We start from the raw sequence: 55,643 nt of genomic DNA, 5'->3' as shown, positions 1-55,643 counted from the left end.
AAGGCGGACCATGCGACGTACGGGGGCCGTGGCGGCGGGGATCGCCGGCGGGATGCTGCTGCTCAGCGGCTGTGGCGCCGCCGACCTGCCGCTCGCGGGGGTACGGGCCGCGCCGGACGGGACGCCGTACGCGGTGTTCCGTCCGTGCGGTGACGACGGCTACCAGGGCCCGGACCTGGACGGGCGGGCCCGGGGCGCCGGGAAGGGCCCGGTGACCACCGGGTGGGACGTACGGAAGGACGGCCTGCGCGGCGACGCCGACTTCCCCCTGTTCGACCCGCCCGCCGCCTGGCACGCCCGCCACCGGGGCGCCCGGCACCTCCTGCCCCGGCACCGCTACGTCCTCAGGTTCGGGCACTACGCCGGCGGCGACTCCTACAACGGGGTCGTGGAGTTCACCGGCGAGCAGATCGGCCGGCTGAAGCCCGGCCAGGTCTGGGCGGACGACCGGGCGATGAGCCTCGCCGCGTTCGAACGGCTCGCCGCCGACTCGTGCTGAGCGGCGGCCACCGGGCGGCTGGGAGACGATGAAGGGGGCCGGCCCCCAGCCGGCCGGCCACCCACCGAGGGAGCGGGATCATGCGCGAGTTCCTGGTCGAGATCACCACCTCGGTGCCCGACGGCACCCCCGAGGAAGAGGTCGCGCGGCGCCGGGCCGCCGAGGCCGTCCGGGCCCGGGAACTGGCGGCCACCGGGCATCTGCTGCGGCTGTGGCGGCCGGTCGGGGAACCGCGCAGCATCGGCGTCTGGCGGGCCGACGACGAGGCGCAGCTGCACGAGCGGGTCCTCGGTACGCTGCCGCTGCGCCCGTGGATGCAGCTCACCGTCACTCCGCTGGAGTCCCATCCGAACGACCCCGGCCGCGGCTGACGGCCGGTGACCTGGAGCCCCCATGACGACACCGCAGGACCTCTTCCTCGTCAGCCTGGACGTACCGGGCGCGCACCCCGTCGAGCAGGGCGATCTGTCGCTGGCGCTCGCCGGTGCGGAGCTGATCGACCTGCTCGGCGCCCGCGCGCTCACCCTGGACGGCGAGCGCATCGTGCCCGGGCCGGTGCTGACCACGGGTGACCGGCTGCTGGACGAGGCCGGGGCGAAGCTCGTCCGCGAGGAGCCGTACGAGACGGTCGAGGACTGGCTGTGGCGGCGCGGCGAGGGGCTGGCCGTGGCCTACCGGGACGTCCTGGAGGCCGACGGGCAGCTCACCGGGAAGCGCCGGCACTGGTGGCCGGGGCGGGGCGGCACCGAGACCCCGGCCGACACCGCCGCGCGGCGGCACGCGACCGACCGCTGGGACTCCCACGACCCGGTGCTGACCGGCCTCGCGGGCACGCTGGGCATCGAACCGGACCGGGCGGCCTCCTCCGGACTCGACGACGAGTCGGTGGTCACCGTCCTGGCGGCGGTCGGCGACGCGGTCACCGAGCTGGAGGCGGTGCGCGAGCGGCGCCGCATCGAGAACATCGCCTTCGACAACATCTGGCGGGCGCCCTGAGCGGCGCGGGACCGGCCGGCCGGCGTCACAGGATCAGCTGGCCGATGCCCAGCAGGTTGCCCTCGCTGTCCCGGAACCACGCGCCCCGCTCCGCCCGCGCGCCCTTGCTCGGGTAGTTGCCCTCGATCTCCGCGATGCCGTCCCGGGTGCGCAGGCCGGGCACGTCGACCTCCTGGAACTCGACGCCCCGGCGGCGCAGCTCGGTGACGACCGCCTCGATGTCCTCCACCTCGAAGGCCATCTGGGTGAAGGTGCCGGGCGAGGCCCCCGTCGAGCGGAACACGACGAAGTCCGCGCCCGCGCAGCGGTACAGCAGCCCGCCGGGCCGTTCGTCCACCGGGTACAGGCCGAGCTTCTCGGCGTAGAAGCGGCGGGCCCGGTCCAGGTCCCGGGCCGGCAGCCGGGTGGCGACGCGGGCCCGGGACAGCACGTCCTGGTCGTCTGAGGTCATGCCTCCACTGTGGCCTACTCGGCGGGCTCCACGCCCGCGCGGAGGAGGCCGTACGTGTACGCGTCCTCCAGGGCCTGCCAGGAGGCGGCGATCACGTTCTCGGCCACGCCGACCGTGGCCCACTCGCCGGAGCCGTCCGAGGTGGAGATCAGCACGCGGGTGGTGGACTGGGTGCCGTGCTTGCCCTCCAGGATGCGGACCTTGTAGTCGACCAGGTCCAGCTTGGCGAGCTGCGGATAGATCTTCTCCAGGGCCACGCGCAGGGCGCGGTCCAGGGCGTTGACGGGGCCGTTGCCCTCGGCGGTGGCGACGATCCGCTCGCTCTTGGCCCACAGCTTGACCGTGGCCTCGTTGGCGTGGGTGCCATCGGGCCGGTCCTCGACGATGGCCCGCCAGGACTCGACGTCGAAGTACTTCAGCGGCCTGCCCTCGGCCTCGGCGCGCAGCAGCAGCTCGAACGAGGCGTCCGCCGCCTCGTAGGTGTAGCCCTTGAGCTCGCGCTCCTTCACCCGCTCGACCACCCGGCCGACCAGCTCCCGGTCGCCGCTCAGGTCGATGCCCAGCTCCTTGCCCTTCAGCTCGACCGAGGCGCGGCCGGCCATGTCGGAGACGAGCATGCGCATGGTGTTGCCGACCAGCTCGGGGTCGATGTGCTGGTACAGGTCGGGGTCGACCTTGATGGCGGAGGCGTGCAGACCGGCCTTGTGCGCGAAGGCGGAGACACCGACGTAGGGCTGGTGGGTCGACGGCGTCAGGTTGACGACCTCGGCGATGGCGTGGGAGATGCGGGTCATCTCGCGCAGCCGGCCCTCGGGCAGCACCTTCTTGCCGTACTTCAGTTCCAGGGCGGCGACCACCGGGAACAGGTTGGCGTTGCCGACGCGTTCGCCGTAGCCGTTGGCCGTGCACTGCACGTGGGTGGCGCCCGCGTCGACGGCGGCCAGGGTGTTGGCGACCGCGCAGCCGGTGTCGTCCTGGGCGTGGATGCCGAGCCGGGCGCCGGTGTCGGCGAGGACGGTGGAGACGACCGCGTGCACCTGGGCGGGGAGCATGCCGCCGTTGGTGTCGCAGAGGATGACGACGTCGGCGCCGGCTTCCGAGGCGGTGCGGACGACCGCCTTGGCGTACTCCGGGTCGGCGCGGTAGCCGTCGAAGAAGTGCTCGCAGTCCACGAAGACGCGGCGGCCCTGCTCGCGCAGGTACGACACGGTGTCGCGGACCATCTCCAGGTTCTCGTCCAGGGTGGTGCGCAGCGCCAGCTCCACGTGCCGGTCGTGCGCCTTGGCGACCAGGGTGATCACCGGGGCGCCGGAGCTGAGCAGTGCGTTGACCTGAGGGTCCTCGGCGGCCGTGCTGCCGGCGCGGCGGGTGGCGCCGAAGGCGACCAGCTGGGCGTGGCGGAAGTCGATCTCCGCCTGCGCGCGGGCGAAGAACTCCGTGTCGCGGGGGTTCGCGCCGGGCCAGCCACCCTCGATGAAGCCCACGCCGAACTCGTCCAGGTGCCGGGCGATGGCGAGCTTGTCCGCGACGGTGAGGTTGATCCCCTCGCGCTGCGCGCCGTCGCGCAGCGTGGTGTCGAAGACGTGGAACGAGTCGTCGAGCTCGCTGTTTGCCGTCTCGGTCATGTCTCAAGGCTCCTGTGGGAAATCTTCGGTCTTTACCGGAATGACCGGCTCCACCGTTCCTCCATGCTCCCTCGCGCTCCGCCTCCGGCTGAGGGTGGGCCGGAAAACGAAAAAACCCCTCGCGGGTGCGAGAGGTCTGCGCGCGGGTCGAGGACGACGGTGGCCACCCGCACCTGGTCGTGAGGTGGTCACTGCGGACCGGCGCGCCTGCTGCCGATAATCATGGCGAACGAGAGCACGGGGGCAGTCTGGCACAGCTCCGCCCCCGGCTCACCGACCGTCTCAGGATGCGGTCGTCACGCTGGACTCCGCGCGAGCCGCCACCCGGGCGAGGTCCAGGTCCTTGGTCTCGCGCATGGTGACGTACACCACGAGGGAGACGGCGGCGCAGCCGGCCACGTACCAGTAGAAGCCGGACTCGATGCCGCCCTTCTTGAACCACAGGGCGACGTACTCGGCGGTGCCGCCGAAGAGGGCGTTGGCGATGGCGTACGGCAGGGCGACGCCGAGCGCGCGGACGCCGGTCGGGAACAGCTCGGCCTTCACACAGGCGTTGATGGAGGTGTAGCCGGTGACCACGACCAGCGCGAGCAGGGCGAGGCCGAGGGCGGGCCAGTAGCCGTCCGCGTGCTTGAGCAGCGTCATGATCGGAACCGTCAGGAAGGTGGAGCCGACGGCGAACGTGATCAGCAGCGGGCGGCGGCCGATGCGGTCGGACAGGGCGCCCGCGAGCGGCTGGAGGCACGCGAAGACGATCAGCGCGGTGAACGAGACGAGCGTGGCGGTCTCCTTGGACAGCCCCGCCGAGTTGGACAGGTACTTGGTCAGGTAGGTGGTGTACGTGTAGTACGCCACCGTGCCGCCCATGGTGAGGGCGACCACCAGGAACGCCTCCCGCCGGTGCCGCCACAGCGCCCGCAGGGTGCCGCGCTCCTCGGTGTGCGAGGCGTCCTCCTCGTACACCTCCGTCTCCAGCATGGTGCGGCGCAGGTAGAAGACGACGGCCGCGCCGAGCGCGCCGACGACGAACGGGATGCGCCAGCCGTAGCTGTGCAGGGCGTCGTCGGACAGGGTGCGCTGGAGGACGATCTGGAGGCCGAGGCCGACGATCTGGCCGGCGGTCATGGACACGTACTGGAAGCTGGACGCGAAGCCGCGCCGCCCCGGGTCCGAGGCCTCGGTCAGATAGGTGGCGCTGGCCGCGTACTCGCCGCCCACCGACAGGCCCTGGAGCAGGCGGGCGACGAGCAGCACGAGGGCTCCGCCGTAGCCGGCGACCCCGTAGGTGGGGGCGACGGCGATGAGGACCGCCGAGGCCGACATGAGCGTGACGGTCAGGGTCAGCGCCGCCTTGCGGCCCTTGCGGTCACCGACCCTGCCCAGCAGCCAGCCGCCGACGGGGCGCATGAAGAAGCCGACGGCGAAGATGCCGGCGGTGTTCATCAGCTGGGCGGTGGGGTTGCCGCTGGGGAAGAAGGCACCGGCGAAGTACGTGGCGAAGCTCGCGTACACGAACCAGTCGAACCACTCGACCATGTTGCCCGCCGAGCCGACCCAGATCCTCTTCCAGTGTTGTCGTCCCATGGGCCGTTACCTGCCCGCCCGCGGAGGAAAGGATTCCGATGCGCCGCCGGACGTGCGCCCCTAGGAGGTCGCGGCGAGCCCGTCCTCGATGAACTCCCGGACGTGCGCGAGGACCTGGCCCCTGTCCGTGCCCCGCAGCCCGATCGCCACGTGAATGGAGAACCCGTCCAGCAGCGCGCGCAGCCTCGTCGCGAAGCGGTCCGCGTCCACCGGGCGGAACTCCCCCCGTGAGACCCCTTCGGCGATCAGCGCGACCAGGTCGCGGTGCCACGCGCCCTCGATCGCCGCCTGGCGGGCCCGCGCGTCCTCGTCGGCGTTCTGCGAGCGGTTCCAGACCTCCAGCCACAGGGTCCAGTGCGGATCGCGGTGCCCGTCGGGGACGTACAGGTCGACGTACCCCGACAGCCGCTCCCGGGCGCTCCCGGGCCGGGCCAGCAGCCGCCCCCGTTCCGCGCCAAGCCGGCCCTCGCTCCACTCCAGCGTCTGGAGCAGCAGCTCGTCCTTGGAGCGGAAGTAGTACAGCAGGTGGCCGCTGCTCATGCCGACCTCGCGGCCCAGCGCCGCCATGGTGAGCTTCTCCAGACCGCGCTCGGCGATCATGTTCATGGCGGCGGCGAGGACCTCCTCGCGCGGCGGCGCATTCCTGCGCGCCCGGCCCGCCCCGGTCATCTGCCGCTCCCGTGTGTGTCAGACCCTCGGCTGCTGTTGCGTGATGCAGTGGATACCGCCCCCGCCCGCGAAGATCGTACGCGCGTCCACCAGCGTCACCGTCCGCTCCGGGAACAGGCGCCGGAAGATCCCGGCGGCGATCTCGTCGCGCGGGTCGTCGAAGCCGCACAGCACCACGCCGCCGTTGCAGAGGTAGTGGTTGATGTAGGAGTAGTCGGCCCAGTGCCCGTCGGCCTCCAGGGCGGTGGGCGCGGGCACCTCCACGACCTCCAGACGGCGGCCCCGGGCGTCGGTCGCCGCCCTCAGCCGGCCGATGACCTCCTGGGTGACCTCGTGGTCGGGGTGGGCCGGGTCCGGCTGGTGGTGGGCGACCACGACGCCCGGCCGGGCGAACGCGGCGACGATGTCGACATGGCCGAGGGTGCCGAAGCCGTGGGGAGGGTAGTCGCCGGTCAGGCCGCGCGGCAGCCATATCGCCTTGCTGGTGCCGAGGTGGGCGTGGATCTCCGCCTCGACCTCCGCCCTGGTCCAGTGCGGGTTGCGCTCGGGGCCGAGCTGCACGGTCTCGGTGAGCAGCACGGTGCCCTCGCCGTCGACGTGGATCGCGCCGCCCTCGTTGACCAGCTTCGAGGCGTACGCCGTGGCGCCCGCGAGGCCGGAGACGTACGCGCCGATCCTGGAGTCGTGCTCCCAGCGGGCCCATTCCTGGGCGCCCCAGCCGTTGAAGGTCCAGTCCACGGCGGCCAGCCGGCCCCGGCCGTCGGTGAGGAAGGTGGGGCCGATGTCCCGCATCCAGGCGTCGTCCAGCTCGCGCTCGACCGTGTCGACGCCGGGGCCGAGCAGCGCCCGGGCCTCCTGCGACTGGCCGGGGCCGCACACCACGGTCACCGGTTCGAAGCGGCGGACGGCGCGGGCCACGGACGCCCAGGCGGTCCGGGCGGCGGCCAGGCCGTCCGGGTCGTCGAAGGTGGGGTTGGGGCTCGGCCAGGCCATCCAGGTGCGCTCGTGGGGGGCCCACTCGGCGGGCATGCGGAAGCCGTCGGCGGCGGGGGTGCTCATGGCACGGGTCCTTAGAGGAAGTAGAGGCGGTTGAGGGAGACGGAGTCGGCCGGCTCCGAGCGGATCGGGTCGCCGTCGAGGGTGACCAGTCCGGTGCGCCGGTCGACGTCCACCGTTCCCGTACGGGAGTTCAGCCGCAGGTCGGCGGGTCCGATGCCCCGGGTGCCGTGCACGGCGACCCTTCTGCGCCGGGTCGGCATCCGGTCGTTGCCCTGGTCGGCGGCGGCGCGGGCGACGAACGCCACGGAGAGGTCGGCGGCCGTGGCGCCGTACGCGCCGAACTGCGGTCCCAGGACGAGGGGTTCGCAGGTGTCGGTGGCCGCGTTGGGGTCGCCGACCACGCCGTACGCCGGGAAGCCGGCCTTGAGGACGAGCTGCGGTTTGGCCCCGAAGTACTCCGGGCGCCAGAGCACGATGTCGGCGAGCTTGCCCACCTCGATCGAGCCGACCTCGTGCGACAGCCCGTGCGCGATGGCCGGGTTGATGGTCAGCTTCGCCATGTAGCGCAGGACGCGCGCGTTGTCGTCGCCCTCGCCGTCGCCGGCCTCCCCGTCATGGGGAAGCAGGGGTCCCAGCTCGGCCTTCATCTTGCCGGCCATGGCGAAGGTGCGGCGGACCGTCTCACCGGCGCGGCCCATGCCCTGGGCGTCGGAGGAGGTGATGCCGATCGCGCCCAGGTCGTGCAGCACGTCCTCGGCGCCCATGGTGCCGGCGCGGATCCGGTCACGGGCCATGGCCGCGTCACCGGGCAGGTCGGGCTTCAGGTCGTGGACGGAGACGATCATGCCGTAGTGCTCGGCGACCGCGTCCCGGCCGAAGGGCAGGGTGGGGTTGGTGGAGGAGCCGATGACGTTCGGGACGCCGGCCATCTTCAGCACGTTGGGCACGTGTCCGCCGCCGCAGCCCTCGATGTGGAAGGCGTGGATCGTGCGGCCCTGAAGCACCCGCAGGGTGTCCTCGACCGACAGGCACTCGTTCAGCCCGTCGCTGTGCAGCGCGACTTGGACGTCGTGCTCCTCGGCGACCCGGAGCGCGGTGTCCAGCGCGCGGGTGTGGGCGCCCATGTCCTCGTGCACCTTGAAGCCGGACGCGCCGCCCTCGGCCAGGGCCTCCACGAGCGGCGCGGCGTGGGAGGACGAACCCCGGCCCAGGAAGCCGATGTTGACCGGCCAGGCGTCGAAGGCGTTGAAGGCGTGCCGCAGCGCCCAGGGCGAGTTGACGCCGACACCCCACACCGGGCCGAACTCCTGCCCGATGATCGTGGTGACGCCGGAGGCGAGGGACGCCTCCATGATGCGCGGCGACAGCAGGTGCACATGGGTGTCGACGGCCCCGGCGGTGGCGATCAGCCCCTCGCCGGAGACGATCGAGGTACCGGTGCCGACGACGACGTCCACACCGTCCAGGGTGTCCGGGTTGCCGGCCCGCCCGATGGCGCACACGCGGCCCTCGCGGATGCCGATGGACACCTTCCTGATCCCCTGCACCGCGTCGATCACGACGACGTTGCTGATCACGACGTCACAGGTGTCCCGGACGGCGGCGGCCTTCAGGTGCAGCCCGTCGCGGGCGGTCTTGCCGAAGCCCGCCAGGAACTCGTCGCCGTACTTCTGCGAGTCGGACTCGACGCGGACGGTGAGCCCGGAGTCGCCGAGGCGGATGCGGTCGCCGGCGCGGGGGCCGTGGGTGGCGGCGTAGGCGTGCGGGTCGATGTGGACCGACCGGCTCACCTCGCGTCCCTTCGAGCGGCTCATCGCTCCTCGCCTCCTTCGGCTGCGGCTCCCAGGTATCCGCAGGCGGCGGCCCTGCGGAGGGCTTCCTCCTGCGCGCCCGGCGCGTCCAGCGGCCCGTCGACCAGTCCGGCGAAGCCGATCGCGACGCGCTCGCCGCCGATGGGGACGAGCCCGACCTCCTCGCTCTCGCCCGGCCCGAAGCGGACCGAGGAGCCGGCGGGCACGGCGAGCCGCATGCCGTAGGCCCGCTCGCGGTCGAAGTCGAGGCGCGGATTGGCCTCGAAGAAGTGGAAGTGGGAGGTGACGGAGACCGGCACGCTCGCGGTGTTGGTGACGCGCAGCCGGACGACGGGCCCGGGGTCGGCGTGCTCCGGGCCGGGGATCAGGGCGCCCGGGGCGTCCGCGCCCAGGCCTCCGGCGGCTTCGCGGGGGGACCCCCAGCCGATGGGGTCGGAGACGACCGCGAGCCGGGAGCCGTCGTCGAAGACGGCCTCGACCATCACCTCGGCGACGACGTCGGCGACGCCGGGCAGGACGTCGTCCGGGCTGAGCACCGACCGGGCCGCCTCGACGGCCTCCGCGAGCCGCTTGCCGTCGCGGGCGGCCTCGCAGACGGTGTCCGCGATCAGCGCGGTGGCCTCGGGCACGTTCAGCCTGAGACCGCGCGCCCGGCGGGCCCGGGCCAGCTCGGCGGCCCCGAAGAGCAGCAGCCGGTCACGTTCCGTGGGGGTCAGTCTCACGACCCGGCACCTCCTTGGCTTCCCTGATTTGAGCATCACTCTAAACAGGGAAGCCGCGAAAGAGAAGCATTGTCGTGATGGTCGATGCTGTGCTTTGAGCAACGCTCTAATTCGGATGTGCGACAGGGCGGCCAACGAGAAGCGCCCCGGAGGGGTGCGGGGACCACGGGACCAGCCGAACTGGACCCGCGGACGCCCGGCACCCCTCCGGGGCGCTTCCGGCCGCGCTCTTAACCGACCCGGTGCATCCAGCCGTGTTTGTCCTCGGTCAGGCCCCGCTGGATGCCGAGCAGAGCCTCGCGCAGACGCCCGGTGACCGGCCCGGGGGTCCCGTCGCCGTGGGACCACTGATCGGTCCTGGTCTTGACGTGGCCGATCGGCGTGACGACGGCCGCGGTACCGCAGGCGAACACCTCGGTCAGCGCGCCGGACGCGGCGTCCTCGCGCCACTGCTGGAGGGTGATCACGCCTTCCTCGGCGGTGTAGCCGAGGTCACGGGCGACCTGGAGGAGGGAGTCACGGGTGATGCCCTCCAGGATGGAGCCGGTGAGCGACGGGGTGACGATCCGGTCGCCGTAGACGAACGCCACGTTCATGCTGCCGCTCTCCTCGACCTTGGTGCGGGTGACCGCGTCGAGGTACACGACCTGGTCGCAGCCGTGCGCGGCGGCCTCGGCCTGCGGCAGCAGGGACGCGGCGTAGTTGCCGCCGGTCTTGGCGTCGCCGGTACCGCCCGGCACGGCGCGGACGTGGTCCTCGGAGACCCAGATGGTGACCGGCTTCACGCCGCCGGCGAAGTACGCGCCGGACGGGGAGGCGATCAGCATGAACAGGTACTCGTTCGCCGGGTGCACGCCGAGCGCGGCCTCCGTGGCGAACATGAACGGCCGCAGGTACAGGGAGGCCTCGCCGCCGTGCGGCGGGACCCAGTCGGCGTCCTGGGTGAGCAGGGCGTCCAGCGCGGCGATGAACAGCTCCTCGGGCAGCTCGGCCATGGCCATGCGGCGGGCGGAGTTGCGGAAGCGGCGGGCGTTGGCCTCGGGACGGAACAGCGCGACCGAGCCGTCGGGCTGGCGGTAGGCCTTCAGGCCCTCGAAGATCTCCTGGCCGTAGTGCAGGACGTGCGTGGACGGGTCCAGGGAGATCGGCCCGTACGGAACGAGCTGTCCGTCGTGCCAGCCACGGCCCTCGGTCCACTTGATCGTCACCATGTGGTCGGTGAAGTGGCGGCCGAACCCCGGGTTGGCCAGGATCGCCTCGCGTTCCGCGGCGGCGAGCGGGCTGGCGGAGGGCTTGAGCTCGATCGTGGGCGTCGTCATGAGTGATTGTCCTTCACCGGTTGTAGTGACGGGCCGCGCTCACCCCTGTGCTCCCGGTCGCCGGTGACAGGACGTCCGGGCAATCCCTCATACCGCGGCTCCGCGTTCGATTATCGCGCGGACGGCGGTACGGGACGGAATCGGGGTGAAGCGGTCCAAGGGTTGATGGTGGCACCCGGCGAGGCACAGGAAAAGCCGCCGGGTGCGGTTGCGACCCGGCGGCTCGGTGTAGCGCGGCGGGTCAGCCGGCTACGCGTACGGCGAGGGCGTCGCCGATCCCGGAGGTGCTCCGGGCGGGCTGCCCGGCACGCTCGGTGAGGTCGGCGGCGACCGCCGCGTCGATCCGGTCGGCCTCGGTGTCGTAGCCGAGGTGGCGCAGCAGGAGCGCGACGGACAGGACGGTGGCGGTGGGGTCGGCCTTGCCCTGGCCGGCGATGTCCGGGGCCGAGCCGTGGACCGGCTCGAACATGGACGGGAACTCACGGGTGGGGTTGATGTTCCCGGAGGCGGCCACGCCGATGCCGCCGGAGACGGCCGCGGCGAGGTCGGTGATGATGTCGCCGAAGAGGTTGTCGGTGACGATGACGTCGAACCGGCCGGGGTCGGTGACCAGGTAGATGGTCGCGGCGTCGACGTGGATGTAGTCCGTGGTGACCTCGGGGTACTCCTCGGCCACCTTGTTGAAGACGTTCGTCCACAGGTGCCCGGCGAAGGTCAGCACGTTGTTCTTGTGGACCAGCGTGAGCTTCTTGCGCGGGCGGGCCTGGGCGCGCGCGAAGGCGTCGCGGACGACGCGCTCGACACCGTAGGCCGTGTTGACGGACACCTCGGTGGCGACCTCGTGCGCGGTGCCCTTGCGGATGGTGCCGCCGTTGCCGGTGTACGGGCCCTCGGTGCCCTCGCGGACGACGACGAAGTCGATCTCCGGCTGGCCGGCGAGCGGGGTGGCGACACCCGGGAGCAGCTTCGACGGACGCAGGTTGACGTGGTGGTCGAAGGCGAACCGGAGCTTGAGCAGGAAGCCGCGCTCCAGCACGCCGGACGGCACCGACGGGTCGCCGATGGCGCCCAGCAGGATGGCGTCGTGCTGCTTGAGGGAGGCGAGGTCGGCGTCGGTGAGGGTCTCACCGGTGGCGTGGTAGCGCTTGGCGCCGAAGTCGTACTCCCTGGTCTCCAGCTTCACATCCTGCGGCAGGACGGCGGAGAGGACCTTCAGACCCTCGGCCACGACCTCCTGGCCGATGCCGTCACCGGGGATCACTGCGAGATTGATGCTGCGAGACATGCGGGCACCCTACTCCTCGTCCCAGGTGATGACACGTGGTGTCCGTCATGCGGACACCGGGCGCTCCCGGCCGGTGGTCCGGCTCAGTGGCCGGTCTCGCCGCCGTTGTCCCGGCGGTCCAGGGCGCGCTGGAGGGCGGCGGCGGCGTTCTTGCGGTCGGACTCGCTCGTGCGGGACACGTGGCGGACGCGGCGGCGGACGGTCGTCTCGGCCATGGCGATCGACTCCTTCGGCATTCGTGGAGCACGGCAAGGAAGGGGGTGACGAGACGCCGGAAGGGGCGGGGAGCACCGGCCGCAGGGGTTGCCTGCACGGGGCCCGGCTCACGACCGCCATTCGCTGGATGGAGCGAGACGTTCGGCTCCTACAAAACTAAGGGAGTGACCCGTGTCTGTCTGCACAATTACTCGGACTTCCTACTATCTGAGACGGCGCACCGGGCCACACCGCTCCGAGCTGGGGTTTCGTCCGTCACAGGACGTCCCCGTCCCGCCAGTCGAAGACGAGTTCCCCGTCCGGGTCGAGCGTGCCGCGCACGTACACGCCGCCTTCCTCGTCGTGCAGCCGGACGATCCCGTCCGGCGAGAGGGCGTGCACCCGCCCGGCCCAGCGCTGCCAGCCCCGGGCGGCGTACAGCGGGGCTCCCTCGTCGCTCGCCGCGAGCGCGCCGAGGTCGTAGGCCCGGTCGACCACGCGCTCCAGCCCGGCCATCACCCGCCCGCCGAGCCCGGTGCGCCGCACGTCGGCCCGCACGGCGACGGCCTCCACGTACCCCGCGCGCAGCCAGCGCCCCCGGTGCCGCACCCGCCGCATCACGACGGCCCCGTGAGCGGCGAGCCCGGCCCCGTCCCGGACGAGCGCGTGCAGCCCGCCCAGCCCGTGCTCCCAGTCGGCGTCGGAGAAGTCCCCGTCGAAGGCGGCGTCCAGCAGGGCGCGGACCTCGCGGAGTCCGGGCGCGTCCAGGTCGGCGGTGTGGGCGAGGCGCAGGGTCATGGCGCCAGTATCGGCGCGGGAGCCTTCCGGGGGACGGCCGGCGGACATGGGAACGGCCCGGGGAGCCCGCTCGTGTCGGGCTTCCCGGGCCGTGCTCGGGGGGCTGGTCAGCCCATGTGCGGGTAGGTGTAGTCGGTCGGCGCGACCAGGGTCTCCTTGATGGCGCGGGTCAGCGTCCAGCGCTGGAGGTTCTGCGGGGCGCCGGCCTTGTCGTTGGTGCCGGAGGCACGGCCGCCGCCGAAGGGCTGCTGGCCGACGACGGCGCCGGTCGACTTGTCGTTGATGTAGAAGTTGCCCGCGGCGAAGCGGAGCTTGTCCATCGTGTACGCCGCCGCCGCGCGGTCGTTGGCGATGACCGAGCCGGTGAGGGCGTAGTCCGACACCGACTCCATCTGGGTCAGCATCTCGTCGTACTTGTCGTCCTCATAGACGTGCACCGCGAGGATCGGGCCGAAGTACTCGGTGGTGAAGACCTCGTTCTCCGGGTCGGTGCACTCGATGACGGTCGGGCGCACGAAGTAGCCGACCGAGTCGTCGTAGCTGCCGCCCGCGACGATCGTGCAGGACGGGTCCGCCTTGGCGCGGTCGATCGCGGCCTTGTTCTTGGCGAAGGCACGCTCGTCGATCACGGCGCCGATGAAGTTCGACAGGTCGGTGACGTCACCCATGGTCAGGTAGTCGACCTCGGCCGCGAACTCCTCCTTGAAGCCCGAGTTCCAGATGGACGCCGGGATGTAGGCGCGGGAGGTCGCGCTGCACTTCTGGCCCTGGTACTCGAAGGCGCCCCGGGTGAGGGCCGTCTTCAGCACCGCGCGGTCGGCCGACGGGTGCGCGACGAGGAAGTCCTTGCCGCCGGTCTCGCCGACCAGACGCGGGTAGGAGCGGTACTTCTCGATGTTGTTGCCGACCGTCTTCCACAGGTACTGGAAGGTCTTGGTCGAGCCGGTGAAGTGGATGCCCGCGAGGTCCCGGTGCTCCAGGGCGACCTTGGAGACCTCGATGCCGTCGCCGGTGACGAGGTTGATGACGCCCTTGGGCAGGCCCGCCTCCTCCAGCAGCCGCATGAGGAGCACGGCCGCGTGGGTCTGCGTCGGGGACGGCTTCCAGACCACCACGTTGCCCATCAGGGCGGGGGCGGTGGGCAGGTTGCCGGCGATCGCCGTGAAGTTGAACGGCGTGATCGCGTAGACGAAGCCCTCCAGCGGGCGGTGGTCCAGGCGGTTCCACACGCCCGGGGAGTTCGCCGGGGGCTGCTCGGCGAGGATGTTCCGGGCGTAGTGGACGTTGAAGCGCCAGAAGTCGACCAGCTCACAGGGGGTGTCGATCTCGGCCTGCTGCGCGGTCTTGGACTGGCCCAGCATCGTCGAGGCGGCGAGGGTCTCGCGCCAGGGGCCGGCCAGCAGCTCGGCGGCGCGCAGGATGATCGCGGCGCGGTCGTCGAAGGACATCGCACGCCAGGCCGGCGCGGCGGCCAGGGCCGCGTCGATGGCGTCCCTGGCGTCCTGCTGGGTGGCGTGGCGGCCGGTGCCGATGACGGCCTTGTGGTTGTGCGGCTGCACGACCTCGAAGGGCTCGCCGCCGCCCAGCCGCTTCTCCCCGCCGATCGTCATCGGCAGCTCGATCGGGTTCTCGGCCAGCTCCTTGAGCTTGGCCTCGAGCCGGGCGCGCTCGGGCGAGCCGGGGGCGTAGCCGTGCACCGGCTCGTTGACGGGGGTGGGGACCTGGGTCACAGCGTCCATGAGATCCGTAACTCCTTGTACGTGAGCGGGTGTGCGGGCTCAGCCCTTGCTGACCATGCTGCGGAGGAAGAACCGGAGGTTGGCCGGCTTCTCCGCCAGGCGGCGCATGAAGTAGCCGTACCAGTCGGTGCCGTAGGCGGTGTAGACGCGCATGCGGTGGCCCTCGGCGGCCAGCCGCAGGTGCTCCTCGCCGCGGATGCCGTACAGCATCTGGAACTCGTACTCGTCCAGCTTGCGGCCGGCCTTGTGGGCGAGCTCCTGGGCGATGGCGATCAGCCGCGGGTCGTGGGACCCGATCATCGGGTAGCCCTCGCCCTCCATCAGCGTCCTCAGGATGCGCACGTAGGCCTTGTCGATCTCGTGCTTCTGCTGGTAGGCGACCTCGGCGGGCTCCTTGTAGGCGCCCTTGACCAGGCGGACGCGGCTGCCGCCCGCGGCGAGGCGGCGGGCGTCGGCCTCGGTGCGGAAGAGGTAGGCCTGGATGACGCAGCCGGTCTGCGGGAAGTCCTTCCGCAGTTCCTCGTGGATGGCGAACATCGAGTCGAGGGTGGTGTGGTCCTCGGCGTCGAGCGTCACGGTCGTGCCGATGGCGGCGGCGGCCTCGACGACCGGGCGGACGTTCGCGAGCGCCAGTTCGTGGCCGCCCGCCAGCGCCTGGCCGAACATGGACAGCTTGACGGACATCTCCACGCGCTCGCCCAGCCCCAGGTCCTTGAGGTGGTCGATCAGCGCCAGGTAGGCGTCCCGGGCGGCGGTGGCCTGCTCGGGGGTGGTGATGTCCTCGCCGACGACGTCCATCGTCAGCTCCAGGCCCTTGGCCGTGAGGTCCTTGATGATCGGGACGATGTCGGCCACGGTCTCGCCGGGGATGAAGCGGTCGACGACCTGCTTGGTCACCGGGGCCGCCGAGATCAGGCGTCGCATCCGGTCGCTGCGCGACGCGGCGAGAATCACGGGACCCAGCACGGGGCACCTCCACAGACAAGCACCGAATACGGCCGTCACCCGACGATTCGGGAACGGCACGGAGAATCACCGTGAAACCTATGGATCCCTCCGATCGTCGGCCATCGACAGCTGTCACGCATCCGTGCCCGGGATCTCAGACAGATGTATGAAGGTGTCCGTCACATGGGGGAGAATGCCCGGGTGGCGGCTGAATTCAAGGCGGACTACCAGGAGCTGGTGGACGAGCTCTCCGAGTTGCTGGGGGCCCCGGCGACTCTGGAGAACCGCGACTTCGAGCTGATCGCCTTCGGTGCCTACGACAGCGAGGACGAGCTGGACCCGACCGCGCTGGACCCGGTGCGCACGCGCTCGATCCTGACCCGGCGCTCCACGGCGGCGGTCCGCGCCTGGTTCGAGGGCTTCGGGATCACGCGCGCGACCGGGCCGGTCCGCATCCCGCCGAGCCCGGAGGCCGGTGTCTACCGCGGCCGGATCTGTCTGCCGGTGCGCCACCGGGGCGTCGTCCTCGGCTACGTCTGGCTGCTGGACAGCGATCCCGGACCGACCGACGCCCAGCTCGCCGCCGCCCTGCGGGTCGCGGGCCGGATCGGCGCGCTGCTCGCGGACGAGGCGGAGGCCGGGGCCGGGCTGAGCCGGGAGCTGCGGGCCGTGCTCACCGCCGAACGCGGCTGGCAGCGGGACATGGCGGTGGCGGAGCTGCGCACCGCGCTGGGGCCCCGCGCGGACGGTCCGCACACCCTGGTCTGCGTGGCGCCGTGGCCGTCGGCCGACCCGGACGACGCCCCCGCCGCCCGGACGATCCCGCACGCCACGGCGCTGTGCACACTGCCGTGGGGTGCCTCGGGGCAGAGCCTGGCGCTGCTGGTGCGCCTGCGGACCACGGAGTCCAGCGCACCGGCGCTGGCGGCGGCCGCGCGGCTGCTTAAGGAGGCCGACGGGGCCCACGGGGCGCCGGGCGGCGCGGCGCGCGGGGCGGGGGCCCGGGTGGCGGCGGCGGTCGCGGCGGGGTTCGCCGCCGGGGCCCGTGCCGCCGGGGCCACCGGCTGCGCGGCCGGGGTCGGCGAGCCCCGTACCGGCCTCACCGAGCTGGGCACCATCTGGCAGGAGGCGTCGGCCGCCGCGCGGGCCGCGCTGGCCGAGCCGCGGTTCGGTCCGGTCGCGCAGTGGGCGCGGATCGGGGCGTACCGGCTGCTGACCGCGCTGCCGCCGGAGGCCGCGTACGACCCGGTGGTCGGCCCGCTCCTCTCCCCCGCCCACCGGGAGCTGGCCCGCACGGCCGAGGTCTACCTGGACTGTGCCGGGCAGGCCGGCCGCACGGCGGCCGAGCTGGGCATCCACCGTCAGACCCTCTACTACCGCCTGTCCCGGGTGGAACAGCTCACCGGGCTGGACCTGGACGACGGGGAGGACCGGCTGCTGCTGCACATGGCGCTGAAGCGGGCGCGGCTGTGACGCCTGGCGCGGTCAGCTCCGCGCGGCCTGCCGGATCACCCGCCGCAACCCCTCGGTGAGCTGCTCGGCGGTGGTCGCCGTACCGGGGTCGAAGAGCCACTGGACCATGAGGCCGTTGAGCAGGGTCTGGTAGAGGCGCCCCTCGGTGTCGACCGTCTCCTCGTCCAGGTCGGGCTCGGGGACGCCGTTGAACAGCGGGACGAGTCCCGCGCGGCCTTCCTTCTGGGCCTCGGCCAGCAGCTTGCGCACCTCCTCCAGCCGCTCGTCCTGGAACATCAGCTCGAAGCTGAGCAGCCAGATCGCCCGTGACTCGGGCACGGTCCGGATGATCCCGGCCCACACCTCCCGGAAGCGCTCCAGCGAGCCCGGCGGCTGGGTCATCTCGCCGTCCAGGCCGGGGTCGAAGCGCTCGCCGACGCCCTCGATCAGCGAGACGTACGCCTGTACCAGCAGCGCGTCCTTGGAGCCGTAGTGGTAGCCGATGGACGCGAGGTTGGTGCCCGACTCCTTGACGATGTCGCGCGCGGTGGTGCGCAGGAAACCCTTGTCCAGCAGGCAGCGCTTGGCGCCTTCGAGCAGATCCTCACGGTGTCCCATGGGCCCACCCTATCCCGCGATCCATACAACTGTCCTAGACGAATGACTTATACAGTCGTCCTAGACAAGTGTTTAAGACGCTCGTACAGTCCTCGGCATGACGATGAACCCGACGAGCACCACCGACCCGGCCGGCGCCGGGAGCGCGCCCGCCCGCGCCGGACGCCGCGAGTGGACCGCGCTCGGCGTGCTGATGCTGCCGCTGCTCCTGGTCTCGATGGACGTCTCGGTCCTCTACTTCGCGACCCCCGCGATCAGCGCCGACCTGCGCCCGAGCGGCACCCAGCAGCTGTGGATCTTCGACGTCTACGGCTTCGTCCTGGCCGGCCTGCTGCTGACCATGGGCTCGCTCGGCGACCGCGTCGGCCGCCGCAGGCTCCTGCTCACGGGAGCCGCGGCCTTCGGCGCCGCCTCGCTCCTCGCGGCCTACGCGAACAGCGCCGGGACCCTGATCGCGGCCCGCGCGGTCCTCGGCATCGGCGGCGCCACCCTGATGCCCTCCACGATGGGCCTGCTGCGCACGATGTTCACCGACCCGGCCCAGCGGGCGAAGGCGATCGGCATGTGGTCCGGCGTGATGACCGGCGGCATCGCCCTCGGCTCGGTGATGAGCGGCATCCTGGTCGAGCACTTCTGGTGGGGCTCGGTCTTCCTGGTCAACCTGCCCGCGATGGCGCTGCTGCTGCTCCTCGGCCCGGTGCTGCTGCCCGAGTCGAAGGACCCCGCGCCCGGCCGCTTCGACTGGCCGAGCGTCCCGCTGTCGCTCGCCGCCGTGCTCCCGGTCGTCTACGGCCTGAAGGAGATCCCCTCCGAGGGATGGAACCCGGGGTACGTCGTCTCGATCACCGTCGGCCTGCTCTTCGCCGCCCTGTTCGTCCGGCGCCAGCGCACCGGCACCTCACCGCTGATCCCGCCGGCCCTCCTGCGGCGCCGCGGCTTCACCCCGTCGCTGGTCCTGACCCTCGTCTGCGCGTTCGGGATGATGGGCTCGGCCATCTTCACCACGCAGTACCTCCAGTCCGTCCTCGGCAAGAGCCCGCTCCAGGCGGCCCTGTGGAGCCTGCTGCCGTCGGTCCTCATCGGGGTCGCCGGACCGGTCAGCGCCCACCTCGTCCAGCGGGGCGTCCCCCGCGGACACGTCGTCGCCTGCGGCTTCGCGGTCAGCGCGGCCGGATACGCCCTGCTCGCCCTCGTCGGCACCGACTCCCTGTGGCTGGTGCTGGCCGCCGCCGGCGTCCTCGCCTGCGGGGCGGTCATGGTGCTGTCCCAGCTGACCGACCTGGCGATGAGCGCGGCGCCGGCGGAACGGGCGGGCACCGCCTCCTCGCTGCTGGAGACCGGCACCGAGTTCGGCGGCGCCCTCGGCATGGCGGTCCTGGGCTCCATCGGCACGGCGGTCTACCGCCACGCGATGCCCGCCACCGCCCCGGCCGAGGCCCGCGAGACCCTGGGCGGTGCGCTGGCCGGAGCGGCGCGGCTGCCGGGCCGGAGCGGAGAGGCCCTGCTCGCGACGGCACGGGAGGCGTTCACCAGCGGCATGCGGGGCGCCGCGCTGGCCGGAGCGGTGATCCTGGTGCTGGCGGCGGTGGGGGCCGCGGCGACGCTGCGCGGGACCGGGCCCGGGCGGAAGCAGGCGACGGAAAAACGCCGGACGGGCTGAGGAGTACCTCAGCCCGTCCGGCGTTCCGGCACAGGTGGCTCAGACCAGGTTGACCGACCGGGCCGACGTGGCGCCGATCTCGGAGGCGACCTCGGCCAGGACGGTGGCGCCCACCGTGTCGTCGACGGTCAGCACGGCCAGCGCCTCCCCGCCCACGGCCGCGCGGGCGACCTGCATGCCGGCGATGTTGATGCCCGCCTCGCCGAGGATGCGGCCGACGGTGCCGACGACACCCGGGCGGTCCTCGTAGCGCAGCACCACCATGTGGTCGGCGAGCGCGAGGTCGACGTCGTACTCACCGACCGCGACGACCTTCTGCACGTGCTTCGGGCCGGACAGCGTGCCGGAGACCGACACCTCCTCGCCGGTGCCCAGCGTGCCGCGCACGGTCACCACGTTGCGGTGGTCGCCCGACTCCGAGCTGGTGGTCAGGCGGACCTCCACCCCGCGCTCCTGCGCGAACAGCGGGGCGTTGACGTAGGACACGGTCTCGTCGACGACGTCCTCGAAGACGCCCTTGAGCGCGGACAGCTCCAGCACCTTCACGTCGTGCTGGGTGATCTCGCCGTACACCTCGACGTCGAGGCGGACCGCGACCTCGCCGGCGAGCGCGGTGAAGATGCGGCCGAGGCGCTCGGCGAGCGGCAGGCCCGGCTTGACGTCCTCGGCGATGACACCGCCCTGGACGTTGACGGCGTCCGGCACCAGCTCGCCGGCGAGGGCCAGGCGGACCGACCTGGCGACGGCGATACCGGCCTTCTCCTGCGCCTCGTCCGTCGACGCGCCCAGGTGCGGGGTGGAGACGACCTGGTCCAGCTCGAAGAGCGGGGAGTCGGTGCAGGGCTCCTTGGCGTACACGTCGAGGCCGGCGCCGGCGACCCGGCCCTCCTTCAGCGCCGCGTACAGCGCCGCCTCGTCCACGATGCCGCCGCGCGCGGCGTTGACGATGCGGACGCTGGGCTTGACCTTGCGCAGCGCCTCGTCGCCGATGAGGCCGAGCGTCTCGGGGGTCTTGGGCAGGTGGACGGTGATGAAGTCGGAGACCTCCAGCAGCTCGTCCAGGGAGAGCACCTTGACGCCCATCTGCGCGGCTCGCGCGGGCTGCACGTAGGGGTCGTAGGCGACGACCTTCATGCCGAAGGCGGACATGCGCTGCGCGACGAGGGCACCGATGCGGCCCAGGCCCACGACGCCCAGCGTCTTCTCGGCCAGCTCGACGCCCGTGTACTTGCTGCGCTTCCACTCGCCGTTCTTCAGCGCGGCGTTGGCCTGCGGGATGTTGCGGGCGGTGGAGAGGATGAGACCGCAGGCCAGCTCGGCGGCGGTCACGATGTTGGAGGTCGGGGCGTTGACGACCATCACGCCGGCCTTGGTGGCGGCGGAGACGTCGACGTTGTCCAGGCCGACGCCGGCCCGGGCGACGACCTTGAGCTTCCTCGCGGCGGCGATGGCCTCGGCGTCGACCTTGGTGGCCGAACGGATCAGGATCGCGTCCACCTCGGCGATGGCCGGCAGCAGCTCGGAGCGGTCCGCTCCGTTGCAGTGCCGGATCTCGAAGTCCGGACCGAGTGCGTCGACGGTGGCAGGCGACAGCTCTTCAGCGATGAGTACGACGGGTTTCGAGCTCACGTGAGTCCTCACATGTGCGATGCGGACGGCCGTCCCGACGGCCGCAGGCGGAGGAGGGGCTAGCCGCGGAAGACGCACGACGCTGTGGGCCTGACGCGTGTTGTGCAGAAGCATAGTGGCGCGGCGGGCGTCGCATTGCGCCTCCGCGGAAGGATCACCCGTCCGGGGCTGGACGGGTTGGACAACAGGGGCCGGAGCAGTCCGCCCCGGCCCCTGTCAGCGGCTTACGCCTCTTCGTTGACCCAGCTCATCAGCTTGCGCAGCTGCTTGCCGGTCGTCTCCAGCAGGTGCTCGGAGTCCTGCTTCTTGTACTCGTTGTACTTCTTCAGGCCGCCGTGGTACTCGTCCATCCAGTTACGGGCGAAGGAGCCGTCCTGGATCTCGGCGAGGACCTTCTTCATCTCGGCCTTGGTGGCGTCGGTGATGATGCGCGGGCCGGTGACGTAGTCGCCCCACTCGGCGGTCTCCGAGATGGACCAGCGCATCTTCTCCAGGCCGCCCTCGTACATGAGGTCCACGATCAGCTTCAGCTCGTGCAGGCACTCGAAGTACGCGATCTCCGGCTGGTAACCGGCCTCGGTCAGCGTCTCGAAGCCCGCCTTGACCAGGGCGGCGGTGCCACCGCACAGCACGGCCTGCTCACCGAAGAGGTCGGTCTCGGTCTCCTCGGTGAAGGTGGTCTTGATGACGCCGGCGCGGGTGCCGCCGATGCCCTTGGCGTACGACAGGGCCAGCGCGAAGCCGTTACCGGAGGCGTCCTGCTCGACGGCCACGATGCACGGGACGCCGCGGCCCTCCTCGTACTGACGGCGCACCAGGTGGCCCGGGCCCTTCGGGGCGACCATGCAGACGTCCACGCCCGCCGGGGGCTTGATGAAGCCGAAGCGGATGTTGAAGCCGTGGCCGAAGAACAGCGCGTCGCCGTCCTTCAGGTTCGGCGCGATGGACTCCTCGTAGACCTGGGCCTGGATCGGGTCCGGGACGAGGATCATGATGACGTCGGCCTCTGCGGCGGCCTCGGCCGGGGTCACCACGCGCAGGCCCTGCTCCTCGGCCTTCGCCTTGGACTTGGAGCCCTCGTGCAGACCGACACGCACGTCCACACCGGAGTCACGCAGCGACAGGGCGTGGGCGTGGCCCTGGCTGCCGTAGCCGATGACCGCGACCTTGCGGCCCTGGATGATGGACAGGTCGGCGTCGGCGTCGTAGAACAGCTCGGCCACTTTGGGTTCTCTCCTTGTGTGCAGGTGGTGCGTCCCACCGTATGACGGCGGGCGGGAAGGAAGTTCGGGGGTCTCGGCATACGGGCGGCCGTTGATCGCCGGCCGCCCGTTCCCAGTCTTACGCCGTCCGGTCGAGAGCGCGCAGCGAGCGGTCCGTGATCGAACGGGCGCCACGGCCGATCGCGATCGTGCCGGACTGGACCAGCTCCTTGATGCCGTACGGCTCCAGCATCTTGAGCATGGCGGACAGCTTCTCACCGGAACCGGTGGCCTCGATGGTCACGGCCTCGGGGGAGACGTCGACGGTCTTGGCGCGGAACAGCTGGACGATCTCCACGATCTGGGAGCGGGTCTCGTTGTCGGCGCGGACCTTCACCAGAACGAGTTCACGCTGCACGGCCTGACCGGGCTCCAGCTCCACGATCTTCAGCACGTTGACGAGCTTGTTGAGCTGCTTGGTCACCTGCTCCAGCGGCAGCTCCTCGACACCCACCACGATGGTGATGCGGGAGATGTCGGGGTGCTCGGTGACGCCGACCGCGAGCGAGTCGATGTTGAATCCGCGCCGGGAGAACAGGGCGGCGATGCGGGCGAGGATGCCCGGCGTGTTCTCCACCAGGACGGAGAGCGTGTGCTTGGACATGTCTTCTTGCTCTTCCTCGCTCAGTCGTCTTCGTTGTCGCCGAAGTCGGGGCGGACGTCCCGGGCGGCCATGATCTCGTCGTTGGAGGTGCCGGCGGCGACCATCGGCCAGACCATCGCGTCCTCGTGGACGATGAAGTCCACGACGACCGGGCGGTCGTTGATGGAGTTGGCCTCCGCGATGACCTTGTCCAGGTCCTCCGGGCGCTCGCAGCGCAGGCCCACGCAGCCCATCGCCTCGGACAGCTTCACGAAGTCCGGCACGCGCGTGCCCTTGGCCTCCGGGTTGACGTCGTCGGGGCCGCTGTGCAGCACGGTGTTGGAGTAGCGCTGGTTGTAGAAGAGGGTCTGCCACTGGCGGACCATCCCGAGGGCGCCGTTGTTGATGATGGCGACCTTGATCGGGATGTTGTTCAGGGCGCAGGTGGTCAGTTCCTGATTGGTCATCTGGAAGCAGCCGTCGCCGTCGATCGCCCAGACCGTACGGCCCGGCCGGCCGGCCTTGGCGCCCATCGCGGCCGGGACCGCGTAGCCCATCGTCCCGGCGCCGCCGGAGTTCAGCCAGGTGGCGGGGGTGTCGTACTGGATGAAGTGCGCGGCCCACATCTGGTGCTGGCCGACGCCCGCCGCGAAGATCGTGCCCTCCGGGGCGAGCTGCCCGATGCGCTCGATGACCGCCTGCGGGGAGAGCGAGCCGTCCCCGGGCTGGTCGTAACCGAGGGGGTAGGTCTCGCGCCACCGGTTGAGGTCGCTCCACCAGGCGGTGTAGTCGCCCCGGTGGCCCTCGCTGTGCTCCTTCTGGACGGCCTGGACCAGGTCGGCGATGACCTCGCGGGCGTCACCGACGATCGGCACGTCGGCGGCACGGTTCTTGCCGATCTCGGCCGGGTCGATGTCCGCGTGGACGATCTTGGCGTAGGGGGCGAAGCTGTCCAGCTTGCCGGTGACGCGGTCGTCGAAGCGGGCGCCGAGGGCCACGATCAGGTCGGCCTTCTGCAGCGCGGTGACGGCGGCGACGCTGCCGTGCATGCCGGGCATGCCCAGGTGCTGCGGGTGGCTGTCGGGGAACGCGCCGAGGGCCATCAGCGTGGTGGTGACCGGGGCGCCGGTCAGCTCGGCGAGGACCTTCAGCTCGGCGGTGGCGCGCCCCTTGAGGACGCCGCCGCCGACGTACAGGACGGGCCGCCGGGCGGCGGTGATCAGCTTGGCGGCCTCGCGGATCTGCTTGGCGTGCGGCTTGGTCACCGGGCGGTAGCCGGGCAGGTCCATGACGGGCGGCCAGGAGAAGGTGGTCTTCGCCTGGAGGGCGTCCTTGGCGATGTCGACCAGGACCGGGCCGGGGCGGCCGGTGGAGGCGATGTGGAACGCCTGCGCGATCACCCGGGGGATGTCCTCGGCCTTGGTGACCAGGAAGTTGTGCTTGGTGATCGGCATGGTGATGCCGACGATGTCCGCTTCCTGGAACGCGTCCGTGCCGATCGCCTTGGAGGCGACCTGGCCGGTGATCGCGACCATCGGCACGGAGTCCATGTGCGCGTCGGCGATCGGCGTCACCAGGTTCGTCGCGCCCGGACCCGAGGTCGCCATGCAGACGCCGACCTTGCCGGTGGCCTGCGCGTAACCGGTGGCCGCGTGGCCCGCCCCCTGCTCGTGCCGGACCAGGACGTGCCGCACCCGGGTGGAGTCCATCAGCGGGTCGTACGCCGGCAGGATCGCACCGCCCGGAATGCCGAATACCGTGTCCGCGCCGACCTCCTCGAGGGAGCGGATGAGGGACTGCGCACCCGTGACGTGCTCGACGGGGGCGGACTGCTGTCCTCCGGAACGGGGCCGCGGCTGCGGATGGTGGGCCCCGGTGGCCTGCTCGGTCATCGGCATTCTCTTCTCGATGCTGAGGGTTTTTTGCGAGGTTCGGGCGGATTTCGAGCGCTGCACGCAAGGCACTCGTGCAACAAAAAACCCCTCGTGCCGCAAGGCAAGCGAGGGGAGCGCGCCGGTGAGGTCGCTGGGGATTCCGGATCGTCCTCCGGTGGGTCCCAGCTCAGCCGACGCGCTGTCCAAGTACGAGAATTCGGGTGCGCATGGCACTGACCCTCCCCCCGGCACGCACCACGTGTCAAGTGGGTGGGACGGGAGTCTCAGAATGTGAGCGGAGGGCACTGCCGCCACCGAAGACAGCCGGGACACCTCCTGTGTACACCCTCTCCGGCTCCCTGGCGCTGCCCGCGAACGCGGGTTCGGCCGGGGCGTGCGGCACCGGGTAGTGGCCGGATCCGAGCGCCCGACGCAGCCGGTACTCGTCCAGCGGACCGGCGAACGCCATGCCCTGCCCATGGGTGCACCCCATCGCCCGCAACGCGACCACCTGCTCGGGCAGGTCCACACCCTCGGCGACCGACTGGAGCCCGAGATCGCCGGCGATCCGCAGCAGACCGCTGGTGATCTTGTGCAGCCGCGCCGACTCGACCACGCCCTCGACCAGGCCGCGGTCGAGCTTGAGGATGTCCACGGGCAGCCTCCTGAGGGCCGTGATGGCCGCGTAGCCGCTGCCGAAGCCGTCCAGCGCGATCCGCACCCCGAGCCGGCTCAGCGCGGTCAGCCGCCGCTCCAGCTCGTCCAGGGAGACGCGGGGGTCGGTCTCGGACAGCTCGATGACCAGTGCCCCGGGCGGCAGCCCGTGCCGGGTCAGCAGCCCCTCCACCGAGCCCAGCGGCATCGAGCGGTCCAGCAGCCGCCGGGCGCTCATCCGGACCGCCACGGGGACGACGGTCCCGGTCGCGGCCCGCTCGGCCGCCTGCTCCACGGCCTCCCGCAGGATCCAGCGGTCCAGCTCGGCCGTCTTGTCGCCGTCCTCCGTCACCCGCAGGAACTCGGCCGGTGTGAACAGCACCCCCTGCGAGGAGCGCCAGCGCGCCTGTGCGGAGACCGCCGTGATCCGGCCGTTCTGCAGGCACACCACGGGCTGGTGCAGCAGGGCGAACTCGCCGTCGTGCAGCGCGGCGCGCAGCCGTGTGGCCAGCTCCGCCTTGCGGACGACGTCCTGCTGCATCTGCGGCTTGTACAGCTCGACCCGGCCCTTTCCGGCCGACTTCGCGCGGTACATCGCCAGGTCGGCGTTGCGCAGCAGCTCCCCCGCGCCGAGGCCGGGTTCGGCGAAGGCGACGCCGATGGAGGCGTTGACCCTGACGTCGTTGCCGTCGATGGCGTACGGGTGGGAGAGGGTCACCCTGAGGCGGTCGGCGAGCTCCAGGATGTTCCGCTCACGGGCGGCCCGGTCCCGGGTGCCGTCCCCGACGATCAGGGCCGCGAACTCGTCGCCGCCCAGCCGGGAGGCGGTGTCCCCCTGCCGGACCGCGTCCTGGAGTCTGCGGGCGGCCTGGACGAGCAGTTCGTCACCGGCCTGGTGCCCGATCGTGTCGTTGACGGCCTTGAAGCCGTCCAGGTCGATGAAGAGCACCGCCGTGCCCCGCAGGGCGGCGCCCCGGTCGGTGGCCCGGCGGCCGGACAGGGCCTGCTGCACGCGCTTGGTGAACAGCGCCCGGTTGGGCAGGTCGGTCAGCGGGTCGTGCTCGGCGTTGTGCTGCAACTGGGCCTGCAACCGCACCCTCTCGGTCACGTCCCGGCTGTTGAAGATCAGCCCGCCGTGGTGCCGGTTGACGGTCGACTCGACGTTGAGCCAGCCGCCGTCGCCGGAGCGGAACCGGCACTCGATGCGCGTGGTGGGCTCCTCCAGCGGGCTCGCGGCGAGGAAACGGCGCACCTCGTGCACCACGCAGCCGAGGTCCTCCGGGTGGATGAGCCCGGCCAGCTCGGTGCCCACCAGCTCCTCGGCGGATCTGCCGTACACCCCGGCGGCGGCCGGGGAGACGTAGCGCAGGATGCCGTTGGGCGCGGCGATCATGATGACGTCGCTGGAGCCCTGCACCAGGGAGCGGAAGTGGTTCTCCTTCTGCGCCAGTTCCTGGGTGAGGGTGATGTTGTCCAGCAGCATGATGCCCTGCCGGATGACGAGCGCCAGCACCACGGCGCCCGCGGTGATCAGCACCACGTGGTCGGGCCTGCGGCCGTTGAGCACGTTGTACAGGATGCCCAGGGTGCACACTGCGGCGGCGAGGTACGGGGTGAGGGCGGCGAGCGAGCCGGTGAGCGGCCGGCCCGACGGGTACCGGGGGTGCTCCCCGCCCGGCGCGGACAGGGGCGGCTGCCGGCCCTGGCTCGGCCGTCCCGGCCTGTGCTCGTGGACCACGCGCGTGTGCCCGTCCGCCGCGCGCGCCTCCCGCGCGCGCCGGCGCCGGGGCGCGGCCCAGGGCGCGTAGGCGAGCAGCAGCGAACCGGCGAACCAGCCCGCGTCCAGCAGTTGCCCGGAGCGGTAACTGCTGTGCAGCAGCGGCGAGGTGAACAGGGCGTCGCACATCACGGTCAGCGCGAGCGCGCCGATCGCGGTGTTCACCGCGGTGCGGTTGCCCGGGGCGCGGCGGAAGTGCAGGGCGAGGACCATGCTGACGAGCGCGATGTCGAGCAGCGGGTACGCCAGGGACAGCGCGGCGTGCGCCACGCTGGAGCCTTCGATCCGGGCCGCCTGGGCGAGCGCGAGGCTCCAGGAGAGGGTGAGCAGCGAGCCACCGATCAGCCAGGCGTCCAGTCCCAGGCAGATCCAGCCCGCCTTGGTCACGGGCCGCTTGGCGAGGACCAGCAGGCCGACGATGGCGGGCGGTGCGAAGCAGAGGAAGAACAGGTCGGCGTAGCTGGGGCTGGGCACCGGCCGGTCCAGCACGACCTCGTACCAGCCCCAGACCGCGTTGCCCAGCGCGGCCATGAGCGAGGAGAGGGCGAACAGCAGCCAGGCCGAGCGGAAGCGCACGCGCCGGCTGCGGGCGTAGAGGAAGCAGGAGACGGCGGCGGTGCCCGCCGCCGCGCTGAGGCCGAAGTCGCCCATGACCAGCGCGACTTCGCTCGCGCCCCAGTCGAACGCGGCTCCGACGGCGTAGGCCGCGCAGACCAGCGCGAGGACGAGCTGTTCCATCAGCCGGGTGTTGCCGCCGATGGCCGGCCGGCGGGGCGGCGGTGCCTCGTGCGGGTGCGGTGCGCGTGCCGCTCCGTCGAGCGTGGTCGTCACGGAGGGCGGGGCGCTCACCGGGGCCTCCCGGTGAGCGCCGCTCCCGTGTCCCGACGGTCCCGGTGCGCGGGGTGCGCATGCCTGCGACGACCGCTGTGCCTGCGCTGGTGTTGGCGGTGGTGGCTGGTGTGGTGTCCGCGCCTGCGCGCGGCCGTGCGCCAGGGTCGCCGTCGGCGGCTCCGCCGCGTCGGATCGTTCGTCCATAGGCCGTGCATCGCCCGTCGCCCCCCTCACGAATCTGAAATGTCCATCCCCGGCGCCGAGTGGTCAGCGGCGCAGCCCCTGTCGGGGACGATACACCAGGATCGTCACTCAGGGACATAGCGTCTCTACGCTCCGTGACGGTCGGCAGGGATGCGGGTACAGGCCGCGTCCGAAAGGTTGCGGAGGGTGCCGGAAGCGGCCTAGCGCCCGTTTGCTCCCCTGGTTTCGGGTCCGGTCGTCAGGATCACGTTCCGCAGGGGCTGCCGGTTCACGAACCGGGTCAACTGGTCGGCGAGCAGCCTCCCGGCGCGGGGCAGGAAGGCCGAGGAGGGCCCGCCGACATGCGGGCTGATCAGCACTCCGGGCGCCTGCCACAAGGGGTGTCCGGGGGGCAGCGGCTCGGGATCGGTGACGTCCAGGGCGGCGGTGATCCGGCCCCGCTCCAGCTCGGCGAGGAGCGCCTTGGTGTCCACGACCGGCCCGCGCGCGACGTTCACGAGCAGCGCGCCGTCCTTCATCCTGGCGAGGAAGCCGGCGTCGACGAGCCCCCTGGTCTCGTCCGTGAGCGGGGTGCAGAGGATCACGACATCCGCGTGTGGAAGCAGTGGAAGCACATCGGCGATCGGATGCACGGGACCGCGCGCGGTTGTGCGACCGGAGCGCGCAACGCGCGCCACCCGCGCGACCTCGAAGGGCACGAGCCGGTCCTCGATGGCGGCACCGATGGCCCCGTACCCGACGATCAGCACGTTCTTGTCGGCGAGGGCGGGGTGGAAACCGCCCGTCCAGCGCTCCTGTTGCTGGGCGCGGACGAAGCCGGGGATGCCGCGCAGCGCGGCGAGGGTGAGGGTGAGCGCCAGCTCGGCCGTGCTCGTCTCGTGCACCCCGCGCGCGTTGCACAGCCGCACGCCCGGCGGGATCACCGACAGCTGCCCGGTGATGTCGTCGACGCCCGCGGTGAGCGTCTGGATCAGCCGTACGTTCGTCAGGTGCTCCAGGGGGCCCACCCGGACCGACAGCCGCTTCATGTACGGCACCACGTACACGGCGCACTGCGCCGGGTCGCCGGGATACGGCTGCGCGCCGTCCTCTCCCCCGTCCCAGAACAGGTACCGGGGCCCCTCGGGCAGCCCCTCGATCTCCTCGGGCGGAATGGGAAGCCACACGTCTGCACTCATGCCAGGAGGCTATGTCAGGCGCGCCGCGCGCAGAGGTTAGGTTGGGGGCCGGGCTATGGGAGGTTCACGAGCAGGTGGAGCGCAGGACGATCGGCGCGGGGGCGCTCGCGGTGGGGGCCGTCGGACTCGGGTGCATGCCGATGAGCTGGGCGTACAGCGGATCGCGCCGGCGGGGGGAGGAGTCGGTCAGAGCGGTGCACCGCGCGCTGGACCTGGGCTGCGACCTCCTGGACACCGCGGACATGTACGGCCCGTTCACCAACGAGCTGCTGCTCGGCCGGGTGCTCAGGGAGCGGCGCCGGGACGCCTTCGTGTCCACGAAGGTGGGCCTGCTGGTGGGTGAGCAGCACATCGTGGCCAACGGCCGGCCCGGTTATGTGCGGCGTGCCTGCGACGCCTCGCTGCGGCGGCTCCAGACCGATGTGATCGACCTGTACCAGCTGCACCGCGCCGATCCGGAGATACCCGTCGAGGAGACCTGGGGCGCGATGGCGGACCTGGTGCGGGCCGGGAAGGTGCGGGCCCTCGGTCTGTGCGCGGTGGGCGCGCGCGGCGGGCGCCGCCCGGGGGCGGGGCTGTACGACACGACGCTGCGCCAGTTGCGGCGGGTGCAGCAGGTGTTCCCGGTGAGCGCGGTGCAGGCGGAGCTGTCGGTGTGGTCGCCGGAGGCGCTGCGGGAGCTGCTGCCGTGGTGCGAGGCGCGCGGTGTGGGCTTCCTGGCGGCGATGCCGCTGGGCAACGGCTTCCTGACCGGCACGCTGACGCCGGGCGAGGGCTTCGAACCGGACGACCTGCGCGCCCGGCACCCCCGGTTCACCGCCGAGATGATGGCGGCCAACCAGCCGATCGTCGCGGGCCTGCGGCGCATAGCCCGCCGGCACGGCGAGGACATGACCCCGGCCCAGGTGGCGCTGGCCTGGGTGCTGGCCCAGGGCCGGCATGTGATCGCGCTGCCGGGCACCAAGCGGGAGCGCTGGGCGGCGCAGAACGCGGCGGCCGCCGGGCTGCGGCTGACCGCGCAGGACCTGGCGGAGGTGTCCGCGCTTCCGCCAGCCCAGGGATCGTGGGACTGAGCCGGCCACCACGAGGGGTGCGGGCGGCCCGCCACCCGGCGGTCACGTGACCGAGGTTTTCGCGGTCGGTCGGTGGGGATCGGGAACCCGTGGGGGCATGGCCGGTGTCCGAGTGGGGGAGCGTGCCGTCGGGCCCGCCCGTGGAGCGCCACCGGACCACCGCGGCGAAGGGAACCGTGATCGTGCGAAGTAGAGCTGTGCCGGCCGCGCTGGCCGTGGCCGCCCTCCTGCTGGTGGCCGGCTGCTCCTCCGACGGCGGTGGCCCCCCGGGCGGCACCCCGGGCGCGACGGCCTCCGGGGCCACCGCTTCCGGGCACGGCACGGCCTCGGCCGCGCCGCTCCCTCCGGCCAAGGGCTCGGTGGAGGTGCTGCGCACGGTGGCCGAGGGCCTGAAGACACCGTGGGGGCTGGCTCCGCTGCCCGGCGGCGGTCTGCTGGTCTCCTCCCGGAACGAGGGCACGATCAGCCGGATCGACGTGAAGACCGGCCGGAGCACCGAGCTGGGCACGGTCTCCGGGGTCTCGCCGGCCGGCGAGGGCGGCCTGCTGGGCATCGCCCTCTCCCCCGACTTCGCCTCGGACCACATGATCTACGCCTACTTCACCTCGGCCTCGGACAACCGCATCGTCCGCATGCTCTACGACGAGCGCAAGCCGGCCGGCGAGCGACTGGGCGCACCGGACACGGTGTTCAAGGGCATCCCCAAGGGACTCATCCACAACGGCGGCCGGATCGCGTTCGGTCCCGACCGCATGCTCTACGCGGGCACCGGCGAGAGCGGGGAGAGGGGCCTGGCGCAGGACAGGAAGTCGCTGGGCGGCAAGATCCTGCGGCTGACCCCGGACGGCGAACCCGCCCCGGGCAACCCGTTCCCCGACTCGCCCGTGTACTCGTACGGCCACCGGAACGTCCAGGGTCTGGCCTGGGACGACAGACAGCGGCTGTTCGCCTCGGAGTTCGGGCAGGACACCTGGGACGAGCTGAACGCGATCGAGCCCGGTGGCGACTACGGGTGGCCCCGGGCCGAGGGCAGGTCCTTCGAAGCCGGCTTCCACGACCCGGTGGCCCAGTGGCACACCGACGACGCCTCCCCCAGCGGCATCGCCTACGTGAACGGCGTGATCTGGATGGCGGGCCTGAAGGGCGCGCGTCTGTGGCGCGTGCCGCTGAACGGCACGTCGGCCTCCGCCGCCCCGCAGGCGTTCCTCACGGGCGCCTACGGCCGGCTGCGTACGGTCGTCCCGGCGGGCGGCGACAGACTCTGGCTGGTGACGAGCAACACGGACGGCCGGGGCACCCCGAAGAAGGGCGACGACCGGGTGCTGGAGCTGCGGGTGCGGTGAGCGGCGTGCCTTCCCGGATGGGCCGCGCGGCTACTCGTCCCCGGCGGACGCTTCGGGTTCCGGCTCGGCGGGCGCCCTCTCCGGCAGGCGTATCACCGCCTTCCCGGAGGTCAGGTCTATGGGGCCGCGGCCGGGGTCGTTGTCGCCCACGTCCTCGCGGGTCAGTTCCAGCCGGTTCTGCTCGTCCCGGGTGTGCTTGCGGCCGGGTGCGAACAGTTCCTCGAAGGCGTTGAACACGGCTCCCCCTCACTGCCGGTTTTCTCCAGCGTAGGTCTCAGCCCGGTGTTTCGGCAGTGAGCGTCCCGGCCGCGAACAGCCCCAGCCGGTGGGCCACGGCCGCCGCCTCCCCCCGGCCCGAGACGCCGAGCTTGCCGAGGATGTTGGAGACGTGCACGCTCGCGGTCTTCGGGGAGATGAACAGCTCCGCCGCTATCTGGCGGTTGGTGCGGCCGGCCGCGACCAGGTGCAGGACGTCCCGCTCGCGGCTGGTGAGGCCGAGTGCCGTGGCCGGGTCGGCGGGGGCCTGGCGGGTGGCGCCGGTGAGGGTGAGGCGGGCGCGCTGGGCGAGCCGGGCGACGGCGTCGGCGAGGGGACGCGCGCCGAGGTGGCCGGCGACCGCCCCGGCCAGCCGGAGCAGTTCCACCGCGCGTTCGCGCTCGTCGTCGCCGCCCTCGGCCAGCAGCGCCGCGGCGAGGCGGTGGCGGACCCGGGCGAGGTCGTAGGGCCGGTCCAGGCACTCGAACGCGGTGACGACCGGGCACCAGGTGCCGGCGGTGTCCCGGCCCGCGGCGCGGAGCAGTTCGGCGCGGGTCCACTGGCCGTAGGCCTGCCAGAGCGGGACGCCGGTGGTGAGGGTCCGCGCGGCCGCCGAGAGGCGGTCGAGGGTCTCGGCGCGGCCGGGCAGGGCGGCGGGCAGGGCGCGGGCGTCGGCCTCGGCGGTGGCGGCGGCCAGCAGCAGCGGCCAGCCGTAGCGGTGGGTGCCGGGCGGGAAGCCGGCGTCCAGGGCCGGGAGCAGTGCCGCGCGGGCGTCGGTGATCCGGCCCTCGGCGGCGGCGACCCCGAGGACGATGCCGGCCACGGGCAGGGACTGCTGGGGCATCGGGTCGTGGGTGCCGTACCAGGCGCGGGCGGCGGCGAGGTGCCGGCGGGCCTCGGCGTGGTCGCCGCGGGCGAGGGCGAGGTGGGCCTGCAGCAGGGCGCCCGCGCCACGGGGCATGGCGCCGTGGCCGACGCGGGTGGCGTGCGCGGCGGCCTCCGCGGCCTCCTGCCACCGGCCGAGCGAGTACAGCGCCTCGGAGAGGTTGCCCCACATCCAGGCCCCGGAGTCCAGCAGTCCGTACGCGCGGCAGAACTCGATGCCCTCGCGCAGCAGGGGGACGGCCTCCCGGTCCCGGCCGACGCTCTGGAGCACGGACGGCAGGTTCACATAGGCGCGGGCCGCGACCTGGTGCATGCCTTCCGCGCGGGTGTCCTGGAGCACCTGCCGCATCTCCGCCAGACCGGCCTCCGGCTCACCGGACTCCACGGTCAGCCCGCCCAGGGTGAGGCGGGCGTCCAGCTCGGTCTCCCGGGCGCCGACCATGCGGGCGTACTCCACGGCCCGCTCGGCGGCGGCCAGGGCTTCGGGACCCGGCCGGCGCTGCATGGACCAGCTGGCGGCGACCGCCAGCACCTCCGCGTGCACCTCGGACGGCGGCAGTCCGCGCACCAGCTCCTGGGCGGTGGCCAGCTCCTGCCGGCCGTCGCCGCGCGCCGTGGCCTGGATCAGCCGGGAGCGCTGCACCCAGAACCAGGCGGCGCGCAGCGGGTCCGGCTCCTCCTCCAGGAGGCGCAGGGCCCGCTTGGTGATCTTCAGGGCGCGTTCCCGCTCGCCACCGAAACGGCCCGCCACGGCCGCCTCGGCCAGCAGGTCGAGGTAGCGCAGCGGTGTGGTGGCCGGGTCACAGCCGCACGGGGGGTAGACCTCGGCGTAGTCGACCGGGCGCAGGGCGGAGCGGACCTCCGCCGGGGCGCTGTCCCACAGCTCCATCGCCCGTTCCAGCAGCCGCAGTTGCTCGGTGTAGGCGTGCCGGCGGCGGGCGACGACGGCGGCGGACAATACGGCGGGCAGGGCCTTCGCGGCGTCGTGGGCGTGGTACCAGTAGCTGGCCAGGCGCATCACGCGGGCGTCGGCCGGGACCAGCGCCGGGTCGGCCTCCAGGGCCTCGGCGTAGCGCCGGTTGAGCCGGGAGCGTTCGCCGGGCAGCAGGTCGTCGGCGACGGCCTCGCGGACCAGGGAGTGCCGGAAGCGGTAGCCGTCGCCGGTGCGGGTGGCGGTGAGGATGTTGGCGCCGACGGCGGCCCGCAGCGCCTCGATGAGGTCGTCCTCGGCGAGCCGGGCCACGGCGGCGATCAGCCGGTACTCCACCGTGGAGCCGCCCTCGGCGACGATCCGGGCGACCCGCTGGGCGGGCTCGGGCAGTGCTTCGACCCGGACCAGGAGCAGGTCGCGCAGGGAGTCGGTGAGACCGGTGCAGTCGCCCGCCGTGGCGGCGACGGCGAGTTCCTCGATGAAGAAGGCGTTGCCGTCGGAGCGTGCGTAGATCTCGTCCACGTGTGCGGAGTCGGGTTCGGCGGCGAGGATGCCCGCGATCTGGCGGCCGGCCTCCTCGCGGGTGAAGCGGGCGAGTTCGAGGCGGCGGACGGTGCGCAGCCGGTCCAGTTCGGCGAGCAGCGGGCGCAGCGGGTGGCGTCGGTGGATGTCGTCGGAGCGGTAGGTGGCCAGGACGAGGAGGCGGCCCGCGCGCAGGGTGCGGAAGAGGTAGGCGAGGAGGTGGCGGGTGGAGGCGTCGGCCCAGTGCAGGTCCTCCAGGACGAGGACGACGGTGTGCTCGGCGGCGATCCGCTCCAGCAGCCGGGCGGTGAGCTCGAACAGGCGCGCCGTGCCCTGTTCGTCGGGGCGGCCGGCGCCGGCCTCGCCGAGGTCGGGCAGCAGCCGGGCCAGTTCCTCCACCTGGCCGGCCGCCGCCGCGGCGAACTCCTCGGGCAGGGTGTCGCGCAGGGCGCGCAGCGCGGCGGAGAAGGGGGCGAACGGCAGTCCGTCCGCGCCGATCTCCACACAGCCGCCGACGGCGACGACGGCGCCGTGCCGGGCGGCGGCGGTGGCGAACTCCTCCACGAGGCGGGTCTTGCCCACGCCCGCCTCGCCGCCGAGCAGCAGCGCCTGCGGCTCGGCCCGGGCGGCACGGGCGAGCGCGTCGTTCAGCGTGTCCAACTCGTCGGCGCGGCCGACGAACACGGGACTGACGGACCTGTTCTCCACGGGCCCGAGCATCGCACGGGGCCGGAGCGGCCCGGCACCGGTTTTCCACAGGCCCTGTGTGATGGTCGTACCGGTGACCGGCGGTGCCGCACCGGCGGGCGGCAGGGTCACGCGGTGCGTGGCAGCCGGTGCCGGCGGGGGCGGCCGGTATGCGACTCGGCGGCCGGGGCTCCGTCGCCGGCGGCGTCGGCGCGGCGGGCGGCGCGACGGGACCGCAGGACCTCGCGGGCCAGGCGGTCCTCCTGGGCCGTGCGACGCAGCTCGTCGGAGCGCAGGCGGTGGAGTTCGAGGGCGTACATGGCGGGTCCTTCCCGGGGGGACGGTGTCGTGCCGCTTTCCGCGACGCCTCCACCCTCGTTTCCCGGAGGGGTCCGCCGCATCGGGAGAGTGCCGCATCTTCGCGGCGGCAGCCGGGCCGCACGCACGCGTAAGGGGCCTTAGGGCGGCGGTGAGTCGCTCACGCGCGCCCTAAGGCCCCTGGGCCGCGGGTTCCCGGCCTGTGCTCTCAGCCGGTCGAGGGCAGGCCGAGCAGGGCGTCGGAGTACTTCAGGACGGCGAGCAGCAGTCCGATGACGCCGAGCGAGACGCCCGCCCAGGCGACCGACCTGATCCACGCTGCCTGCGGCCGGCCGGGCGTGCCGAACGCGGGCCGGGCCAGCACGACCACGCCGGTGATCAGCGCGGCCAGCGCGAACAGGCCGGCCCACAGGGCGGTGGTGTGCCAGGCGTCGCCGTAGACCTCCTTGATCTGCCGGGCGACGCTCGCGGTGGAGGACGTCCGCAGCTGGCCGACGAGTTGCTCGCGCGCGGACGCGACGGTGCCGATCCAGCCGCCGCTGAGCGAGACCACGCCCAGCGCCGCGGAGACCACGGCGCCGGCGCCCTGGCCGACCCCGGAGGGCGCCTCGCCGCCGGCGGCTTCCGTCGCATCGCCCGCCTCGCCGCCGTCGGCCTCCGCGGCCTCCTCGGCTGCCTGGTTCTCGGCGGTCTGTCCCTCGGCGGTCTGCTCCGCCGCGGGACCCGTCGTCGTCTCGTCGTCCTTGCGCGCCCCGGTGCCGGCCTCAGTGCCGCCGGTGGCGCCTTCCGCTGTCTTCGTTGCCATGCCTGGCACCGTACGGACGCTCTCTGAGAGGTCCCTTAATGATCGTTGTGCGCGGTACGCGCGCGTGCCGCACGCCACTCGGGCGCGAGCACCGACCAGATCTCGGTGCTGGTGCGCTCGCCCCGGTGCAGGTAGTTCTCCCGGAGCACGCCCTCACGCGTCATGCCGAGCCGCCGGGCCACGTTGATGCTCGGCTCGTTGGCCGAGGACACCTGCCACTCCACCCGGTGCATGCCGCGCTCCTCGAAGGCCCAGTCGAGCAGCACCCGCATCCCGCGCGTGACCAGCCCGCGCCCGGCCGCGGCCGGCTCCAGCCAGCAGCCGGCCTCGCAGACCCCGCCCGGGGTGTCCCAGACACGGAACAGCAGGCCGCCGACGAGCGTGCCGTCCAGCCAGATGCCGTGCAGGCCGCCGGCGTCGGCGGCGCGCTTGTCGGCGTACGCCTTCAGCCAGCCACGGGCTCCGTCCAGGTCGGACACCACGTCCGGCAGACCGACGTGCCGGCCGATGAACTCCCGGCCCCGGTCGATGTTGGCGAGCAGTTCCTCCGCGTGCCAGACCTCCAGGGGCCGCAGTTCGGCGGCGTCACCGAGCGATATCGCGTACATCGTGCCGTTGTTCCTTCCGTAGTGCGTGCACCGGGACCCGACCGGGCCCGTCCTCGGTCGCGCGGCACCCGGGCGGCTGGACGCCGAGGCGCGGCAGGCGGCGCTCCGGCCGGCCGGGCAGACGCACCGGAGCGGGCACGAGCAGCGTACGCAGCACGAAGGCGTCGAGGGCGACGGCGGTGGGGAGCGCGATGCCGGACAACGGCCGCGCGGGAACCCACAGGTGCGCAGCCGCTCCACGAGCTCGCTGGTCAGTCGAACTGATCGCCGAGCGCCATGATCATCGTGCCGGCGACGAGCAGCCACAGGGCCCTGCGGGTACGGCCCGTGGCGCCGAGCAGCGCCGCGAGCGCGCACACGGCGGCGCCGAGGGCGTAGGCGGCGGGGACGGGAGCGGGTGCGGAACCGGTGAGCCGCAGCAGGGAGGCGGCGAGCCCCGCGAGACACAGGAGCGCTCCGGTGCCGGCCGCGGTCCACCGGGCCCGCCGGGCGTCCTCGACGTACCCCTCCGGCTCCTCGGTTATCGGGGGCTCGATGTCGGAATCGGTGCGTCCACTCATGGCGGGCGAGCGTACCGTCCCCGGCCGGGACGCCCTGGTGCGGGGCGGTGCCGAGGCCGCGGGGCACGAACGGGCCCGCACGAAGCCGGCAGGGCGGATCGGAGCCACGCGACTCGCTGGGGCTGCCGGGCGGCGGCCAGGGACGCCTGCCGGGGGCACCTGCCGGGGTCGCCCGACCGTGGGGCGCCGCAGCTAGTACGGCCCCGGAGGGCGTCCCTCCGGGGCCGTACACCGCCTGCCCGTCAGCCCTCGCTGACGCCCAGCTTCTCCAGGATCAGCTCCTTGACGCGGGCCGCGTCGGCCTGGCCGCGGGTGGCCTTCATGACCGCGCCGACCAGGGCGCCCGCCGCGGCCACCTTGCCGCCGCGGATCTTGTCCGCGATGGCCGGGTTGCCGGCGATGGCCTCGTCGACGGCCGTGCCGAGCGCGGAGTCGTCGGAGACGACCTTCAGACCGCGCTTGTCGACGACCTCGTCCGGGGTGCCCTCGCCCGCGAGGACGCCCTCGATGACCTGGCGGGCCAGCTTGTCGTTCAGGTCACCCTTCGCGACCAGCTCGGTGACCCGGGCCACCTGCTGCGGCGTGATCGCCAGCTCCTCCAGCGCCTTGCCGGACTCGTTGGCGCTGCGCGCCAGTTCGCCCATCCACCACTTGCGGGCGGAGGCCGCGTCGGCACCGGCGTCGATGGTGGCGACGATGGGCTCCAGCGCGCCGGCGTTGAGGATCGCCTGCATGTCGGTGGCAGAGATGCCCCACTCGGCCAGCAGCCGGGTGCGGCGGGCCAGCGGCAGCTCGGGCAGGGCCGCGCGGATCTCCTCGACCCACTCGCGCGACGGCGCGACCGGCACCAGGTCGGGCTCCGGGAAGTACCGGTAGTCCTCGGCCTCCTCCTTCACGCGGCCCGAGGTCGTGGACCCGGTGTCCTCGTGGAAGTGGCGGGTCTCCTGGACGATCGTGCCGCCGCCGGACAGGACGGCCGCGTGCCGCTGGATCTCGAAGCGGGCCGCGCGCTCCACCGAGCGCAGGGAGTTGACGTTCTTCGTCTCCGAGCGCGTGCCGAACTTGTCGGCGCCCTTGGGCATCAGCGACAGGTTGACGTCACAGCGCATCTGGCCCATCTCCATGCGGGCCTCGGACACGCCGAGTGCGCGGATCAGCTCGCGCAGCTCGCGGACGTACGCCTTCGCCACCTCGGGGGCGCGCTCGCCGGCGCCCACGATCGGCTTGGTGACGATCTCGATCAGCGGGATGCCGGCGCGGTTGTAGTCCAGCAGGGAGTGGGACGCGCCGTGGATACGGCCGGTGGCGCCGCCGACGTGCGTCGACTTGCCGGTGTCCTCCTCCATGTGGGCGCGCTCGATCTCCACGCGGAAGACCTCGCCGTCCTCCAGCTGCACGTCGAGGTAGCCGTCGAAGGCGATCGGCTCGTCGTACTGGGAGGTCTGGAAGTTCTTCGGCATGTCCGGATAGAAGTAGTTCTTCCGGGCGAAGCGGCACCACTCGGCGATCTCGCAGTTCAGCGCGAGACCGATCTTGATCGCGGACTCGACGCCGGTCGCGTTGACGACCGGGAGCGCGCCGGGCAGGCCGAGGCAGACCGGGCAGGTCTGGCTGTTCGGGTCGGCACCGAGCGCCGTCGAGCAGCCGCAGAACATCTTCGTCTTGGTGCCGAGTTCGACATGGACTTCGAGGCCCATGACGGGGTCGTACGACGCCAGCGCGTCCTCGTACGACACCAGGTCGGTCGTGGTGGTCACGGTGAAAACTTCCCTCTCAGCCCAGCAGGACGTCGTCGTCGCCCAGCCGCTTCAGCTCGCGGTAGAGGATGGCGAGGCCGGTGACGATGCCGGCGGCGGTGACGACGGCGTCGACGAGCCGCAGCGTGTCGTTCTCGGCGCGGGCCTTCTTGATCTGCTTGGCGGCGCCGACCGCGCCGAACGCGGTGGCGGCCATGGACAGGTACGTACCGGACCTGGACTTCTTGAAGCCCTTGGCCTTGGTCAGTGCGCTCACAGCGACGGTGCCTCCTCCAGCAGCGGGTGACCCCACTTTTCCACGAAGGCGGCCTCGACGGCGGCGCCCACCTTGTACAGCCTGTCGTCCTTCATCACCGGGGCGATGATCTGCAGGCCGACCGGGAGGTTGTCCTCCGGGGCGAGGCCGCAGGGCAGGGACATGGCCGCGTTGCCCGCCAGGTTGGTCGGGATGGTGCACAGGTCCGCGAGGTACATCGCCATCGGGTCGTCGGCGCGCTCGCCGATCGCGAAGGCGGTGGTCGGGGTCGTCGGGGAGACGATCACGTCGACCTGCTCGAAGGCCCGGTCGAAGTCCCGCTTGATCAGCGTGCGGACCTTCTGGGCGCTGCCGTAGTACGCGTCGTAGTAACCGCTCGACAGGGCGTACGTACCGAGCATGACGCGGCGCTTCACCTCGGGGCCGAAGCCCGCCTCACGGGTGAGGGAGGTGACCTCCTCGGCGGAGTGCGTGCCGTCGTCGCCGACCCGCAGGCCGTAGCGCAGGCCGTCGAAGCGGGCGAGGTTGGAGGAGCACTCGGACGGGGCGATCAGGTAGTACGCCGACAGGGCGAGGTCGAAGGACGGGCAGTCCAGCTCGACGATCTCGGCGCCCAGTTCCTTCAGCAGCTCCACGGACTCGTCGAAGCGCTGGATGACGCCCGCCTGGTAGCCCTCGCCGCGGAACTGCTTGACCACGCCGACGCGCATGCCCTGGACGCTGCCGTTGCGGGCGGCCTCGACGACCGGCGGGACCGGGGCGTCGATGGAGGTGGAGTCGAGCGGGTCGTGACCGGCGATGACCTCGTGCAGCAGGGCCGCGTCGAGCACCGTGCGGGCGCAGGGGCCGCCCTGGTCGAGCGAGCTGGAGAACGCGACCATGCCGTAGCGGGAGACCGCCCCGTACGTCGGCTTCACACCGACCGTGCCGGTGACGGCGGCCGGCTGGCGGATGGAGCCGCCGGTGTCGGTGCCGATGGCGAGGGGGGCCATGTGCGCGGCCAGCGCGGCGGAGGAGCCGCCGCCGGAGCCGCCGGGGATCTTGGTCAGGTCCCACGGGTTGCCGGTGGGGCCGTAGGCGCTGTTCTCGGTGGAGGACCCCATGGCGAACTCGTCCATGTTGGTCTTGCCGAGGATGACCACGTCGGCGGCCTTCAGCCGCTTGGTGAGCGTCGCGTCGTACGGCGGGATCCAGCCCTCGAGGATCTTCGAGCCGACGGTCGTGGGCACGCCCTCGGTGGTGAAGATGTCCTTGAGCGCGAGCGGGACACCGGCCAGCGGGCCGAGCTTCTCGCCGCGCTCCCGCTTCTCGTCCACGGCACGTGCCTGGGCGAGGGCGCCCTCGCGGTCGACGTGGAGGAAGGCGTGCACCTTCTCGTCGACCGCCTCGATCCGGGCGAGGTGGGCCTCGGTGACCTCGACGGCCGTCAGCTCGCCGGAGGCGATCCTGGCGGCGGTCTCGGCCGCGGTGAGCCTGATGATGCTGTTGTTGTCCGTCATGGCGGTCACTCCTCCCCCAGGATCTGCGGCACCTTGAAACGCTGCTGCTCCTGTGCCGGGGCGCCGGAGAGCGCCTGCTCGGGGGTGAGCGAGGGACGGACCTCGTCCGGCCGCATGACGTTCGTCAGCGGCAGCGGGTGGGAGGTCGGCGGTACGTCTTGGTCGGCGACCTCGCTGACGCGGGCGACCGCGCCGATGATGTCGTCCAGCTGTCCCGCGAAGTGATCGAGTTCTTCGGGCTTCAGCTCCAGACGCGCCAGCCGGGCGAGGTGGGCGACCTCCTCGCGCGTGATGCCAGGCATGCAGCGATCCTCTGGGGTGAGTGTGTGTGGTTTGGCCCAATCCTATGGGGCGGGGGCCCGTGCCTGTTAAACGGTTTGCCGGGGCCCGGCGCTCACCGGCGCCGGCCGTCCCAGGCCTCGCTCCCGAGGAAGTGGTTGTCGTACAGCTCCTGGACCTCCAGCAGGCTCTCCGGGGCGACCTCGCCGAGGCGGATGCGCTGGAGGTGGCGGAAGTACTCGAAGCGCTCGACGCCCGGGGTGATGACGATGAGCAGGTCGGCGGTGCTGCCGGGGGCGGCGGCGAAGGCGTGGGGCCGGTCCGGCGGCACGATGATCAGGTCGCCGCGCCCGGCGGTGACGACGTCGTCGCCGGACAGCACCTCGGCCTCGCCGTCGAGCAGGTAGAACATCTCGGCCGAGTGGTGGTGCACGTGCGGCCGGGCCCCGTCGGCGCCCTCGGCGAGCGTGACGCGCACGGTGGACAGCGCGCCGCCGCTGGCGCTGCTGTCGGCCAGCAGCCTGACGGCGACGGGCGCGCCGCCGACGACCTCTGCCTCGGCGTCCCGGACCAGCACGGTCTCGTCGAACCTGGGCACGAACAACGACATGGCGGTATCCCCCTCGTGTGAGCCCGCTGCGGGGCGGTCAGACCGCGAAGAGCAGTCCGGCACTGATCAGTACGACGATCGCGGTGGCGAAGTGGATCCCGAAGGCCACGGCTTTCCGTCCGCCGCCACGCAGGACTATGCGCGTGTCGACGAACGGCACGAGTGCCACGCAGAGCATGAACCACGCCTCGGCGCGGGCGCCGGCGAAGGCGAGCAGGGCGAGACCCACCAGCCCGAGGGTGCCGTCCCTGAGCCCCTTGACCGACAGGTAGGCGCGGGCGTCGCCGTGCGGGTCGGCGGGGACTCCGTAGCCGGCCGCCGCGGGCCCGGGCTGGAACCAGAACCGGTAGCCGAGGAACAGGCAGAACAGGTCGAGCAGGACGGCCAGGGTGTACGCGGTGACGGTCATGTGCGGTTCTCCCCCATTGATTTTCTAGCATTGCTAGGCGTAATAGCGAAGCTAGCAGATCGTCGACAGATTGGCTAGCATTGCTAGAATCGAGGCACGTGCCGATCCAGGCGCGCGGGAAGCGCGAGCGAGGGGAACGCGCGCGGCGGATCGTCACGGCAGCCCGGGAGCCGGCGGAGGCCGAGGGCCGGGACGCGGTGACCACGCGTCGGCCGGGCGCCGGGATCGACCAAAGCCAGCCGGTCCCTGGCGACGGAGCTACGGCGGGCCCGTACGGCGGCGCGGGGGGGGCGGCGGCGGTGGCGGAGACGTACACGTCCTTCGGCAGGCGTTCGGCCCGCCCGGCCGGGAGCTACTCGGCCGCAGGGAGTGCGGCGCGCGGTCGTTGCCAGCCTCGGGAGCCCCGCGCCAGCAGCCAGGCCGTGGTCTCCTCGGGCGGCATCGCCGCGGCGACCAGCCAGCCCTGCACCGCGTCGCAGCCCAGGTCCCGCAGCCGCTCCCACGTCTCGTCGTCCTCGACCCCCTCGGCCACGACCAGGAGGCCCAGCGAATGCGCGAGATCCACCGTGCAGCGCACGATCTCCGCGTCCTGGGCGTCGACGGCCAGCCGGGCCACGAAGGAGCGGTCGATCTTCAGCTCGCTGACGGGGAGCCGCCGCAGGTGCACCAGCGACGAGTAGCCGGTGCCGAAGTCGTCCAGGGACATCTTCACGCCGTGGCCGGTGAGCCCGGCGAGGGTGTCGGCGGCCCGCTGCGGGTCCTCCAGCAGCACGTGTTCCGTGATCTCCAGCTGGAGCGCCCCGGCGGGGACGCCGTGCCGGGCGAGGCGCGCGGCGACCGACCCGGCGAATCCCGGGGTGTGGACGTCGCGCGGGGAGACGTTGACGGCGACCGGCACCCGCAGGCCCTGCGCGCGCCACCGGGCGACCTGGCCGAGCGCGGTCTCCAGGACGTACTCGGTGAGGTGGGGCATCAGCCCCGAGGACTCGGCTATCGCTATGAACTCGTCCGGCGGCACCTTGCCGCGCTCCGGGTGCACCCAGCGGACCAGGGCCTCCAGGCCGGCGACCTGTCCGTCGAAGCGGACCTTGGGCTGGTAGTGGAGCTGCACCTCGTGCGCGTCCAGCGCCCGGCGCAGGTCGCCCAGCAGGCCGAGGCGGTCCGGGGTGTTGGAGTCCCGCTTGGACTCGTAGACCTCGACGCCCGTACGGTCCCTCTTCGCCTGGTACATCGCGACGTCGGCGCGGCGCAGGAGCCCTTCGGCGTCGAGCGCGTGGTCGGGGAAGACGGCGACGCCGGCGCTGGCCTCCAGCACGAGGGTGAGTCCGTCCAGGTCGAGCGGGGAGCTGAGGTCGGTGACGAGGCCGCGGGCGACGCGGGTGGCCGACGTGGTGGAGTCGGCGACGGGCAGTAAGACGGCGAACTCGTCACCGCCGAGCCGGGCGGCCTCGGCGCCGCGCGGCAGGGCGAGCCGCAGCCGGTCGGCGATCTGGAGCAGCAGCCGGTCGCCGGCCAGATGACCGAGGGTGTCGTTCACCGACCGGAAGCGATCGAGGTCGATCAGCATGAGTGCGGAGCGCGCGCCGATGCGGTCGGCGTCGTCCAGGGCGGTCCAGATGCGCTCCAGCAGCCACTGCCGGTTGGGCAGTCCGGTCAGCGGATCGCGCAGCTGCTCCTCGGCGCGGGCGCGGGCCATCCACAGCGTGGAGTCCAGGGCGATGAGCGGGATGGCGAACAGCGGCAGCAGGACCGGCTGGGTGTCGGCGACGACGCACAGCAGGGGCGCGATGCCGAGCAGGGCGACGGCGACCAGGCCCTGCCGGACCAGGGCGGTGCGGGCGACGGTGGGCACGCCGCCGCCGCGCGGGGCGTACAGGTACCACAGCAGGCCGCGGCCGACGGCGAGGTAGGCGACCGCGACCAGCACGATCTCGGGTGCCGCGGCGACGCTCCAGGTGCCGGGCCGCCAGGGCTCCTCGACGCTCGGGAACCGGCCGAACGCGCCGAGCAGCAGGGCGCCGACGCCGATGCCGAGGATGTCGGCCGCGCCGTGCAGCACCCCTTGCCGCCAGCGGTTGCGGCGGGCGATGCCGACCAGGACGACGACGGCGAGGCTGACCAGGCCGGCGGGCACCCAGCCGTACAGCAGCAGGACGGCGAGGGTGAGGGCGGCGCCCGATCCGGTGCCGCCCCACCAGCGGGCGCGGCCCAGCATGACGAGGTGGCCGACGATGACGCCGGTGAGCAGGGCCAGCGACCAGCCGACCGTGCCACCGGGGAAGAGGGCGTGGTGGCCCGCGTAGGCGCGGTAGAAGCCGGCGCCAAGGACGAGTCCGGCGGCGGCCACGACGGCCGCGGGCAGGGCGGGCCAGGACAGGTGCCGTTCGGCGTCGGTGCCGGCCAGGCCGGGGGCGCGTGCCACGGCGGACAGGGCGGCGCGGGCGTCGGTGGCCGCGCCCGGTCCGGCCGGGCGCGGCTGCACGGCCGTGCGCCCGTCGTCCCGCCCGGTCCACCGGTTGACCCGCCACGCGCCCGCGCGGCGGCGCAGGCGCAGCCATGAGTCCGGGGCGGCGCTCTCGGTCGGTTCCATTCCCGTCCCTCTCACAGCCGGCGGTGCCCACGCCACGCGGCCCGATGCCCGACAACCATCAGCAGCTCCGCGTCGAAGAAACCTTCCCCGTGCCTGTGAAGGGCACGGAAATGCCCCAGCCGTAGCTGGGCACGGCAGGCGCACACCTCAACAGTAGGCCGCGGAAGGCTTCCACGGGCAGCGGTCTCCGACGGTTGCCCGAATGCGCCCGGGCCACCCGTATGCATCTGATATGCGCCGATCGGGTGGCCTTCAACCGCTACTCCCCGGTCGGAAGCGCGACTTCGGCCGCCGCTTCGGGGCCCTGTGCCAACAGGACGCCGAAACCGTCCTCGTTCAGCACGGGAACCTTCAGCTGCATGGCCTTGTCGTACTTCGATCCGGGGTTGTCACCCACAACGACGAACGAGGTCTTCTTCGACACCGAACCGGTCACCTTCGCGCCCTGGCGCTGCAACGCCTCCTTGGCGCCGTCCCGGGTGTGGTTCTCCAGCGTGCCGGTGACGACGACCGTGAGCCCCTCCAGCGGACGCGGCCCCTCCTCCTCGCCGGACGACTGGTCCTCCAGGGGGACGCCCGCGGCCTTCCACTTGCGGACGATCTCGCGGTGCCAGTCCTCGGCGAACCACTCCTTGAGCGCGGCGGCGATGATGGGGCCGACGCCGTCGGTGGCCGCCAGCTCCTCCTCGGTCGCCTGTTCGATGCGGTCGATGGACCGGAACTCGCGCGCCAGTGCCTGCGCGGCCACCGGTCCCACGTGCCGGATCGACAGCCCGTTCAGGAAGCGGGCCAGCGGACGGGACTTGGCCGCCTCGATGTTCGCCAGCAGGGCGAGGGTGTTCTTCTTCGGCTCGCCCTTCTGGTTGGCGAAGACCGTGACGACCTTCTCCTCGCCGGTCTTCGGGTCGCGCTTGGGCAGGCCGCTGTCCGGGTCGAGGACGTAGGCCTTGATGGGCAGCAGCTTCTCCACCGTCAGGTCGAACAGGTCGCCCTCGTCCACCAGCGGCGGGTCGGCCGGCTCCAGCGGACGGGTGAGCGCGGCGGCCGCCACCGCGCCGAAGTGCTCGATGTCCAGGCACTCCCGGCCGGCGAGATAGGACACCCGCTCGCGCAACTGGGCCGGGCAGCCACGGGCGTTGGGGCAGCGGAGGTCGATGTCGCCCTCCTTCATGGGCCGCAGCGGCGTCCCGCACTCGGGGCACTCGCCCGGCATCACGAACTCCCGCTCGCTGCCGTCCCTGAGGTCGACCACCGGGCCGAGGATCTCCGGGATGACGTCACCGGCCTTGCGCAGGACCACGGTGTCGCCGATGAGCACGCCCTTGGCCTTGACGACCTCCTGGTTGTGCAGGGTGGCGAACTCCACCTCGCTGCCCGCGACCGTGACCGGCTCGACCTGCGCGTACGGCGTGACGCGGCCCGTGCGGCCGACGCCCACCTTGATGTCGACGAGCTTGGTGTTGACCTCCTCCGGCGCGTACTTGTAGGCGATCGCCCAGCGCGGCGCCCGCGCGGTGGAGCCGAGCCGGCCCTGGAGGCGGATCTCGTCCAGCTTGACCACGACACCGTCGATCTCGTGCTCGACGGAGTGGCGGTTCTCGCCGTAGTACGCGATGAACTCCCGTACGCCGGCGAGGTCGTCGACCACGCGGTTGTGCGGGGAGGTGGGCAGGCCCCAGGTCTTCAGCAGGTCGTACGCCTGCGAGAGCCGGGTCATGCCCGAGAAGCCCGTCAGGGCGCCGATGCCGTGGACGACCATGTGCAGCGGGCGGGTCGCGGTGACCCGCGGGTCCTTCTGGCGCAGCGAACCGGCGGCGGCGTTGCGCGGGTTGGCGAAGGGCTTGTCGCCGGCCGCGACCAGGCGTTCGTTCAGTTCGAGGAACTTCTCCATCGGGAAGTAGACCTCGCCGCGGATCTCCACCAGGTCGGGCACCTCGTCGCCCCGCAGGCGGTCCGGGATCTCCGCGATCGTCCGGACGTTCGGCGTGATGTCCTCGCCGGTGCGGCCGTCGCCGCGGGTGGCCGCGCGCGTGAGGCGGCCCTTCTCGTAGGTGAGGTTGACCGCGAGGCCGTCCACCTTCAGCTCGCACAGGAAGTGGTACGTCTGGTCGCCCAGCTCCCTGGCGACGCGGTCGGCCCAGGCGGCCAGGTCGTCGTCGTTGAACGTGTTGTCGAGCGAGAGCATCCGCTCGCGGTGCTCGACGGCCGTGAACTCCGTCTCGTAGGACCCCGCGACCTTCTGGGTGGGCGAGTCCGGGGTGCGCAGCTCCGGGTACCGCTCCTCCAGGGCCTCCAGGGACTTCAGGAGCTGGTCGAACTCCGCGTCGCTGATGACGGGAGCGTCCTTCACGTAGTACCGGAAGCGGTGCTCCTCGACCTGCTCCGCCAGCTGCGCGTGCTTGTCGCGGGCCTCGGCGGGCACCGCCGTCGTCTCCGCCTGCTTGTCGCCGGCCACCGTGTTGTCCTCCCGTTACTCAGGGTTGTCCGCGAGGGATCTCGCCGCCCGGACGCAGTGGGCGAGCGCCTGGCGCGCGTACGCCGGGGAAGCGCCCGCCAGCCCGCACGCCGGGGTGACCGTGACCGCCTCCGCGAGCAGCTCCGGACGCAGCCCAAGCCTGCGCCACAACGTCCTGACACCCATGACGCTACCGGCAGGGTCTGACAACGGGCCGTCCGTGCCCGGCACGACACCGGTGAACAGCCGGGTGCCGCCCTCCACGGCCTCGCCGATCGCCTCGTCGTCACGCTCGGTGAGAAGCGCGAGGTCGAAGGAGACGGCCGCCGCGCCGGCCCGCCGCAGCAGGGCGAACGGCACGTCCGGGGCGCAGGAGTGCACCACCACCGGTCCGCCGGCGTGCGCGCCGACGACGTCCCGGAGCGTGGCCTCCACGATCTGCCGGTCCACGGCCCGGTGGGTGCGGTAACCGCTCGCCGTGCGGACCTGCCCGCGCAGGACGGCCGTCAGGGAGGGCTCGTCGAGCTGGAGGACGATCCGGGCGCCCGGGACGCGGCGGCGCACCTCGTCGAGGTGCAGCCGCAGGCCCTCGGCGAGCGAGGCGGCGAGGTCCCGGCAGGCGCCGGGGTCCGACAGGGCGGCCTCGCCGTTCCTCAGCTCCAGGGCGGCGGCCAGCGTCCACGGCCCGACCGCCTGCACCTTCAGGTCGCCCTCGTGGCCCTGGGTGAACTCCTCCAGCGCGTCCAGGTCCTCGCCGAGCCAGGACCTGGCCCGCCTGGTGTCCCGGCCCGGCCGGTCCCCGATCCGCCACCCGCTGGGCTCCACGCGCGCGTAGAGCTCGACCAGCATCCCGGCGGTGCGGCCGATCATGTCGGCGCCGGGCCCGCGCGCGGGCAGCTCCGGGAGGAACGGGAAGTCCTCGAAGGATCCGGTGGCGGTCTTGGCGGCTTCCCTCGCGTCCCCGCCGGGGAGGGAACCGACGCCGGTGGCCCCCGGGAACCTGAACTGGCTGTTTTCGCTCACCAGGGAAGCCTACGGAACCCTCCGGACGGGGTCAGCGCCCCGGACGTACCGTCAGGTCGTTGATCTCCGCGTCCCTCGGGAGGTCCAGGGCGGTCAGGATCGTCGTGGCGACCGACTCGGGGTCGATCCACTTCGACGGGTCGTACTCCTTGCCCTCCTGCTGGTGCACCTTGGCCTGCATGGGGCTCGCGGTGCGCCCGGGGTAGACCGAGGTGACGCGGACGCCGTTCGCGTGCTCCTCCTGGCGCAGGGAGTCGGCGAGGGCCTTCAGGCCGTGCTTGGAGGCGGCGTACGCGGACCACCCGGCGCCGGCGGAGAGGCCGGCGCCGGAGTTGACGAAGATCACATGGCCGCGGGCCGCCCGGAGCTGCGGCAGGAAGTGCCGGGTCAGCTCGGCGGGGGCGATCAGGTTGACGTTGAGCTGGTGGCGCCAGGACTTCGGGGTCAGCTCGCCGACCCCGCCGAGGTCGACGACCCCGGCGATGTGCAGCAGGGAGTCGATCCGGTCCGGGAGCGTCTGGTGGGAGAACGCCCAGGACAGCTTGTCCGGGTCCGCCAGGTCGCCGACGAGGGTGCGCGCGCCGGGGAACCCGGCCGCCAGTTCCTTCGCCCGGCCCGCGTCGCGCGCGTGGAGCACGATCTCGTCCCCGCGCGCGTGCAGCCGGCGGGCCACGGCCGCGCCGATGCCGGAACCGGCTCCGGTGATCACATGAGTAGCCATGACCGCCATGCTCGCATCACCGGACGCCGGGTCCCGCGGCGGTGGCCGCTCACGCCGCGGCCTGAAGGTGGGCGAGGGCACCGACCGGCTCGTCGGCGAAGAAGACCAGTTCGGCGAGCGGGCGCGGCAGGAAGCCCTCGGCCTCCATGCGGCGGAACTGCTCGCGCAGGCCGTCGTAGAAGCCCGCCGTGTTCAGCAGCACGACCGGCTTCTCGGTGCGGCCGTGCTTCTTCAGCTCCAGGATCTCGGTGGCCTCGTCCAGCGTGCCGGTGCCGCCCACCATGATCACCACGGCGTCGGCCTTCTCCAGCAGCAGCTTCTTGCGTTCGGCGAGGTCGGCCGCGATGATCATCTCGTCGGCGCCGGGCCGCGCCTTGTTCGCCAGGAACTCCACCGAGACGCCCAGCAGCCTGCCGCCCGCCTCCTGCACACCGTCGGCGACCACCTTCATCAGGCCGACGTCGGAACCGCCCCAGACGAGCGTGTGGCCGGCCTTGCCGAGCAGTTCCGCGAACTCGCGCGCGGGGCGGGTGTACCGCTCGTCGAGGTCGGCGGCGGACAGGAAGACGCAGATGTTCATGGCCTCTACCGTACGGTCCCCGCGCCGGACGGGAAGAAGCGCGGCACGTCCCGACGCTGGAAACGGTATGACCCAAGGACACACGATCACGATCCAGAAGAGCGAGCGGCACGTGCGCGTGGTGCACGGCGACCAGGTGCTCGCGGAGTCCGACCGGCCCCTGGAGCTGCGCGAGACGGGCTGCCCGGTCAGGTACTACATCCCCGCCGAGGACGTCCGCCTCGATCTGCTGACGCCCTCCGACACGCACACCGTGTGCCCCTTCAAGGGCACGGCGTCCTACTGGTCGCTGCCGGACGCGCCGGACCTCGTCTGGGCGTATCCGGACCCCAAGGACGGGGTGGCGGAGATCAGGGACCACTACTGCTTCTACGACACCGAGGTCGCATGACCACCCGCGGCACCGCCGTGTCGTGACCGATGAGTGCCGTGCCGTGCGGCAGTCTGCACGGCCATGGACAAGAAGACGACTTCCCGCGACGGCACCTGCCTCGCGTACGGAGTGATCGGCCAGGGGCCCACGGTGATCCTGGTGAGCGGCGCGATGTCCACCGGCGGCACCGTGGCGCCCCTGGCCCAGCGCCTCGCGGACCGCTGCACGGCCGTCGTCTACGACCGCCGGGGCCGCGGCGAGAGCGGCGACACGGCGCCGTACGAGGTCGAGCGCGAGATCGAGGACCTGGCCGCGCTGATCGACGCGGTGGGCGGCGAGGCGGCGCTCTTCGGGGTCTCCTCGGGCGGCGCGCTGGTCCTGCGCGCGGCGGCGAGCGGGCTGCCCGTCGCCCGCGCGGCGGTCTACGAGGTGCCCTACGCCGACCACCTGGCGGACGGCGCCGCACGTGAGGCCACCTACAAGCAGCAGCTGGGCAAGGCGCTCGGCGAGGGCCGGCGCGGGGACGCGGTGGAACTGTTCCTGCGCCTGACGGGCCTCGGCGAGGAGATGATCCAGCGGGCCCGGGAGTCGCCGATGTGGGCCGGCATGGAGGCGGTCGCCCCCAGCCTCGCCCACGACGACGCGGTCATGGGCGACGGCCTGCTCCCCCGGGACCGGCTCGCCGCGATCGGTGTGCCCGTGCTCGCGGTCGCGGGCGGTGCGAGCCCGGAGTGGCTGCGCGCGGCGTCCCGGGAGATCGCCGAGACGGTGCCCCAGGGCACGTACCGGGTCCTGGAGGGGCAGACCCACGCGGTGGAACCGGACGTGCTGGGGCCGGTGCTGGCGGAGTTCCTCGCGGGACGGCACACCTAGGGCCGCTCCGCGCGGGACGGGGGCCGGTTCAGACCGCCGCGGCCGTCGCGCGCGTGGTCGACGCGATCGTCGCCGAGCCCACCACGCGCGTGCCGTCGTACAGGACGATCGCCTGGCCGGGGGCGACACCGCGGACCGGCTCGGTGAAGGTCACCCGCAGCTCGCCGCCGACCGGTTCGGCCCTCACCTCGGTCTCGCCGCCGTGGGCGCGCAGCTGGGCCGTGTAGGTGCCGGGGCCGGTGGGGGCGGTGCCGCACCAGCGGGGCTTGATCGCGGTGAGGGCGGTGACGTCCAGGGCGTCGGCCGGGCCGACGGTGACCGTGTTGGTGACCGGGGAGATGTCCAGGACGTAGCGCGGCTTGCCGTCCGGGGCCGGGGTGCCGATGCGCAGGCCCTTGCGCTGGCCGATGGTGAAGCCGTACGCGCCCTCGTGGGTGCCCAGCTTGGCGCCGGACTCGTCCACGATGTCGCCCTCGGCCTTGCCGAGCCGCTTGGCCAGGAAGCCCTGGGTGTCGCCGTCGGCGATGAAGCAGATGTCGTGCGAGTCGGGCTTCTTGGCCACGGCCAGGCCCCGGCGCTCGGCCTCCGCGCGGATCTCCTCCTTGGTGGTGACCGTGTCGCCGAGCGGGAACAGGGCGTGCGCGAGCTGCTTCTCGTCCAGCACGCCGAGGACGTACGACTGGTCCTTCGCCATGTCGGAGGCGCGGTGCAGCTCGCGGGAGCCGTCCGGGTTCACGATCACCTTGGCGTAGTGGCCGGTGCAGACGGCGTCGAAGCCGAGGGCCAGCGCCTTGTCGAGCAGCGCGGCGAACTTGATCTTCTCGTTGCAGCGCAGGCACGGGTTCGGGGTGCGGCCGGCCTCGTACTCGGCGACGAAGTCCTCGACGACGTCCTCGCGGAAGCGGTCGGCGAGGTCCCAGACGTAGAACGGGATGCCGATGACGTCGGCCGCGCGGCGGGCGTCGCGCGAGTCCTCGATGGTGCAACAGCCCCGCGCGCCGGTGCGGAACGACTGCGGGTTCGCGGAGAGCGCGAGGTGGACGCCGGTGACGTCGTGGCCTGCTTCCGCGGCGCGCGCGGCGGCGACGGCGGAGTCGACCCCGCCGGACATGGCGGCGAGGACGCGGAGGGGGCGGGTGCGCTGCGGGGTGTCAGTCATAGCCCTTCCAGGGTACGGGGCGCGGGAACCGCGTCGGCCTGGTATCCGTTGACGATCGCAGAGGGTGACGACGGGGCCGGTGACACCGGCGGTGACGGGGGCGGACATGGGCACGGCGAAGGACGACTACCGGCGGCCGGGGCGGCGGGCGCTGCTGGTCGGCGGGGCCGCGGCGGCCGTGGGCACGGCCGTGCTGGCCCGTCAGGAGCTGTCCCGGCTGTGGTGGCGGATGCCCGGGGTGGACAAGCCGCGGGTGGCGGGCGCGGTGGACTTCCGGGGTGCGCGCTGGGTGGGGGCCTCGGCGGCGAACTACCGGCTCGCGGACCGCCCGTCCGACTACCGGGTGGACCGGGTGGTCGTCCATGTCACCCAGGGCGGCTACGCGTCCGCGGTGAAGGTCTTCCGGGACCCCGGGCACGGTGCGGCGGCGCACTACATCGTGCGCAAGGACGGGCGGGTCACCCAGCTGGTCCGGGAACTGGACGTGGCCTTCCACGCGGGCAACCGGGAGTACAACGAACGCAGCGTCGGGATAGAGCACGAGGGCTTCGTGGAGGACGCCTCGTCCTTCACGGACGAGATGTACGCGGCCTCGGCCCGGCTGACGGCGGCGATATGCGAGCGGTACGGCATGCCCGTGGACCGCGAGCACATCATCGGGCACGTGGAGGTGCCGGGCACGGACCACACCGATCCGGGGCGGTTCTGGGACTGGGACCGGTACATACGCCTGGTCCGGGCCGAGCGGGAGAGGGACGGGGCGTCCGCGTCCCCCCGCGCGGCTACGTGAGCCCGGCCGCGCGGGCGCGTTCCACCGCCGGGCCGATCGCCTTGGCCACTGCCTCGACGTCCGCCTCCGTGGAGGTGTGGCCGAGGGAGAAGCGCAGGGTGCCGCGGGCCAGGTCGGGGTCGGTGCCGGTGGCGAGGAGGACATGGCTGGGCTGGGCGACGCCCGCGGTGCAGGCGGAGCCGGTGGAGCACTCGATGCCCTGGGCGTCCAGGAGGAGCAGCAGGGAGTCGCCCTCGCAGCCGGGGAAGGTGAAGTGGGCGTTGGCCGGGAGCCGGCCCCCGGGCGCCGGGTCGCCGCCGAGGATCGCGTCCGGTACGGCGCGGCGCACGGCGTCGATCAGCTGGTCGCGCAGGGCGCCGATCTCGCGCGCGAACCACTCGCGCTGTTCGGCGGCGAGCCGGCCGGCGACGGCGAAGGAGGCGATGGCCGGGACGTCCAGCGTGCCGGAGCGCACATGCCGCTCCTGGCCGCCGCCGTGCAGGACGGGTACGGGGGTGTGCTCGCGGCCGAGGACCAGCGCGCCGATGCCGTACGGCCCGCCGATCTTGTGCCCGGAGACGGTCATGGCGGCCAGGCCCGAGGCCTCGAAGTCGACCGGGACCTGACCGAAGGCCTGGACCGCGTCGGCGTGCAGCGGGATGCCGAACTCGGCGGTGACGTCGGCCAGTTCACGGACCGGCATGACCGTGCCGATCTCGTTGTTGGCCCACATCACGGTGGCCAGGGCGACGTCGGCGGGGTTGCGGGCGATGGCCTCGCGCAGCGCCTCGGGGTGGACACGGCCGTAGGAGTCGACGGGGAGGTACTCGACGGTGGCGCCCTCGTGCTCGCCGAGCCAGTGCACGGCGTCCAGCACGGCGTGGTGCTCGACCGGGCTGGCCAGGACCCGGGTGCGGGCCGGGTCGGCGTCGCGGCGGGACCAGTACAGGCCCTTGACCGCGAGGTTGTCGGCCTCGGTGCCACCGGAGGTGAGGACGACCTCGCTGGGGCGGGCGCCGAGGGCTTCCGCGAGGGTCTCGCGGGACTCCTCGACCGTACGGCGTGCCTGGCGGCCGGATGCGTGGAGGGAGGAGGCGTTGCCCGTGATGCTCAACTGGGCGGTGAATGCCTCCGCCGCCTCCGGGAGCATCGGGGTGGTCGCGGCGTGGTCGAGGTAAGCCATGGTGAGGCGATTCTACGGCTCCCCTGCGGTCGGCTCCGGCCGCGAGGGCGTGCCGTTGGCTCCGCGCGTTGCGCCGGCCGCGCCTGGGCGCCTTGCGTTGGTCGCTTGGGCTCGGTGGCGGCGCACCCGGCACTGTCGGCCGTGCCCACCCGTTCCGCCCTGCGGAACGATGGCCCACGGCGGGTGCGGCGGGGCGACTCGGCGGGGGCCGCGGGGTGCCGCTGCGCGCCGGGGGACGTCACAGGCTCCAGGACACCGTGCCCGAGGCTTCCATCGCGATCAGCAGGACCGCCAGGTCGGCGACGCCCAGGGTCAGGCCGAGGTAGGCGCGGCCCCGGCGGGTCGTGCCGCGCCAGAGGGCGACGGCGGCCAGGACGATGGCGACCGGGCCGAGGAAGAGGTTGAGCACGAGCAGGCCGAGGAGGCCGAGGATGAAGGACGCGACGGCCATGCCGTCGGCGTCGCGGGGGCGCGGGCGGGTGTCGGTGCGGGTGCGGCCGGTGGCCGGTGCGGTGAGATGCATGGCGCTCAGCTCCTGGAGTGCTTGGCGGTGGTCGGCTGGCCGGGGGTCCCGGGTCAGTTGGCCGAGGTGCGGCGGCGGCGCCCGTGGCGCTCGCGGATCGCGAAGACGCCGAGCCAGACGGCGATGACGGCGGCCAGGACGGCGGTGACGGTCAGCGGCGCGTGAGCGACGGTGCCCAGCACGACGCCGAGCAGCATGAGTGCGGCGACGAGGAACAGCATGGGATCAGATCCCCCTCCGATATGCCTCGTGTTCGGCCGGTGTGAAGTTTGGGTGAACAGTTGTAGTAACAGTTGTTCACTGACTTCGAGTCTAGCGCTCCCGACGGCTTTCCAATTCCAGAGAACAGTTGTTAACTGGATGACATGAGTCACACCCTCGGCATCCGGCAGGCCCAGAAGCAGAAGACCCGGCAGGCGTTCCTCGACGCGGCCCTCGCGCTGCTGGAGGAACAGAGCCTGAGCAGCCTGGGTCTGCGCGAGGTCACCCGGGCCGTCGGTGTCGCCCCGACGGCCTTCTACCGGCACTTCCGCTCGACCGCCGACCTCGGGGTCGCCTTGGTCGACGAGGCGCTGGGCAGCCTGCATCCGATGGTGCGGACGACGGTGTCCGCAACGGGCGACAGCGGCGAACGCATCGCGCGAGCCGTTGAGTTGATCGCCCGTCACGTAGACGCGTACCCCGCACATGTCCGTTTTATCGCCCGGGAACGACATGGCGGGGTCCAGCCGGTGCGCGAGGCCATCCGGGCCCAGCTGCACCGGTTCGCCGAGGAGGTGAAGGCCGAGCTGGCCAAGGACCCGGAGGCGGCGGGCTGGAGCGACGACGACCTGCTGATGCTCGCGCACCTCTACGTCGACCAGATGCTCATCACCGCCTCCCTGTTCCTCGAGGCGCTGGAGGCCCCGGCACCGGAGCGGGAGCGCGTGGCGCAGCTCGCCACCCGCCAGCTGCGGCTCATCAGCATCGGCCGCACCCACTGGCTGGACTGAGCCGTCCCGCGACGGGTGACGGGCTCGCCGTGCGCACGACCGCCGACGGCGTCGGGGACGACGGCTGGGCCGCGGCCTACGACGAGGTGCGGGTCCGTGTCCTCGCGGCCTGGGAGAGCGACGCGCGGATGGTGACCCCGGTGCGGGTGCCCTGGGGCGAGGTCCCCGGCCACGCGGCGCTCTCCGGTTACGTCATGGAGATCGTCACCCACACCTGGGACCTGGCCGAGGCGATCGGTGTCG

General features: G+C 72.6%; 53 protein-coding genes and 1 pseudogene (1 of these 54 only partly in view). 12 read left to right on the top strand and 42 right to left on the bottom strand.

The genetic code is table 11. From position 1 onward, the window contains the following. Positions 1 to 10: 10 nt before the first annotated feature. The 3 genes from AB0946_RS34585 to AB0946_RS34575 all read left to right on the top strand — a co-directional run bounded on the left by AB0946_RS34585 (position 11) and on the right by AB0946_RS34575 (position 1,495). Positions 11 to 499: a hypothetical protein gene (locus tag AB0946_RS34585; protein ID WP_366764644.1), complete on the top strand. Its 489-nt coding sequence runs from the start codon at positions 11 to 13 to the stop codon at positions 497 to 499. A gap of 80 nt (positions 500 to 579) precedes the next feature. Then, on the top strand, positions 580 to 870 hold the full coding sequence (locus tag AB0946_RS34580) for a muconolactone Delta-isomerase family protein (RefSeq protein WP_366764643.1): 291 nt from the start codon (positions 580 to 582) through the stop codon (positions 868 to 870). Positions 871 to 892: 22 nt separating this feature from the next. Beyond that, complete coding sequence (locus tag AB0946_RS34575; RefSeq protein WP_366764642.1) at positions 893 to 1,495, top strand: GPP34 family phosphoprotein; 603 nt, start codon at positions 893 to 895, stop codon at positions 1,493 to 1,495. A 25-nt stretch (positions 1,496 to 1,520) separates the two neighbouring features. Here AB0946_RS34575 and AB0946_RS34570 read toward each other — a convergent pair whose 3' ends face one another. From AB0946_RS34570 to AB0946_RS34510, 13 genes are all read right to left on the bottom strand, one after another. Continuing rightward, a complete protein-coding gene (locus tag AB0946_RS34570) occupies positions 1,521 to 1,946 on the bottom strand; it encodes a VOC family protein (RefSeq protein ID WP_366764641.1) in 426 nt (141 codons plus the stop codon). Positions 1,947 to 1,960: 14 nt separating this feature from the next. Then, positions 1,961 to 3,571, bottom strand: coding sequence for a citramalate synthase (gene cimA, locus AB0946_RS34565; RefSeq protein WP_366764640.1), 1,611 nt, complete (start codon positions 3,569 to 3,571; stop codon positions 1,961 to 1,963). A 282-nt stretch (positions 3,572 to 3,853) separates the two neighbouring features. Next, positions 3,854 to 5,155, bottom strand: a complete 1,302-nt coding sequence (locus AB0946_RS34560; RefSeq protein ID WP_366764639.1) for an MFS transporter — start codon at positions 5,153 to 5,155, stop codon at positions 3,854 to 3,856. A 60-nt stretch (positions 5,156 to 5,215) separates the two neighbouring features. Then, positions 5,216 to 5,824 (bottom strand): TetR/AcrR family transcriptional regulator, encoded by a 609-nt coding sequence (locus tag AB0946_RS34555; protein WP_366764638.1) that lies wholly within the window; start codon positions 5,822 to 5,824, stop codon positions 5,216 to 5,218. Between the two features lie 18 nt (positions 5,825 to 5,842). After that, positions 5,843 to 6,883: an agmatine deiminase family protein gene (locus AB0946_RS34550; protein WP_366764637.1), complete on the bottom strand. Its 1,041-nt coding sequence runs from the start codon at positions 6,881 to 6,883 to the stop codon at positions 5,843 to 5,845. 11 nt (positions 6,884 to 6,894) lie between these two features. Further along, positions 6,895 to 8,637, bottom strand: a complete 1,743-nt coding sequence (locus AB0946_RS34545; protein ID WP_366764636.1) for an urease subunit alpha — start codon at positions 8,635 to 8,637, stop codon at positions 6,895 to 6,897. Beyond that, entirely contained in the window at positions 8,634 to 9,356 is a 723-nt protein-coding gene (gene ureA / locus AB0946_RS34540) for an urease subunit gamma (protein WP_366764635.1), read from the bottom strand. The genes AB0946_RS34545 and ureA overlap by 4 nt, the downstream gene beginning before the upstream one ends. Positions 9,357 to 9,586: 230 nt before the next feature. Further along, on the bottom strand, positions 9,587 to 10,675 hold the full coding sequence (locus AB0946_RS34535; RefSeq protein WP_366764634.1) for a branched-chain amino acid aminotransferase: 1,089 nt from the start codon (positions 10,673 to 10,675) through the stop codon (positions 9,587 to 9,589). 241 nt (positions 10,676 to 10,916) lie between these two features. Further along, on the bottom strand, positions 10,917 to 11,960 hold the full coding sequence (locus AB0946_RS34530; protein WP_366764633.1) for a 3-isopropylmalate dehydrogenase: 1,044 nt from the start codon (positions 11,958 to 11,960) through the stop codon (positions 10,917 to 10,919). 83 nt (positions 11,961 to 12,043) lie between these two features. Continuing rightward, positions 12,044 to 12,175 carry a hypothetical protein gene (locus AB0946_RS34525; RefSeq protein ID WP_015493350.1) on the bottom strand — a complete coding sequence of 44 codons (132 nt, stop codon included), beginning with the start codon at positions 12,173 to 12,175 and terminating at the stop codon, positions 12,044 to 12,046. Positions 12,176 to 12,431: 256 nt separating this feature from the next. Further along, positions 12,432 to 12,953, bottom strand: coding sequence for a GNAT family N-acetyltransferase (locus AB0946_RS34520; protein WP_366764632.1), 522 nt, complete (start codon positions 12,951 to 12,953; stop codon positions 12,432 to 12,434). Between the two features lie 107 nt (positions 12,954 to 13,060). Continuing rightward, positions 13,061 to 14,692: an L-glutamate gamma-semialdehyde dehydrogenase gene (gene pruA / locus AB0946_RS34515; protein ID WP_366764631.1), complete on the bottom strand. Its 1,632-nt coding sequence runs from the start codon at positions 14,690 to 14,692 to the stop codon at positions 13,061 to 13,063. A gap of 39 nt (positions 14,693 to 14,731) precedes the next feature. Next, positions 14,732 to 15,658, bottom strand: coding sequence for a proline dehydrogenase family protein (locus AB0946_RS34510; RefSeq protein ID WP_366764630.1), 927 nt, complete (start codon positions 15,656 to 15,658; stop codon positions 14,732 to 14,734). 165 nt (positions 15,659 to 15,823) lie between these two features. On the opposite strand from AB0946_RS34510, the gene AB0946_RS34505 reads away from it, so the two are divergent. Then, a complete protein-coding gene (locus tag AB0946_RS34505) occupies positions 15,824 to 17,113 on the top strand; it encodes a helix-turn-helix domain-containing protein (protein WP_366764629.1) in 1,290 nt (429 codons plus the stop codon). 12 nt (positions 17,114 to 17,125) lie between these two features. Here AB0946_RS34505 and AB0946_RS34500 read toward each other — a convergent pair whose 3' ends face one another. Next, complete coding sequence (locus AB0946_RS34500; protein WP_366764628.1) at positions 17,126 to 17,710, bottom strand: TetR/AcrR family transcriptional regulator; 585 nt, start codon at positions 17,708 to 17,710, stop codon at positions 17,126 to 17,128. A 97-nt stretch (positions 17,711 to 17,807) separates the two neighbouring features. On the opposite strand from AB0946_RS34500, the gene AB0946_RS34495 reads away from it, so the two are divergent. Beyond that, entirely contained in the window at positions 17,808 to 19,370 is a 1,563-nt protein-coding gene (locus tag AB0946_RS34495) for an MFS transporter (RefSeq protein ID WP_366764627.1), read from the top strand. A 39-nt stretch (positions 19,371 to 19,409) separates the two neighbouring features. On the opposite strand, the gene serA is transcribed toward AB0946_RS34495, so the two are convergent. The 6 genes from serA to AB0946_RS34465 all read right to left on the bottom strand — a co-directional run bounded on the left by serA (position 19,410) and on the right by AB0946_RS34465 (position 29,362). Further along, positions 19,410 to 20,999: a phosphoglycerate dehydrogenase gene (gene serA, locus AB0946_RS34490; protein ID WP_366764626.1), complete on the bottom strand. Its 1,590-nt coding sequence runs from the start codon at positions 20,997 to 20,999 to the stop codon at positions 19,410 to 19,412. A gap of 224 nt (positions 21,000 to 21,223) precedes the next feature. Further along, positions 21,224 to 22,222 (bottom strand): ketol-acid reductoisomerase, encoded by a 999-nt coding sequence (gene ilvC, locus AB0946_RS34485; RefSeq protein WP_366764625.1) that lies wholly within the window; start codon positions 22,220 to 22,222, stop codon positions 21,224 to 21,226. A 118-nt stretch (positions 22,223 to 22,340) separates the two neighbouring features. After that, positions 22,341 to 22,865 (bottom strand): acetolactate synthase small subunit, encoded by a 525-nt coding sequence (ilvN, locus tag AB0946_RS34480; RefSeq protein ID WP_121786755.1) that lies wholly within the window; start codon positions 22,863 to 22,865, stop codon positions 22,341 to 22,343. A gap of 20 nt (positions 22,866 to 22,885) precedes the next feature. After that, on the bottom strand, positions 22,886 to 24,736 hold the full coding sequence (locus AB0946_RS34475) for an acetolactate synthase large subunit (protein ID WP_366764623.1): 1,851 nt from the start codon (positions 24,734 to 24,736) through the stop codon (positions 22,886 to 22,888). Between the two features lie 244 nt (positions 24,737 to 24,980). Further along, on the bottom strand, positions 24,981 to 27,998 hold the full coding sequence (locus tag AB0946_RS34470; RefSeq protein ID WP_366764622.1) for an EAL domain-containing protein: 3,018 nt from the start codon (positions 27,996 to 27,998) through the stop codon (positions 24,981 to 24,983). Positions 27,999 to 28,384: 386 nt separating this feature from the next. After that, positions 28,385 to 29,362: a 2-hydroxyacid dehydrogenase gene (locus tag AB0946_RS34465; protein ID WP_366764621.1), complete on the bottom strand. Its 978-nt coding sequence runs from the start codon at positions 29,360 to 29,362 to the stop codon at positions 28,385 to 28,387. 74 nt (positions 29,363 to 29,436) lie between these two features. Here AB0946_RS34465 and AB0946_RS34460 point away from each other — a divergent pair, with 74 nt between their 5' ends. Next, positions 29,437 to 30,435, top strand: coding sequence for an aldo/keto reductase (locus tag AB0946_RS34460; protein ID WP_366764620.1), 999 nt, complete (start codon positions 29,437 to 29,439; stop codon positions 30,433 to 30,435). Between the two features lie 197 nt (positions 30,436 to 30,632). Then, a complete protein-coding gene (locus AB0946_RS34455; RefSeq protein WP_366764660.1) occupies positions 30,633 to 31,778 on the top strand; it encodes a PQQ-dependent sugar dehydrogenase in 1,146 nt (381 codons plus the stop codon). A 30-nt stretch (positions 31,779 to 31,808) separates the two neighbouring features. Here the strand turns inward: AB0946_RS34455 and AB0946_RS34450 are convergent, their stop codons facing one another. The 18 genes and pseudogenes from AB0946_RS34450 to AB0946_RS34365 all read right to left on the bottom strand — a co-directional run bounded on the left by AB0946_RS34450 (position 31,809) and on the right by AB0946_RS34365 (position 49,528). After that, a complete protein-coding gene (locus AB0946_RS34450) occupies positions 31,809 to 32,015 on the bottom strand; it encodes a DUF6191 domain-containing protein (protein WP_366764618.1) in 207 nt (68 codons plus the stop codon). Positions 32,016 to 32,052: 37 nt separating this feature from the next. After that, a complete protein-coding gene (locus tag AB0946_RS34445; RefSeq protein WP_366764658.1) occupies positions 32,053 to 35,091 on the bottom strand; it encodes an AAA family ATPase in 3,039 nt (1,012 codons plus the stop codon). A 95-nt stretch (positions 35,092 to 35,186) separates the two neighbouring features. Continuing rightward, positions 35,187 to 35,378, bottom strand: coding sequence for a hypothetical protein (locus AB0946_RS34440; RefSeq protein WP_366764616.1), 192 nt, complete (start codon positions 35,376 to 35,378; stop codon positions 35,187 to 35,189). Positions 35,379 to 35,584: 206 nt separating this feature from the next. After that, positions 35,585 to 36,181, bottom strand: a complete 597-nt coding sequence (locus tag AB0946_RS34435; RefSeq protein ID WP_366764615.1) for a hypothetical protein — start codon at positions 36,179 to 36,181, stop codon at positions 35,585 to 35,587. 35 nt (positions 36,182 to 36,216) lie between these two features. Then, the gene (locus tag AB0946_RS34430; RefSeq protein WP_366764613.1) at positions 36,217 to 36,789 is read right to left on the bottom strand and encodes a GNAT family protein; all 573 of its coding nucleotides are present in this window, start codon (positions 36,787 to 36,789) and stop codon (positions 36,217 to 36,219) included. Continuing rightward, a pseudogene (locus AB0946_RS34425) lies at positions 36,767 to 36,997 on the bottom strand (hypothetical protein); the annotation flags it as partial. The pseudogene AB0946_RS34425 and the gene AB0946_RS34430, both read right to left, overlap by 23 nt. 43 nt (positions 36,998 to 37,040) lie before the next feature. After that, positions 37,041 to 37,349: a hypothetical protein gene (locus AB0946_RS34420; RefSeq protein ID WP_366764612.1), complete on the bottom strand. Its 309-nt coding sequence runs from the start codon at positions 37,347 to 37,349 to the stop codon at positions 37,041 to 37,043. Between the two features lie 242 nt (positions 37,350 to 37,591). Continuing rightward, on the bottom strand, positions 37,592 to 39,106 hold the full coding sequence (gene gatB, locus AB0946_RS34415) for an Asp-tRNA(Asn)/Glu-tRNA(Gln) amidotransferase subunit GatB (protein WP_366764610.1): 1,515 nt from the start codon (positions 39,104 to 39,106) through the stop codon (positions 37,592 to 37,594). A 16-nt stretch (positions 39,107 to 39,122) separates the two neighbouring features. Next, positions 39,123 to 39,362, bottom strand: a complete 240-nt coding sequence (locus AB0946_RS34410; protein ID WP_030346630.1) for a hypothetical protein — start codon at positions 39,360 to 39,362, stop codon at positions 39,123 to 39,125. Further along, positions 39,359 to 40,861 (bottom strand): Asp-tRNA(Asn)/Glu-tRNA(Gln) amidotransferase subunit GatA, encoded by a 1,503-nt coding sequence (gene gatA / locus AB0946_RS34405; RefSeq protein WP_366764608.1) that lies wholly within the window; start codon positions 40,859 to 40,861, stop codon positions 39,359 to 39,361. The genes AB0946_RS34410 and gatA overlap by 4 nt, the downstream gene beginning before the upstream one ends. A gap of 5 nt (positions 40,862 to 40,866) precedes the next feature. After that, positions 40,867 to 41,163 carry an Asp-tRNA(Asn)/Glu-tRNA(Gln) amidotransferase subunit GatC gene (gene gatC, locus AB0946_RS34400; protein ID WP_004925108.1) on the bottom strand — a complete coding sequence of 99 codons (297 nt, stop codon included), beginning with the start codon at positions 41,161 to 41,163 and terminating at the stop codon, positions 40,867 to 40,869. Between the two features lie 92 nt (positions 41,164 to 41,255). Then, positions 41,256 to 41,750 carry a cupin domain-containing protein gene (locus AB0946_RS34395; protein ID WP_366764607.1) on the bottom strand — a complete coding sequence of 165 codons (495 nt, stop codon included), beginning with the start codon at positions 41,748 to 41,750 and terminating at the stop codon, positions 41,256 to 41,258. Between the two features lie 37 nt (positions 41,751 to 41,787). Beyond that, the gene (locus tag AB0946_RS34390; RefSeq protein WP_366764606.1) at positions 41,788 to 42,159 is read right to left on the bottom strand and encodes a DUF4267 domain-containing protein; all 372 of its coding nucleotides are present in this window, start codon (positions 42,157 to 42,159) and stop codon (positions 41,788 to 41,790) included. Positions 42,160 to 42,511: 352 nt separating this feature from the next. Next, the gene (locus tag AB0946_RS34385) at positions 42,512 to 44,749 is read right to left on the bottom strand and encodes a bifunctional diguanylate cyclase/phosphodiesterase (protein WP_366764605.1); all 2,238 of its coding nucleotides are present in this window, start codon (positions 44,747 to 44,749) and stop codon (positions 42,512 to 42,514) included. Between the two features lie 259 nt (positions 44,750 to 45,008). Then, positions 45,009 to 47,204 (bottom strand): NAD-dependent DNA ligase LigA, encoded by a 2,196-nt coding sequence (gene ligA, locus AB0946_RS34380; RefSeq protein WP_366764604.1) that lies wholly within the window; start codon positions 47,202 to 47,204, stop codon positions 45,009 to 45,011. Positions 47,205 to 47,219: 15 nt separating this feature from the next. Then, positions 47,220 to 48,227 (bottom strand): methionine synthase, encoded by a 1,008-nt coding sequence (locus AB0946_RS34375; RefSeq protein ID WP_366764603.1) that lies wholly within the window; start codon positions 48,225 to 48,227, stop codon positions 47,220 to 47,222. A 31-nt stretch (positions 48,228 to 48,258) separates the two neighbouring features. Then, a complete protein-coding gene (locus AB0946_RS34370; RefSeq protein ID WP_366764602.1) occupies positions 48,259 to 48,957 on the bottom strand; it encodes an SDR family oxidoreductase in 699 nt (232 codons plus the stop codon). Positions 48,958 to 48,997: 40 nt separating this feature from the next. Continuing rightward, on the bottom strand, positions 48,998 to 49,528 hold the full coding sequence (locus AB0946_RS34365; RefSeq protein WP_366764601.1) for a TIGR00730 family Rossman fold protein: 531 nt from the start codon (positions 49,526 to 49,528) through the stop codon (positions 48,998 to 49,000). 67 nt (positions 49,529 to 49,595) lie between these two features. On the opposite strand from AB0946_RS34365, the gene AB0946_RS34360 reads away from it, so the two are divergent. Further along, complete coding sequence (locus AB0946_RS34360; RefSeq protein ID WP_366764600.1) at positions 49,596 to 49,919, top strand: DUF427 domain-containing protein; 324 nt, start codon at positions 49,596 to 49,598, stop codon at positions 49,917 to 49,919. Between the two features lie 63 nt (positions 49,920 to 49,982). Beyond that, positions 49,983 to 50,774 carry an alpha/beta hydrolase gene (locus AB0946_RS34355; protein WP_366764598.1) on the top strand — a complete coding sequence of 264 codons (792 nt, stop codon included), beginning with the start codon at positions 49,983 to 49,985 and terminating at the stop codon, positions 50,772 to 50,774. A gap of 28 nt (positions 50,775 to 50,802) precedes the next feature. Here the strand turns inward: AB0946_RS34355 and mnmA are convergent, their stop codons facing one another. Beyond that, positions 50,803 to 51,933 (bottom strand): tRNA 2-thiouridine(34) synthase MnmA, encoded by a 1,131-nt coding sequence (gene mnmA, locus AB0946_RS34350; protein ID WP_366764596.1) that lies wholly within the window; start codon positions 51,931 to 51,933, stop codon positions 50,803 to 50,805. 106 nt (positions 51,934 to 52,039) lie between these two features. Here mnmA and AB0946_RS34345 point away from each other — a divergent pair, with 106 nt between their 5' ends. Beyond that, complete coding sequence (locus tag AB0946_RS34345) at positions 52,040 to 52,723, top strand: N-acetylmuramoyl-L-alanine amidase (protein WP_366764657.1); 684 nt, start codon at positions 52,040 to 52,042, stop codon at positions 52,721 to 52,723. Here AB0946_RS34345 and AB0946_RS34340 read toward each other — a convergent pair. From AB0946_RS34340 to AB0946_RS34330, 3 genes are all read right to left on the bottom strand, one after another. Beyond that, positions 52,716 to 53,885, bottom strand: a complete 1,170-nt coding sequence (locus AB0946_RS34340) for a cysteine desulfurase family protein (RefSeq protein WP_366764595.1) — start codon at positions 53,883 to 53,885, stop codon at positions 52,716 to 52,718. The genes AB0946_RS34345 and AB0946_RS34340 overlap by 8 nt on opposite strands. A 238-nt stretch (positions 53,886 to 54,123) precedes the next feature. Next, positions 54,124 to 54,408, bottom strand: a complete 285-nt coding sequence (locus tag AB0946_RS34335) for a DUF4190 domain-containing protein (RefSeq protein WP_366764594.1) — start codon at positions 54,406 to 54,408, stop codon at positions 54,124 to 54,126. Positions 54,409 to 54,461: 53 nt separating this feature from the next. Beyond that, positions 54,462 to 54,629: a hypothetical protein gene (locus AB0946_RS34330; RefSeq protein ID WP_171152597.1), complete on the bottom strand. Its 168-nt coding sequence runs from the start codon at positions 54,627 to 54,629 to the stop codon at positions 54,462 to 54,464. A 144-nt stretch (positions 54,630 to 54,773) separates the two neighbouring features. Here AB0946_RS34330 and AB0946_RS34325 point away from each other — a divergent pair, with 144 nt between their 5' ends. Both AB0946_RS34325 and AB0946_RS34320 read left to right on the top strand, forming a co-directional pair. Next, positions 54,774 to 55,400 (top strand): TetR family transcriptional regulator, encoded by a 627-nt coding sequence (locus tag AB0946_RS34325; RefSeq protein ID WP_366764593.1) that lies wholly within the window; start codon positions 54,774 to 54,776, stop codon positions 55,398 to 55,400. Then, a protein-coding gene (locus tag AB0946_RS34320; RefSeq protein WP_366764655.1) for a TIGR03086 family metal-binding protein crosses the window boundary here: on the top strand, positions 55,388 to 55,643 show its 5' portion. Its footprint extends 185 nt past the window's final position; 256 of the gene's 441 nt are visible here — the first part of the coding sequence; the start codon lies at positions 55,388 to 55,390; the stop codon falls past the right edge of the window. The genes AB0946_RS34325 and AB0946_RS34320 overlap by 13 nt, the downstream gene beginning before the upstream one ends.

Source organism: Streptomyces sp. NPDC046870 (genome assembly GCF_040704595.1).
Classification (GTDB): domain Bacteria; phylum Actinomycetota; class Actinomycetes; order Streptomycetales; family Streptomycetaceae; genus Streptomyces; species Streptomyces argyrophylli.
The sequence above is the reverse complement of the archived record's forward strand: the minus strand, read 5'-3'. Positions and strand labels throughout refer to the sequence as shown.

Coding starts and splice junctions, on each gene's coding strand:
- AB0946_RS34495 (WP_366764627.1), top strand. CDS start 17,808: ATGACGATGAACCCGACGAGCACCACCGACCCGGCCGGCGCCGGGAGC.
- AB0946_RS34525 (WP_015493350.1), bottom strand. CDS start 12,175: ATGGCCGAGACGACCGTCCGCCGCCGCGTCCGCCACGTGTCCCGCACG.
- AB0946_RS34580 (WP_366764643.1), top strand. CDS start 580: ATGCGCGAGTTCCTGGTCGAGATCACCACCTCGGTGCCCGACGGCACC.
- AB0946_RS34370 (WP_366764602.1), bottom strand. CDS start 48,957: ATGGCGGTCATGGCTACTCATGTGATCACCGGAGCCGGTTCCGGCATC.
- AB0946_RS34585 (WP_366764644.1), top strand. CDS start 11: ATGCGACGTACGGGGGCCGTGGCGGCGGGGATCGCCGGCGGGATGCTG.
- AB0946_RS34435 (WP_366764615.1), bottom strand. CDS start 36,181: ATGGCAACGAAGACAGCGGAAGGCGCCACCGGCGGCACTGAGGCCGGC.
- AB0946_RS34570 (WP_366764641.1), bottom strand. CDS start 1,946: ATGACCTCAGACGACCAGGACGTGCTGTCCCGGGCCCGCGTCGCCACC.
- AB0946_RS34445 (WP_366764658.1), bottom strand. CDS start 35,091: ATGCTCGGGCCCGTGGAGAACAGGTCCGTCAGTCCCGTGTTCGTCGGC.
- AB0946_RS34420 (WP_366764612.1), bottom strand. CDS start 37,349: ATGAGTGGACGCACCGATTCCGACATCGAGCCCCCGATAACCGAGGAG.
- AB0946_RS34520 (WP_366764632.1), bottom strand. CDS start 12,953: ATGACCCTGCGCCTCGCCCACACCGCCGACCTGGACGCGCCCGGACTC.
- AB0946_RS34545 (WP_366764636.1), bottom strand. CDS start 8,637: ATGAGCCGCTCGAAGGGACGCGAGGTGAGCCGGTCGGTCCACATCGAC.
- AB0946_RS34335 (WP_366764594.1), bottom strand. CDS start 54,408: ATGCATCTCACCGCACCGGCCACCGGCCGCACCCGCACCGACACCCGC.
- mnmA (WP_366764596.1), bottom strand. CDS start 51,933: ATGACTGACACCCCGCAGCGCACCCGCCCCCTCCGCGTCCTCGCCGCC.
- AB0946_RS34325 (WP_366764593.1), top strand. CDS start 54,774: ATGAGTCACACCCTCGGCATCCGGCAGGCCCAGAAGCAGAAGACCCGG.
- AB0946_RS34385 (WP_366764605.1), bottom strand. CDS start 44,749: ATGGAACCGACCGAGAGCGCCGCCCCGGACTCATGGCTGCGCCTGCGC.
- AB0946_RS34560 (WP_366764639.1), bottom strand. CDS start 5,155: ATGGGACGACAACACTGGAAGAGGATCTGGGTCGGCTCGGCGGGCAAC.
- AB0946_RS34550 (WP_366764637.1), bottom strand. CDS start 6,883: ATGAGCACCCCCGCCGCCGACGGCTTCCGCATGCCCGCCGAGTGGGCC.
- AB0946_RS34365 (WP_366764601.1), bottom strand. CDS start 49,528: ATGAACATCTGCGTCTTCCTGTCCGCCGCCGACCTCGACGAGCGGTAC.
- AB0946_RS34355 (WP_366764598.1), top strand. CDS start 49,983: ATGGACAAGAAGACGACTTCCCGCGACGGCACCTGCCTCGCGTACGGA.
- gatC (WP_004925108.1), bottom strand. CDS start 41,163: ATGCCTGGCATCACGCGCGAGGAGGTCGCCCACCTCGCCCGGCTGGCG.
- AB0946_RS34360 (WP_366764600.1), top strand. CDS start 49,596: ATGACCCAAGGACACACGATCACGATCCAGAAGAGCGAGCGGCACGTG.
- AB0946_RS34575 (WP_366764642.1), top strand. CDS start 893: ATGACGACACCGCAGGACCTCTTCCTCGTCAGCCTGGACGTACCGGGC.
- AB0946_RS34440 (WP_366764616.1), bottom strand. CDS start 35,378: ATGTACGCCCTCGAACTCCACCGCCTGCGCTCCGACGAGCTGCGTCGC.
- AB0946_RS34430 (WP_366764613.1), bottom strand. CDS start 36,789: ATGTACGCGATATCGCTCGGTGACGCCGCCGAACTGCGGCCCCTGGAG.
- pruA (WP_366764631.1), bottom strand. CDS start 14,692: ATGGACGCTGTGACCCAGGTCCCCACCCCCGTCAACGAGCCGGTGCAC.
- AB0946_RS34555 (WP_366764638.1), bottom strand. CDS start 5,824: ATGACCGGGGCGGGCCGGGCGCGCAGGAATGCGCCGCCGCGCGAGGAG.
- AB0946_RS34340 (WP_366764595.1), bottom strand. CDS start 53,885: ATGGCTTACCTCGACCACGCCGCGACCACCCCGATGCTCCCGGAGGCG.
- ilvN (WP_121786755.1), bottom strand. CDS start 22,865: ATGTCCAAGCACACGCTCTCCGTCCTGGTGGAGAACACGCCGGGCATC.
- AB0946_RS34345 (WP_366764657.1), top strand. CDS start 52,040: ATGGGCACGGCGAAGGACGACTACCGGCGGCCGGGGCGGCGGGCGCTG.
- AB0946_RS34330 (WP_171152597.1), bottom strand. CDS start 54,629: ATGCTGTTCCTCGTCGCCGCACTCATGCTGCTCGGCGTCGTGCTGGGC.
- AB0946_RS34535 (WP_366764634.1), bottom strand. CDS start 10,675: ATGACGACGCCCACGATCGAGCTCAAGCCCTCCGCCAGCCCGCTCGCC.
- AB0946_RS34465 (WP_366764621.1), bottom strand. CDS start 29,362: ATGAGTGCAGACGTGTGGCTTCCCATTCCGCCCGAGGAGATCGAGGGG.
- AB0946_RS34505 (WP_366764629.1), top strand. CDS start 15,824: ATGGGGGAGAATGCCCGGGTGGCGGCTGAATTCAAGGCGGACTACCAG.
- cimA (WP_366764640.1), bottom strand. CDS start 3,571: ATGACCGAGACGGCAAACAGCGAGCTCGACGACTCGTTCCACGTCTTC.
- AB0946_RS34395 (WP_366764607.1), bottom strand. CDS start 41,750: ATGTCGTTGTTCGTGCCCAGGTTCGACGAGACCGTGCTGGTCCGGGAC.
- AB0946_RS34530 (WP_366764633.1), bottom strand. CDS start 11,960: ATGTCTCGCAGCATCAATCTCGCAGTGATCCCCGGTGACGGCATCGGC.
- AB0946_RS34475 (WP_366764623.1), bottom strand. CDS start 24,736: ATGACCGAGCAGGCCACCGGGGCCCACCATCCGCAGCCGCGGCCCCGT.
- AB0946_RS34390 (WP_366764606.1), bottom strand. CDS start 42,159: ATGACCGTCACCGCGTACACCCTGGCCGTCCTGCTCGACCTGTTCTGC.
- AB0946_RS34500 (WP_366764628.1), bottom strand. CDS start 17,710: ATGGGACACCGTGAGGATCTGCTCGAAGGCGCCAAGCGCTGCCTGCTG.
- gatA (WP_366764608.1), bottom strand. CDS start 40,861: ATGACGGACAACAACAGCATCATCAGGCTCACCGCGGCCGAGACCGCC.